This is a genomic window from Photorhabdus sp. HUG-39 (assembly GCF_963878365.1).
Lineage (GTDB): Bacteria > Pseudomonadota > Gammaproteobacteria > Enterobacterales > Enterobacteriaceae > Photorhabdus > Photorhabdus kayaii.
Genome location: NZ_CAWNWY010000010.1, coordinates 1 through 57,671, shown reverse-complemented (window position 1 = coordinate 57,671; position 57,671 = coordinate 1). Strand labels below are relative to the sequence as shown.

The following is a 57,671-nucleotide window of genomic DNA, read 5'->3' as shown; positions in this document are numbered from 1 at the left end:
GATTTAGATGAAATATTTTCATTTATAGAATTAGGGGTAAAATAAATTATTAGGGGTTTAGGATTATTTCCAAAGATGATTATATTTATAATCGATCATTGTGAAATATATATATATAATGTGGCATCAAGATATTTGATGCCACATTTTATTTTATGTTAATAATTAAATGTATATACCCTATGGATTTCAAGATGCATCGCGGCGGCAAAGGAGCGAATCCCTGGGAGCATAGATAACGATGTGACCGGGGTGAGTGAGTGCAGCCAACAAAGAGGCAGCTTGAAAGATGACGGGTATAAGTATTAAAATAGAAAGCAAACTTACTCTCTGACAATAAAAACGATTAATAACTATATTAAACAATTCTATTTTATATTGGAAGTTTCTGAGAAGAGTTAATTGTGATCTTTGTCATTTATTTTTGTCGAATTTAATATAGTCTGATAGTTAACAATTCTGTTTAAAAATGCATTATTAAAGTAAGTTAAACAATGGGCAAATAAGGAGAGTGGAATTTTTATTATCTCACGATGAAAAGGTAACAAAGATAATAATCACATATTAGTTATCGAAATATCCAATTATTCATTATGGTATTTAATGTATTTTAGATAAAACACTTACTCTATTTATACCCTATGGATTTCAAGATGGATCGCGACGGCAAGGGAGTGAATCCCCGGGAGCATAGGTAACTATGTGACCGAGTGCAGCCAACAAAGAGGCAGCTTGAAAGATGACGGGTATATAAGATAAAGACATAAAGGATAACTCAATGCTAGCCGAACTTATTACATCGTATAGAAAATCAGCCGCAATCTACGCTTTTGTTGATACCGGTTTATCTATTCACTTTAGAAATGGAGCTTATGTAGATATAGACGAACTTTCCCGTCAATGTGGTATTGATTATTCACGACTTGATCGATTATGTGATTTTTTAATTGAAATTGGGGTATTGGTTAACCACGGCCATAAAGTTAGCCTTTCTGAGGAATGTAGTGCACTTGCCGATCCTGAAAGTATGGAGTCATTAATTGTAAAATGGGAGTTGAGTCCAGATTGCTGGAGCGCTTGGTCAATGTATCCAAGATCTTTACTTGAAAATGATGGAAAACCGGCATTTGAAATAGAGCATGGAAAATCATTCTTTGAATATTTAGCTAGTAATAAATTACTCAAATCAAATTTTGATTCTTCAATGTCAAAAATCTCAGATAAAATCATTGAAAAGCTACTTGATATTTATGATTTTAGCCAGTACGACAGAATATTAGATGTTGGAGGAGGAGAAGGAAATCTTTTGGTTAAAATGGGCGAAAAGATAAAAGGAAAACATTACGCTGTATTAGATAGATATGATGAAATTCCTGTTTTGGAAAATATAGATTTTATAAATGGAGATTTTCTAAAGTCAATTCCATCAGGTTATGATTTATATCTTTTAAAGAATATTATTCACGATTGGCCTGATAAGAATGCAATACTCATTTTAGAAAATTGCCGTAAGGCAATGGATAATGGTTCAACTGTTTTATTGATAAGTTATACGAAGAAACCACAATCTAAAATGGTGATATATTTGGATATATTAATGGATGTACTATTTTCAGGAAAAGAGCGTTATTTGACGGAATTAGAGCATTTGGTTAACCAGGCAGGATTGGTTATTAAAGATGTTAAAGATATCGATGAATTATCTTCAATTATCCAGCTAGGGGTAAAATAATTTAAATATAATTGTATGGATATTGTTTCTCTGAAAAAATATATAATAAGTATGTCGTGCAAATATTTGATGACATACTTTTTTATATCAATAAAATATATGGATATTAAAGTGGAAAGAAAGTTCATTCGTGGAAATGAAAATAATTTAGATAGCATAAATAAATATATTAAGTTAAATTATTTTATTTGATTTTTAAAACCCCTTAAAAGAGTTAATTGTAATCTTCATCATTTCTTTTTATCATGTTTAATATAGCCCGATAATTAACAATTTTAACCCCAAAAATACATAACCAAAGTCAGTTAACCAATTGGATAATAAGGAGAATGATATCTTCATTTATATTACCAAGAAAAGATAGCAAAGTTAATGAACTCATTCTAGTTATCAGAATACCTAATAAATTATCATGGTATTTTCTGAATTTTAGATAAAAAATTCACTTTTTTATACTCTATGGATTTCAAGATGCATCGCGACGGTAAGGGAGTACAGCCAACAAAGAGGCAACTTGAAAGATGATGGGTATATAAGATAAAGATATAAAGGACAACTAATGCTAGCCGAACTTATTACATCATATAGAAAATCAATTGCCATCTATACTTTTGTGGATACAGGTTTGTCTGTTCACTTTAAAAATGGCACTTATATGGATATCAACGAACTTGCCAGCCAATATGGTATTGATTATTCTCGACTTAATCGATTATGTGATTTCTTAATTGAAATCGGGGTATTGGTTAGCAGCAATGATAGAGTTGCACTTTCTGAGGAATGTAGTGTGCTTGCCGATCCTGAGAGTATGGAATCATTAATTGCAAAGTGGGAATTTAACTCAGATCTCTGGAACGCTTGGTTAATGTACCCAAAATCCTTACTTGAAAATAATGGTAAATCGGCATTTGAAATAGCGAATGGAAAACCATTCTTTGAGCATTTGGATAGTAATAAATTGCTCAAATCAAAATTTGATTCCTTAATGTCAAAAGATTCAGATAAAATGATTGAAAAATTATTTTATATTTATGATTTTAGTCAACACGATAAAATATTAGATGTTGGCGGAGGCGAAGGGAATCTTCTGATAAGAATGAGTGAAAAGATAAAAGAAAAACATTACGCTGTATTGGACAGATATAATGTACTTCCTGATTACGAAAACATAGATTTTATAGATGGAGATTTTTTTAGATCAATTCCGGCAGGTTACGATTTATATATTCTAAAGAATGTTATTCATGATTGGCCTGATAATGATGCAATACTCATTTTAGAAAATTGCCGAAAGGCAATGGGTAATAATGCAACTATTTTATTAATAACTTTAATGAAAAAGCCACAGTCTAAAACAATTAAATATTTTGATATATTAATGGATGTATCATCTTTAGGGAAAGAGCGTGACTTAACGGAATTCGAATATTTGGCTAACCAAGCAGGGCTGGTCATTCAAGATGTTAAAGATATCGACGAATCATATTCAATTATCCAACTAGGTGTAAAATAAATTATATACCCTATGGATTTCAAGATGCATCGCGACGGCAAGGGAACGAATCCCCGGGAGCATAGATAACTATGTGACCGGGGTGAGTGAGTGCAGCCAACAAAGAGGCAACTTGAAAGATAACGGATATAAAGGATAACGCTATGCTAATCGATCTTATTACATCATGTAGAAAATCAACCGCAATTTATGCTTTTGTTGATATGGGTTTATCTGTTCACTTTAAAGATGGGGCCTGCGTAAATATCAGCGAACTTTCCTGTCAATATGGTCTTGATCATTCTCGCTTTAGCCGGTTATGTGAATATTTAATCAAAATAGGGGTATTGGTTAGCCGCAATGAGGGAGTTGCACTTTCTGAGGAATGCAGTGCACTTGCCGATCCTGAAAGTATGGAATCATTGATGATAAGGTGCGAAGTTAGCCCAGAATACTGGAACGCTTGGTCAATGTATTCAAAATCCTTATATGAGAATAATAACAAAACGGCATTTGAAATAGCGCATGGAAAACCATTCTTTGAATATTTGGATAATCATGAATTGTTCAGATCAAATTTTGATTCTTTTATGTCAAAAAACTCGGACAAAATAATAGAGAAAATACTTGATGTTTATGATTTTAGTCAACATAGCAGAATATTAGATGTTGGAGGAGGAGAAGGAAAGCTTTTAGTAAGAATAAATGAAAAAATAAAAGGAAAACATTACGCTGTATTGGACAGATATAATGAAATTCCTGTTTTAGAAGATATTGAATTTATAAACGGAGATTTTTTTAAATCAGTTCCATCTGGTTATGATTTATATATTTTAAAGAATATTATCCATAATTGGTCTGATAATAACGCAATACTGATTTTAGAGAATTGCCGAAAAGCTGTGGATGATAATGCAACTGTTTTGTTAATAGGTATGGTGAGAAAATTAAAATTAGAAATAATTGACTCTACGGATATATTAATGGATGTACTATTATTAGGAAAAGAGCGTTATTTGAATGAATTAGAGGATTTGGCTCACCAAGCAGGGTTTGTCGTTAAAGATATCAAAGATATAAATGAAAAATATTCAATTATAGAGCTAGGTGTAAAATAAATTACAGATATACCCAATGGATTTCAAGATGTATCGCGACGGCAAGGGAGTGAATCCCCGGGAGCATAGGTAACTATGTGACCGGGGTGAGCGAGTGCAGCCAACAAAGAGGCAACTTGAAAGATGACGGGTATAATTATGGAACTCCACAAGAAATAGTTATATGGATATTGTGTCTCTGAAAGCAGGTATAACAAGTATGGCATCAAAATATCTGATGCCATATTTTTATCTTATCTTATTGAATTAAACTTAGTGCCTATCCCAATAGCCCTATTGGGATAGGCAGTTAATTAACAATGGGTAGGATATGACTACCTTTCATTGATGATCTTTGAAGAGGAACTCATTGACGTTTTTCTCCTGTTGCTGAAATAATACGTTTAAAAAATACCTTATAATTTTTCAGGTTTTATAATTATTTATTTCTTCTATAAATGAATGTAAATAGTAATATATATACTGCGTGATTTTTTTATATTTAATTATCAAGAATTCTGAGAAGAGCTAATTGTGATCTTTGTCATTTCTTTTTATCCAATTTAATATAATCTGGTAGCTTGCTTTTAACAATACGAAAGCAAAGTGAATTGTATCTTTACATGAAAAGGTAACAAAGTTAATAATTACATTTTGTTTTAAATAGGTTGTTGCGATATCCAATTTATCATCATGCTATTTCTTGGATTTTGGATAAAATACTTAATTTTTTCATAATATATACCCTATGGATTTCAAGATGCATCGCGACGGCAAAGGAACGAATCCCCGGGAGCATAGATAACTATGTGACCGGGGTGAGTGAGTGCAGCCAACAAAGAGGCAATTTGAAAGATGACGGGTATACAGATATAAAGGATGGCTTAATGCTAACTGAACTGATTGCATCAAATAGAAGATCAGCTGCAATTCATGCTTTTGTTGATACCGGATTATCTACTCACTTTAAAGATGGAGTTTATGTCGATATAAGCGAGCTTTCCCGTAAATCTGGTGTTAATTATGCTCGGTTTAGTCGATTATGTGATTTCTTAGTTGAAATGGGAGTATTGGTTAGTAACGATAATAAATTCAGGCTTTCTGATGAGTGTCATGTTTTTGCCGATCCTGAAAGTTTTGAGTCATTCATGATAAAGCTTGAAATTTGCTCATATTACAGTAACGCTTGGTTAATGTATGGAAAATCCCTATTTGAAGATGATGGCAAATCGGCATTTGAAATGGCACATGGCAAGCCATTCTTTGAATATCTGGATGGTAACAAATTTCTCAAATCAAATTTTGATGCTTTAATGACAAGAGTCTCAAATTTAATCGTTGGGAAGTTACTTGGTATTTATGATTTTAATCAGCACAATAGAATATTAGATGTTGGAGGGGGAGAAGGGGAACTTTTAGCAAGAATCAGTGAAAAGGTAAAAGGAAAATATTACGCTGTGTTGGATAGATATAATGAACTTCCCGTTTCTGACAATATAGATTTTATCAATGGAGATTTTCTAAAGTCAGTTCCATCGGGTTATGATTTGTATATTTTAAAAAATATTCTCCATAATTGGTCCGATAGTGACTCAATACTCATTTTGGAGAATTTCCGCAAAGCAATGGATAAAAATTCATCTCTGTTATTGATAAATATGGTGAAAGAGCCAGAATTTTCTAGATCTTTCGATATATTAATGGATGTGTTATTTTCAGGGAAAGAACGTAGTTTTACTGAATTCGAATATCTGGCTAACCAAGCTGGATTTGTCGTTCAAGAGACTAAAGTTATAGATCAATCATATTCACCATATTCATTTATCAAACTACGGATAAAATAAATTGTAGGAACTACAGATTATTCCCAAAGATGATTATATGATATTGTGTTTTTGAGTCGTGAATATATAAAATAAAGCATCAAAATTTTTTGATGCTTTTTTATATTAAAGAAATATATAGATTAAAATAGAAAGTGAATTTAATTTAAAGATTTATGATAAAAGAATAAATTAAATAAAAATATTAAACCTATACCCTATGGATTTCAAGATGCATCGCGACGGCAAGGGAGTGAATCCCCAGGAACATAGATAACTATGTTCCTGGGGTGAGCGAGTGCAGCCAACAAAGAGGCAACTTGAAAGATGACGGGTATAATACTTAATCAACAATAAGCAGGATATGATTATCCTGCTTTGATGATTATATTCGAAACGCATTAACGTTTCTCTTCTTGTTGTTCTTGTTTCATTACTTCACGATACCAACGTGGGTGATGTTTCTTCGCCCATCCACGGGTTACCCAACCTTCAACCATTGCTCGAAGAGTTCCTTTCACCCAGAATGCCGCATAAGCGTGAATCATAATCGTCAAGATTAAACCAATAGCTGACATTGAATGAATGAGAAGCGCAATTCGAATTATCGGAATAGAGAAGAGATCAGCAAAATAGGGGCGCCAAATAATAACACCACTGACAGCGAGTAATATCAGGAAAATACTGATAGACCAATAAACCCCTTTTTGACCTAAGTTATATTGACCAATATCACCTGCTTCCTCATTTTTTACAATCTTATGGATGTTTTTTAGCCATATAATGTCATCTTTGTCGATAAAGTTATGTTTAAAATATCTGAAAAACATAAAGATAAATAAAATAAACATCGCTGAACCGACAAATGGATGCAAAATCCGTGACAATTGCGGCGTACCGAAGATATTCATCAGCCAGTTAAAAGAGGGGAAAAAGAATCCTAATCCACTAATGGCGGTAAATAGAAAACAGAGCACCACCGCCCAGTGGTTTACTCGCTCAACCGGTGAGTGACGGATAATAATATCTTTCCTGCCTTTCATCGCGGCTCCTCCCCATTGGCTGACTTCTGTGAAGGCTCGGTATCACGACGCGCATTTTCCTCGTCTTCTTCCGTTACCCGGTTTGGTCCAATTCCCACATAATGGAAGAGGCTGGCAGCGAATGTGGCAGCAAATCCCACCGTGGCCAGCGGTTTCCAGATACCTTTCCAGAAGGTGATGGTCGGGCTGATCGCGGGATTGTCCGGTAGGCCATGATATAGCTGTGGCTTGTTAGCATGGTGAAGTACATACATCACATGGGTACCCCCAACACCATCAGGATCGTACAGACCCGCATTCTCATAACCACGGCCTTTCAACTCACTCACCCGTTCAGCCGCCAAATCCTTCATGGCTTTTTTACTGCCAAAATGGATTGCGCCAGTCGGACAGGTTTTCACACAGGCAGGCTCTTGGCCGACATTCACGCGGTCAACACACAGAGTGCACTTATATACCCGGTTATCTTCTTTGTTGATCCGTGGCACATTGAACGGACAACCCGCGATACAGTAGCCACAGCCGATACAGTGTTCAGACTGGAAATCAACAATCCCATTTGCATACTGGATAATCGCCCCTTCGGCTGGACAAGCTTTCAAGCAACCCGGATCAGCACAGTGCATACAACCATCTTTACGAATCAGCCATTCCAGTTTGCCGTTCTCTTCAACTTCTGAGAAGCGCATCACGGTCCATGATTTAGCGGTTAAATCCGCCGGGTTATCATAAACACCAACGTTATAACCGATCTCGTCACGAATATCGTTCCACTCAGAACAGGCCACCTGACAAGCTTTACAACCGATACATGTTGTTACATCAATCAGTTTTGCAACGCCCTCTTGGTCATCCCGCACCCGTGGTGCAGGAGTAAAAGAATTTGTGGCAGAGCGACGAATGATGTCTTGAGTTTGCAATGACATGATTTCTCCCTTACACCTTTTCTATATTAACCAGGAACGCTTTGAACTCAGGCGTTTGTGTGTTCGCATCACCAACAAATGGTGTCAACGTATTGGCAATAAAGCCTTTCTTCGCAGCCCCTTCAAAGCCCCAATGAATCGGAATACCGATAGTATCTACTTCACGACCGTGTACATTCAGGGTACGAATACGTTTGGTGACAACCGCTTTCGCTTTGATGTAACCACGATTAGAGCTAACTTTGACGGTATCACCGTGTTTGATGCCTTTCTTTTCCGCCAGTTTTTCACCGATTTCCACAAACTGTTCAGGTTGGATAATCGAGTTCAACAATGCATGTTTTGTCCAATAGTGGAAATGCTCCGTCAAGCGGTAAGTCGTTCCTACATAAGGGAATTTATCTGCCTTACCCATTGCTTCAAAGTCGCTTTTGAACACTCGGGCTGCTGGGTTGGATACCACATTCGGATGCAACGGATTGGTCCCCAATGGTGTTTCAAAAGGCTCATAGTGTTCAGGGAATGGCCCTTCAGCCATCTTATCAATAGCAAACAGACGCGCCATACCTTCCGGTTGCATGATAAAGGGACCAACATCCGTTTCCGGCGCAGCCACGCTGTAGTCAGCAGTATCGACACCACCCCACTTAATACCATCCCACGTCAGTAACTGACGTTTTGGGTCCCACGGTTTACCCTGCGGATCAGCAGATGCGCGATTGTACAGAATACGACGGTTTAACGGCCATGCCCATGCCCAACCTAGCGTATTACCCAATCCTGATGGATCAGCGTTATCACGACGGGCCATCTGGTTACCTTCCGGCGTCCAGCTTCCGGCAAAGATCCAACAACCACTGGCGGTAGTGCCATCATCACGTAGCTGCGCAAAAGAGGTTAATTGCTGACCTTGTTTCACGATGACGTTGCCATCAATATCAATCAGATCAACCAGCGCCCGGCCATTACTCTCTTGAGCCACCTCTTCTGATGTGGGGTTGTGCGGGTTGAAATAATCCCAAGTCATGTTCAGTACCGGCTCTGGTGATGAACCACCTTCAGCGCGGTACATATCCCGCATACGTTTGAAGATGCCGGAAAGGATCTCGCCATCACCGATGGCTTCTCCCGGCGCATCGGCCCCTTTCCAGTGCCATTGCAACCAGCGACCAGAGTTAACAATTGAACCGTTTTCCTCTGCAAAACAGCAACACGGTAGGCGGAAAACTTCTGTCTGAATTTTGGATGAATCGACTTCGTTAAATTCACCGTGGTTCTGCCAGAAAGTTGAAGTTTCAGTATTAAGCGGATCGATCGTGATCAGGAATTTCAGTTTCGACAGTGCATCAACGACTTTATTTTTATTCGGGAAAGAAGCTACCGGGTTAAAGCCCTGACAAATATAGCCATTCACTTCACCTTTCGACATCATGTCAAAAAATTGCAGAACATCATAACCTTTGTCCCACTTCGGCAGCCAGTCAAAACCCCAGTCGTTATCTTTACGGGCATTATCTCCGTAGAAACTCTTCATCAGACTGATAAAGAATTTTGGGTAGTTACCCCAATAGTTAACTTGACCCGGCCGCATTGGTTTTGGTGTATTTGCTTGGAGATAAGTTTGCAAATCAGCCTGTTTCTCTGAGGGGAGCGTCAGATATCCCGGCAAGCTTTGCGACAATAACCCCAAATCAGTTAATCCCTGAATATTCGAGTGACCACGCAATGCATTAACCCCGCCACCTGCCATCCCCATATTGCCCAACAGTAGCTGGATTATTGCCATAGTTCGGATGTTTTGTGCACCCACTGAGTGTTGAGTCCAACCCAGTGCGTACAGGAAAGAAGCGGTCTTATCCTTAACACAAGTTTCTGCAATATATTCACAGACTTTCAGGAAATCCTCTTTTGGCGTACCGCAAATATTACTGACGACATCGGGCGTGTAACGACTAACATGCTCTTTTAATAAATTCCATACACAACGTGGATGTTTAAGTGAGACATCACGTTGAGCAAAGCCGTTTTCATCCAGTGCATAGTTCCAACTGGTTTTGTCGTATTGACGTTTTTCTGCATCGTAACCGCTGAACAGGCCATCATCGAACGAGTAATCTTCACGCACGATCAGACTGGCGTTGGTATACGCCTCAACATATTCATGATTAATCTTATCGTTGGTCAATAGGTATAAAATGACACCTGACAAGAAGGCAATATCAGTACCAGAACGGATTGGAGTATAGAAATCCGCCACAGATGCTGTACGGGTAAAACGCGGATCAATCACGATTAACTTAGCGTTATTATGGATTTTCGCTTCCATTGCCCAACGGAATCCCACTGGATGCGCTTCGGCAGCGTTACCACCCATAACGACGATCAGATTCGCGTTCTTGATATCAACCCAATGGTTGGTCATCGCACCGCGACCAAATGTTGGAGCAAGACTTGCTACCGTTGGTCCGTGTCAGACACGTGCTTGGTTGTCTACGGCGAGTATGCCGAGAGCGCGACTAAATTTTTGCGATAGATAACCTGTTTCGTTACTGGCAGCAGATGCACACAGCATACCGGTCGTCAGCCAACGATTGACTGTTACACCCTCTTGATTGGTTTTAATGAAATTAGCATCACGGTCTGCTTTCATTAGTTTGGCAATGCGATCAAATGCCTCATCCCAAGTAATACGTTGCCATTTGTCAGAACCTGCTGCACGGTATTCTGGGTATTTCAGGCGGCTTTCGCTATGAATAAAATCCACCAAGCCAGCCCCTTTAGGACAGAGTGCGCCACGGTTTACCGGGTGATCAGGATCACCTTCAATATGGAAAATAGTTGCTTTCGCATTTTTTGCGCCATCGCCAAGGCTGTACATCAACAGCCCACAGCCGACAGAACAGTATGTACAGGTATTTCGGGTTTCACGTGCACGCAACAATTTATAATTACGTGTTTGTGCAAGGGCTGCGGTTGGTGAAAAGCCCAATGCTGCCACCGTCGTACCTGCCATACCGCCAGCGCAGATCTTAAAGAACTGCCTTCTGCTGACTTGCATGGGAATCTCCTCACTCACATTGTTTTAAACAATACCCATTCCATCATGGGAAAAATTTCAAATGTGTTCTTTCTTATTAAAACCACTTTCCGTAGCGGGATCAGATTTATTGCCTGACAAATAGTATAGACTCTTTTTTCCGCACAATTATTGTGCCGTAACACTATTAGGAACTCATCTAATGTATAACGTAAAATCAGGGAAGTTGTTACCATTTGGTGTGATTGAGGGTGCAAAAAGAACGAACGTGCAACAAAAACACTATCCCGACATATTAAAAGCTGATTGGATTGCAGAAGAAGTTCCTGTTGCTTTAGTTTATAACGGTATTTCGCATGTTGTGATGATGGCAAGTCCCAAAGATCTCGAATATTTTGCTATTGGGTTTTCACTTTCCGAAGGCATCATTGAATCTCAACATGAGATTCGTGGTATTGATATTGTCGCTCATTGTAGCGGTGGAATTGAGTTGCAAATAGAACTTTCTAGCCGCCGTTTTGCGGGTTTGAAAGAGCGCAGACGTAATCTGGCGGGACGAACAGGTTGCGGTATCTGTGGAACAGAACAACTTTCTGATATTTTTCGCCCGATCACCCCGTTGCCTTTCACTCAAACCTTTTCATTAAGCCAGCTTGATCATGCTCTCTCCCAACTGACTAGCGTCCAAGATATCGGTGCATTAACAGGTTGCACTCATGCAGCAAGTTGGATTAATCCAGAAGGTAAATTATTGGGCGGATGTGAGGATGTAGGTCGGCATGTTGCACTGGACAAGATGCTAGGCATGAAGGCAAAAATAGGCTGGCAGCAAGGCGCTGTTCTGGTATCCAGCCGCGCCAGTTATGAAATGGTACAAAAATCAGCCACCTGTGGGGTTGAGATTTTATTGGCTGTTTCAGCAGCAACTTCATTGGCGGTAGAAATCGCTGACCGATGTCATTTAACCTTGGTTGGTTTTTGTAAACCCGGAAAAGCGACGATTTATACCCATGCTGAGAGATTAATAAGTTAAGTGAGCCAGAAATATGCAGTATCAAGAGTTCCCATATTCCCCGCTGTGATTAAGATGAAAAGTTTATTTTCATCTTAAATCAACAGCGATTGTCTCAATAATGCTAAATCACGCATGCAAGTTGTGAAACATCCATAAGTTGGGTTCAATGTAATGAGCCATTTGTTGTTGTATATCCACCTCTAGCGGCACTATACCCGTCATCTTTCAAGTTGCCTCTTTGTTGGCTGCACTCGCTCACCCCGGTCACATAGTTACCTATGCTCCCGGGGATTCACTCCCTTGCCGTCGCGATGCATCTTGAAATCCATTGGGTATATTTATGGACATAAATAGATAATATGTTTTAAGTAATTGTTACTAATAACTAAATAAATTTTATATTTTAATTAATTTCTTAACTTAAATTTTTATTTATCTTACACTGATAACATGCCGTTGAAAATACAATAAAATCGACTCACTGTGTATCCCTGTAGGGCTATTTTATTTGCTGTTGTTTATTATAAAAGTATGTTTGGGAAGTAATCGGATAAAAATGTTGGCTTTTTCATTCATTTTGGTTTTCTTCATGAGGCTAATTTCATGAATACATAAATTTTTTCCATGAGTTTTCATATAGCTTGACAACAATGGTTACATGTCATTGTTTCATACAGAGATTATCATCGCTCTATGACCGATAAATTGGAGATCAATCACGTTGGTATCACATAATTGATACAGGTTAACTTTTATTGAACCCGATTAATGTTAAAGTATAAGTATTTCTTATGTATGTAAATTCGGCAATAATTGCTGCAAGTTTTCATTCCTAAGCGATTTATCTGTTTCTTTTCCAATTTGATATGACTATGGCTGATATTTAGGCCGGTAAGGGGAGAGCCTGATGGCGGGTTTACTACCGATTACTGTAATTGGTGCGGCGGCGGGAGATATTATTCTTAGTTTGCCGAGGCTTCCCCGGAGTGGAGCAGATCAGGAAGCTAAAGAAATTGATCGGCAGATTGGTGGTTCTGGTTTTAATGTTGCTCGGGCTTTGGTTCGCCTACAAATCCCTGTGATTAATGGTATACCGGTTGGTAATGGATACTGGGGGGAGCAGATCACCAAAGAGATGCAAGACCTTGGGCTTGAGGTCACATTGACCCATTCATCTCTTGATAATGGTTGGTGTTTGGCAATGGTTGAACCGGACGGTGAAAGAAGTTTTGTCTCCGTAAGTGGTTGTGAAGTTGACTGGAGTACGGCAATGCTCTCTTCTATTGTTTTGCCGGAAAGGGGGTATATCTACTCCAGTGGTTATGTTATGGCGAGTAAATCGACGGCGATTTTGTGTAATTGGTTACTGGCGTCACCATACGGGCAAACGTTATTACTGGATTTTGGCCCACGTTTACCAGAAATAGATTCCGCTTTTCTTAATGCATTACCTGCTGACCGGACCATGCTGACATTGAACCGTGATGAAGTTGCTATATTGTGCGGAGAAGGTGATCCTGTCGCCCAAGCTAGCCGTTATTCCAGCGAAAGAAAAATCACTATTATCTGCCGGTTAGGTTCACAGGGTACGTGGATATGTCTGCCTTATCGTGAGCCAGAATATGTTGCTGCTTATAAAGTGAAAGTGATGGATACCATCGGCGCTGGTGATGCCCATAGTAGTGGCATGCTTGCGGGATTATCTCAGGGAATGTCGTTGAGAGATGCTGTTGAACTTGGTAATCGTGTTGCTGCTATTGTCGTCAACCGTTCTGGTGCTGCTGGTGCACCAACAATAAAAGAACTAGAGGAGTTTTGTTTGAATAATTATTTTCAGACTCTGCGCCTCTTAGATTTTAAGGGGCGTAGTTAAAATGAGTGCATTACTTCCAGGTTGGAAACGCAAAACGGCTTTATTTTTATCAGCTCAAACCATTTCTTTGCTAGGTTCTTCCATTGTCCAGTTCTCTATCGTCTGGTATATCACCCTGAGTACTTCATCGGGAGAAATGCTGGCTATTTCGGTACTCTGCGCATTTCTTCCTCAGGTATTGATCTCTTTATTTGCGGGGGTTTGGGCGGATACTTACAACCGTAAGCTGCTCAGTATTGCCTCTGATGCGTTAATTGCATTAGTCACTCTTAGTTTGGCAATCTCTTTTATGTTCGGATTTAAGAGCATTGAGTTGTTATTTGTCGCACTGATTGTCCGCTCGTTCGGGACGGGCATCCAGATGCCGGCTGTTAATGCTATTATTCCGCAACTCGTGCCGAAAGATAAATTGCTGCGGGTCAATGGTATTAATACTTCTTTGACTTCACTGATGATGTTGGCATCTCCTGCTATCAGTGGCTTTTTATATTCTCAAACTTCAATGGAAAATATTTTTTTAGTAGACGTAACGACTGCTATTATCGGCATCAGCATTGTTGCGTTTATCCCTATTCCTAAAATTGCTTCTGATTCCATGCCGGATAATAAATTTCAGGCAATCTTAGCGGGTTTCCGTTATCTGCAAGAGAATAAATTAATCAGAAATCTTTTGATTTTTCTGATTTGTGTCTGCTTTTTGATTAGTCCGGCTGCATTTTTGACACCTTTATTAGTTAATAGAACATTTGGGGAAGAGCCGTGGCGTTTAGCCATTAATGAAATGACATTTAGTGCTGGCGCGGTTTTAGGTGGATTGCTGATTTCTTTCTGGGGTGAGTATAAAAATAAAATGCGTATAACGGCGATAGCTTGCGCGTTTTTTGGCATATTTATGATCGCTCTTGGTAATGCCTATTGGTTCCCACTTTATTTAGTACTCAATGTCTTTTTAGGTGTGGTAACACCTTGTTTTAACGCACCGATAACAGCGGTTTTTCAGGAAAGAGTCGAACCTGAGATGATGGGCAGGGTATTTAGTTTAGTTCAGATCGCTTTGTCTTGCTCTCTGCCATTAGGAATGGTGCTGTTTGGCCCAATTGCTGACTATATTAGTATTCAATCTCTTTTAATGGTATCTGGTGGATTGATATTACTGACTGGCGCGCTGTTTTTTATGTTTAACGGAGAAGGCAGCCGAGAAAGTAGCAGCGTAGTTTAATCAGGCTTAATGTTGCCTAGTTATGCGATAAGCGCAGCGCCGTGAATGGGTTTCCATATGTCGATTCTATCGACATATGGCTAGTACATGTCGAAATTTTTCGATTTTATCGACATGAAACCTTTACGTGTCGATAAAAATAGGAAATATAAACATGACACGCAAATGCACCTTTTAATGCTATTACTGGCATACAACGATAAAAGGCTAAACGTAATTTGTAGAAGTAACTTGTTCTTTGTTTTTTATGATGGTGGAACTAGTACTTTCCGGTTGCCATTACTATCAGGCATACTGATGATACCAATGGTTTCCATTTGTTCAATAATACGTGCCGCTCTGTTATAGCCAATCCGGAATTGACGTTGGACTTCAGATATTGATGCTCGTTGCTTTTCTATGACAAAAACGACAGCCTGCTCAAATAGTGAATCAAGCTCTTCATCCTCAAACTCCGGTGCTCCATAATCATTCGCAGAAGTAATCTTAATATATTGAGGTTGGCTATATTTTTGCCACTCTTGTACTATAGAGTGTATTTCCTGTTCATGAACTAAAGCACCGTGTAAACGAAGCGGCTCAATCAAGTGAGGCGCCACGTAAAGCATGTCTCCTACAGGCAGCAATTCAGCGCCATTCTGGCCTGAGATAATATGTGAATCAGTTTTGTCGAATACCGAAAAAGCAATCCGTGTGGGGATGTTACTTTTAATCAGGTTGGTTATGATATCAACTGAGATATATCGGGTAGCAAGCACTAGATGAATACCAGCAATATGAGCTTGTTGAGTGAGGGATACGATCAATGCTTCGGCTTCTTTACCCACTTTAAGCATCAAATCGGAAAATTCATCGATAACAACAATAATATTGGGTTGTTGCATCAACATTGATGATGTCGTATCTGTTCCATCAGAGGGGATCCAGAAAGGATTAGGGATAGGATGTCCCAGATCTATTGCTTGTTGTACACGCTGGTTATACTCAATTAGGCTACGTACGCCAAGTGCTGATATCAGTTTATAACGCCACTTCATCTCATTGAGGCACCAGTGTAACGCGTGAACAGCTTCTTCCGTATTGCTAATGACTCTTGTTAGTGAATGGGGTAGTTTTTCGTAAACCGAAAGTTCCAACATGTTCGTATCAATCATGATAAAGCGAACGTCTATAGGAGTGGCTTTGTACAGTAGGCTAAGAATCATGGCATGAATAAACGTAGACTTCCCCGATCCTGTAGCTCCCCCAATTAATAAGTGTTGCATATCAGTTAGAGTTGTAATGACGGGGTTTCCAGAAATATCTTTGCCCAAAGCTATTGCCAGATGAGAATCGATTTCTTTAAATTGAGCGTAATCTAATACAGTACGTAAGTAGATGGTATCACGACAATTTCTAAGCACATTTAAGCCAATATAGGGTGTCCCTGGTATGATTGGCACAATCTGTATAGTAGATGCAGAGAGTGAGCGTGTTATATCGTGAGATAAATTAATAACCTGGGAAACTTTAACGCCGGGTGCTGGAAGTAAATCAAAATGAATATACGCTGGTCCTGGAGATATATTTTCTACATGAACCATGATGTCATAAGCAGCCAGACATGATTCTATTAATTCAGCCATTTTAGCTAGTTCTAAACTGGCTACCTGAGGCACACTTATAGGCGGAGAGAGTAATAAATCAAATGTTGGAAATTTATTTATCATAGTGTTAGGCATAAATTCCTCTGTTCTGACATCTAGGAGACTTTACTCTAATCTAGAGAGCATTCAAGATATTGTGTTGCTTAAAAGTTTCTTACAATAAGTATAGTCACTTCGTCGGTATAGCATTAAAAATAAGTAGCTACTGCGACAATAGTAAATTTTAACAGCGTAACTAATTGATATTTATTAATTATGTTAATTATTCATTATTTTTGTACTTAGGGAAGTGAGGGGGAGTTTTTTTAGATAAGAGAAACACTATAGATTTTTTAACTGATTGGGGGTAACTTATCAGAATGATTATAATGCGATGGTGATAAAATATGTCTTTGGATGTGGCTTATAGCATTGAATTAAATGAGTATATCGACCCTGATCGAGCTTATGATTTGTATTGGTCTGGATTAATTACTAATAAAAAATTATTTATGTGTCCTGGCGAAGATTGTCTTGCACAGGTTACTTGCGCGAATCTTGATGAAGATATGCAGAACATGCGTGTAGTTCCTCATTATCGCATTTATGGTAAACATCATCCTAATTGTGAAATAGAGAGAAAAGTTCCTCTTAAAATATTAAGTGTCATTGAAAATGCTAAGCAAGGAGAGAAAAAGACACTTGATCAGTCGATAGTTGATTCTTTTATACTTCACCGGCCGGATAGTTATTATGAATCTAAGAAGAAGGATGATACTAAAAGTCATGGGAATAAGCAGAATAAATATCTATCAAAGTCATACGCTCTTAATCTGAAAGAAATCGGTAATATAGGGAAAGTCTATTCAGTTAGAACTATCGTAAGTCGTTATATAAGGTATATTAAGGATGATACGTTAATAAATAGGAAGTTGAATATATCTGGAATGGATATACCATATCCTGGGGTGTTTAAATGTATTTGGGAGCAGAAAATAGATTCGTTGCCAGAGTATGGAATTATATATTATGGTTGGGCTTATATTGATAAGTATGAAGGTAAAGGATATCGTATTAAATTTAAAAAAAAGATAAAAAACTCACATGGTGAATTGCTACAAACAACTTGTTTTATATCCCAAAAGCTAATAGATAAATATCATGTAAAAAAACTTGTCATCAAGAGGTTGTCAAAAATAATACAGACACAAAAATCTACAGCATTTGTCTTTATTTATGGTCGGCCTGAAATAGTTAGATCGAAAATCAATAATAAAGAGTATGTTAATTTCTATGTTGATAACTTAGACTATATTGATATTAATGTGGATAATCCTATTCCTAAAAGAAAAGTTTAAATTTAAGTACGGGAAAAACAGGGTTACTTAGCTGAGTGAACCAGTGTTTTCTACCAACTGCCGTAAATGTTGTGCCAGCTGGCTGATGCTTTTTTCACCAGTAGCGACATCTACAGTTAGATTTTCCAGTGTATTGTCGTTATCGAAGATTTGTATGCCATTACGATGAAGTATACAATTGTGGGATGCGATAATTTCCTGAGCATTCACCCAAATCATCGGTAAGTTAACGCCTCTACAGTATACCTATGGCGCTGCATAATGTGATCAAATTAGGTATCCAGTTTAGCATTTCGATAATTCTCATATTCAACTTTGCTAATTACCACAGCGGCGCTGCCGTTTCTGCGGGTGATTTCAACCGGCTCACCGTTGACAGTTGTGTCCAACACAGTTGAAATATTAGCTCTGGCTTGGGTTGATGTGTATGTGCGCATGTTGCTTATCTTGAGGTGTTTGGTTATCAATGTTCACTCTGGAGTAGTGAGATTCTCACAATACAAATCAATGAGATACTGGATATCTACTCCATGCGTTAATGATACGCTTTTGGCAGCTACATGCGGGTATTTGCGGATACGTGATCGCCATAATAATCGGGTTATTCCCCCATAGATAAACCAGGCTAAGAAATTATTGCGGTTTCTTTTGGTGGTATAGATAAGTGGTTTACAAAAAAAATCCAAATAGAACTCAGTGTTATTTATAGAACGATAAAATCGGAGCCGTCTAAATGGGCAAGAAAAATTTTCTGGTTATCAATGAGTAATATGGTCAGAACTGTATGTAATTCGCGGAGTTCAACTTTTAAGTTACATATAAAAACTGACGAAAAAATCGAATTAATTCCTTCTGCATTAGTTGTCTTTAAAAAAAACCTTATTAAAAATATTGAAAACATAAAAGAACAAAAAGAATTACTAAAATCATTAGGAATGATAAAAAGATCAAAATCAGAGAGTAAAGTAGAAATTTGGCATGCTGATACATCAAATCTTTCTAAGAAAACTTCTTTATGCGATTTACTTGTTAGTTCTCCTCCTTATGGTGATAATCATACAACCGTTACTTATGGTCAGTATTCATATCTTCCATTAATGTGGATTGATAGATCTGATATAGATCAATTAAAATTTAATGACCTGCTTGAGAATAAGAGTTCTATTGACTCAAAAAGTTTAGGTGGTTCATTAAAAGATGCGAAAGAAAAATACGAATTCATTAAGAATAAGTCATTATCTTTAGTTGAAACCGTAGAGTTAATAAGTTTAGTTAATGAAAAAAACATAAAGAAATTGATTTCATTTATCTATGACTTAGATAAAGCATTGGACAATACATTGTCTAATCTTAGAAGTAATGCATATATGATATGGACTCTGGGAAATCGCAGAATATCCAATATAGAAATACCATTAGATAAGATCATGAGAGAGCTATTGGAGCATAAAGGTTGCAAATATATTTATCAACTTGATAGGGAAATTCATAATAAAAGAATGGCAAAACGTAATCGTGTTGCTGATACGATGGATAAAGAATTAATTTTAATTATGAGAAAATGTTTAGCTAAAAGCTAACAGGAGTAATTTTATGACCTCAATTGGTTTAAGGTTTGATGGACGAATAATAGACGAACTATCAATTAAGATTCCTTCTAATATATTTGCTCTCAATGAGCTAACAAAGAATTCTTATGATGCCTTTTCAAGGAAGATAGATATAAAGATTGATACTCAAAAGTGTTTATTAACTATTAGTGATGATGGTTTAGGAATGGATTATGAAGATGTTAAAAAATTGTTTCATATTGCTAGTGCTACAGCCGTACTTACTTTTTTCAACAGAAAAGACACCCATAGAAAAGCTTAATTCATGCGGTTTCTCAGAGTTGTGAGCATCAAGGAAAATGCAACTTTCTGGTATCTACGGCTGTAGTACTAGTTTTTGTAGAGAAACCGTCAAGAATGAAGTACACCCCAAGTATGTGCAGTAATGAAATTATATGAGACCTTGTGGTGTTAAAAAAGTCCGCAATTACGCGGACTTAGTGGCAATGGTGAAATGTTATGAGACTTTATGAATTTGTCTGAAACCTTACTCAATATTCTGAATCTGCTCCCTCATCTGCTCGATTAGCACCTTCAATTCAATAGCGGAGTTAGTGATATCGGCGTTGATAGATTTGGAGGCAAGTGTATTAGATTCGCGGTTGAATTCCTGCATCATAAAATCCAGGCGGCGGCCGACCGCTTCTTTTTTCTTTAGAATATTACGGGTTTCTTTGACGTGGGCATCGAGACGATCTAACTCTTCTGCCACATCAAGACGTTGAGCCAGTAAAACTAACTCTTGCTCAAGACGGTTATTTTCGAGCTGTACTTGTGCTTCTTCTAATTTGGTTTGCAGGCGTTCCCGCTGCCATTGCATGATTTCAGGCATTTGTTGGCGAACTTTCCTGACTTCTTCGATCACCGCGTCCAAACGTTGTTCAATCATAATTTTGAGTGCATTGCCTTCGGCTTCACGGCTTTGAATAAAGGCATCCAGTGTTGTATCCAGTTCTTGCAACAATTGAGTGCTGATAGCATCTAAGTCTTGCTCTTCTGCTGCCATAACGCCAGGCCAACGCAGAATATCAACAGGATCGATTTCACCTTCGTTGCTCTGTTGTTTGACCCAGTTCGCTGCATTGACTAGCTGTTTTGCTAAAGTTTCATTCAGGATAAGTTCGCCTTGAGAGCGTGAGTCCAGTTCAAAACGTAAGTTGCACTCAACTTTTCCGCGAGTCAGACGGGAACGAATTCGTTCACGGATCACCGGTTCCAAGCTTCTGAATTGTTCTGGTAGGCGGATATAAGTTTCTAAATAACGCTGATTAACGGAGCGCAGTTCCCAAGCCGCATTTCCCCATTCACTTTTGATATCTCGCCGTGCAAAAGCAGTCATACTACGGATCATGATTCGTTCCCAATTTAAACAAAAGATTAAGAGATTATAACGCTCGTTGTAGATGCAGGATAGGAATTAGCTCTGTTAGGCCGTATAATGCGCCCCCAATAATGATTTAACAACGGAGATAACACTATGCGCCCAACAGGAAGAGCGGCAGAACAAGTGCGTCCTATCACTATAACCCGTCATTATACTAAGCACGCGGAAGGTTCGGTTCTAGTAGAGTTTGGCGATACTAAAGTGTTATGTAATGCCTCCGTTGAAGAAGGCGTTCCTCGTTTCTTGAAAGGTCAGGGGCAGGGCTGGGTGACGGCTGAATATGGCATGTTACCGCGTTCTACTCATACCCGAAATGCCCGTGAAGCAGCTAAAGGCAAACAGGGCGGCCGTACGATGGAAATCCAGCGTTTAATTGCCCGTTCGCTACGCGCCGCTGTTGATCTGAAAAAACTGGGTGAATACACCATTACACTGGATTGTGATGTTATTCAGGCTGATGGCGGTACCCGTACAGCTTCTATTACGGGTGCTTGTGTCGCGCTAGTTGATGCGTTGAATAAAATGGTTGAAGCAGGCAAGCTGAAAGAGAGTCCTCTGAAATCAATGGTTGCTGCGGTCTCTGTTGGCATTGTGGATGGTGAAGGTCGTTGTGATCTGGAATATGTGGAAGATTCCACCGCTGAAACTGATATGAACGTCGTGATGATGGAAGATGGCAGGATGATTGAAGTGCAAGGCACTGCGGAAGGCGAACCATTTAGTCATGATGAGTTGTTATCCTTATTGGCCCTTGCCAAGGGAGGATTAGAGGATATTTTTGATGCGCAGAGAAATGCGTTAAAACAAAATGCATTAAAATAATAAATTGATCAGGCGACGTGATAGTCGCCTTTTTTATGCCTGTTGTATGACGATAACTATGACTCAAAAAGAGGAGAGACACCAATGAAAGCCTATCAGCGCGAATTTATCGAGCTTGCGCTAAAAAAACAGGTACTGAAATTTGGGGAATTTACCCTGAAATCAGGACGTAAAAGCCCGTATTTTTTTAATGCCGGGCTGTTTAATACTGGGCGTGATTTGGCGTTAATCGGGCATTTTTATGCAGCAGCATTGTTGGATAGCGGTATTCAGTGCGATTTGTTATTCGGACCTGCTTACAAGGGTATTCCAATTGCAACGACAACGGCAGTGGCACTGGCAGAGCATCATGATATTGATATGCCATATTGTTTTAACCGTAAAGAAGCTAAAGATCATGGTGAAGGTGGTACTTTGGTTGGTAGCCCACTTAAAGGTAATGTTGTTCTGGTTGATGATGTTATTACCGCAGGTACAGCTATCCGTGAATCGATGGAGATTATCAAGCAGCATAGTGCGACACTTGCCGGCGTGATGATTTGTCTTGATCGTCAGGAACGTGGGAACGGTGAAATCTCGGCAATTCAGGAAGTTGAAAGGGATTATGGTTGCAAAGTGTCTTCTATTATTACCTTGAATGATTTGATTAATTATTTGAGTGGTCAGCCAGAGATGAAAGCTCATCTGGATGCAGTAAAAGCCTATCGTGTGCAGTACGGTATCTGATAGATAAGCTTCAAAAAAAAGCCCTCGCCCAATAACGGGCGGGGTGAGTAGTAGAATAACTTATTGTAGCTGAGCCAGTAATAATGGCCAGCGTGCTTCAAATTCCTGGGTTGGACGATAGTGGAACTCAGAGCGTACAAAACGTGAAAGCATCCCTTCACAAAATGCGAGTAACTGAGAAGCTAATAACGATTCATCATAACTGAAACCTTGCCCATCACGTAATTTTTTCTCTTTTAAAACTTGACGGATCTGTACTTCAATTCGTTCAAATAATTGATTTATGCGCCCTTGCAGCCGGTTTTGTTCAAACATTAGAGCATGACCGGTCATGATGCGGGTCAGACCTGGGTTTTTTTCTGAAAAACCCAAAATCAGGATCAATATCAGGCGAATACGAGTTATGGTATCTTTTTCATCTTGCAGGATCAGGTTAATCCGTGAAATTAATGAATCTTCAATGAACTCTATCAGGCTGTCAAACATCCGGGTTTTACTAGGAAAATGCCGGTATAGGGCAGCTTCGGAAACGCCTACGTTGGCGGCTAGTTTAGCAGTAGTGATTCGATGGCTACCATCACTGGATTGCAACATATGCGCCAGCGCCTGCAAGATCTCTTCGCGTCTGTTTCTTTTCTTTGTATTTTCGTTTTCTGCCATGTCTGACAAGACCTTTGTTAAGAACAGCAAAACAAACAAATCAGTAATTCTTTGCTCAATGGCATTTTGAGCAAAGAATATGATAATGGGTTATACCCGCCATCTTTCAAGTTGCCTCTTTGTTGGCTGCACTCGCTCACCCTGGTCACATCGTTATCTATGCTCCCGGGGATTCACTCCCTTGCCGCCGCGATGCATCTTGAAATCCATAGGGTATAAACGGTATGGTCTTACAGAGATTTATTGGCGACCGGAATGACCAAAACCACCGCTGCCTCTTTCGCTGGCTTCAAAATCTTCTACCAGATTAAATTGGGCCTGAACGACGGGTACAAAAACCATCTGAGCGATACGTTCGCCTGGTTGGATAGTGAAAGCTTTATCACCACGATTCCAGACGGAAACCATTAGCTGACCTTGGTAATCAGAATCGATCAAACCCACTAGATTACCCAGAACGACACCATGTTTATGTCCAAGGCCTGAACGGGGCAGAATAACGGCTGCCAGTTGTTCATCACCAATATGAATAGCAAGCCCGGTTGGAAGCAGTTCTGTTTGTCCTGGAGCCAGTTCTACCGCATTGTCCAGGCAAGCGCGTAAATCTAAACCTGCGGAACCCGGTGTGGCGTAAGTTGGCAAAGGAAATTCCTTCCCGATACGTGGGTTAAGAATTTTAACGTCGATTTTTTTCATCATAGCGTCTGACTATCTCGTCTAATAAATGGTGGCTGAGTAATAACTTATTACTATGAGGTAAGCGGATTTCTCCCTCATGCCAGAACAAATGTAATGCATTAGTATCGCTGTTAAAGCCGTGGCCAGTTAGGGATACATCGTTTGCACAAATCAGATCCAAATGTTTTTGGTTCAGTTTTTTTCGTGCGTATTCTTCCACATTCTGGGTTTCAGCCGCAAATCCAACCACAAAAGGGCGGTTTTCTTGCATTGCTGCTACATTGGCAACAATATCCGGGTTTTTGATCAGGGTAAAAGTGATCTCATCACCCTGTTTTTTAATTTTTTCTGAGGCAATCTGTTTAGCGCGATAGTCTGCAACCGCAGCACAACCAATGAAGATATTCTGTGAACCTGCTATTGCTTGTACTTGTTCGTTCATTTCCAGAGCGCTGGTGACGTCGATTCGTTTGACTCCCGGGGGTGTCGGTAAATTAACGGGGCCAGTGATCAGGGTGACTTCTGCACCACGTGTTGCCGCAGCTTGGGCGATAGCAAACCCCATTTTGCCGGAGCTGTGATTACTGATAAAGCGGACGGGATCCAGCGCTTCACGGGTTGGTCCGGCGGTAATAGCAAGTTTTAGGTGAGCTAAATCTTGGCTTGCTTGAAAATGTTGTTCAGCGAGTTCGACAATCGCCATGGGATTTAGCATCCTGCCGGGACCAACGTCACCACAAGCTTGGCTGCCGTTGTCCGGTCCCCACAGGAGAACGCCCCGTTCTTCAAGGCGCTTGAGATTATGTTGCGTCGCTTGAGCTAGAAACATTTGTTGATTCATTGCGGGTACGGCGGCAATTGGGGCTGGGGAGGCCAAACAGACAGTTGTTACGAGATCATTTGCCATACCGACTACCAGGCGTGCCAGTAAATCAGCGGTAGCTGGGGCGAGAATAATCATATCAGCCCATTTGCCAAGTTCAATATGCCCCATGGCAGCTTCTGCTGCCGGATCTAACAAGTCATCGGAAACGGGATAACCAGAAACCGCCTGCAACGTCATTGGTGTAATAAACGCTTCTGCTGCTGGTGTCATCACTACACGTACTTGTGCGCCGCGATCACGCAGGCGGCGTACTAGCTCGGGAGTTTTGTAAGCGGCTATTCCTCCGCTGATACCGAGCACAATCTGTTTGCCGGAAAGTCCTGCCATCATGATTGTCCGAATATTAAGTTGCAAGGGGCCAAGATTTTATCACAAGAAATTACAGAGTTGAGCAGAGTCTGAGCTTTGATTGTAAAAAAGGATAAGTTTGCGAGCGGCTACGCAGCTCCTGAATATGATATTCGCCCTGATGTTTAAGGCATGGAATACTGTTTGTATCAGGTGAAATAGGGCAGGGAGATGAATATATGGGAGTTGATGTTGCTGAAAATACAGGAGAAATATATTCAAATTTAGCTCCCAGAGAAAAATTGTTGGCTTATGGTTCGGTTTCTCTGACAGATGCTGAGTTACTGGCTATTTTTTTACGTACCGGGACCAGAGGACTTCCTGTTTTACGAATGGCTGAATTTCTACTGAAAGAATTTGGATCTTTGTACCATTTGCTCTCTGCTGATTATGACACTTTTTGTTCTCATAAAGGGATGGGATTGGCTAAGTATGCACAATTACAGGCTATTGCAGAACTGGCAAAGCGTTTTTTTTCCAGCCAATTCATGCATGAGGATATTATGAGTAGTCCAAGTGTGACTCAAGAGTATTTGCAAAACCTATTATCAGGGCGCGATAGAGAAATATTTGTTGTGTTGTTTCTCAATAATCAAAATAGAGTCATCTGTCATGAGGAGATGTTTAAAGGCACCATTAATAAAGTTGAAGTCCATCCTCGTGAAATTGTCCGATCAGCGATAAAGGTGAATGCTTCATCCGTTATTTTGGCTCATAATCATCCATCAGGTCATGCAGAACCAAGTTTGGCAGATAAGATTGTTACAGATAAAGTAATTGATGCCTGTAATTTGGTTGGTGTAAAAGTGCTGGATCATCTGGTTATTGGCCGGCAATGTTGTGTTTCATTTGCTGAGCGAGGATGGATTTAGCTAACTTTTTCAAGATCCTTATGGATCTTTGGTTGTGCGGGACTTGAGCGTCAGCGATTGAGGGCGTATACTACGCCACCTTTGAGGATCTTTGGTTTGGCGAGAAGAGCCTATCTCAGCACATTTTCTGAGTAAATGTGAGTCTTTTCAGTGGAATTTGCTGAGATAGGCTCCTAAGCCTGACGAGGCGGCCATACCCAATACAAAGCTCGAGCTGATTTGATTTTTGGAGAATAGACATGTCCCGAGTCTGCCAAGTTACTGGCAAACGCCCGATGAGTGGTAACAACCGCTCTCATGCATTGAATGCGACTAAGCGTCGTTTTCTGCCTAACCTGCATTCCCACCGTTTCTGGGTTGAGTCCGAGAAGCGTTTTGTGACTCTGCGTGTATCTGTTAAAGGTATGCGTGTGATTGATAAGAAGGGTATCGATGCAGTTTTGGCTGAGCTTCGTACCCGCGGTGAGAAGTACTAAGGAGCTGAAAAATGGCTAAAGGTATTCGCGATAAAATTAAGCTAGTTTCTTCGGCTGGTACTGGTCACTTCTATACCACTACGAAGAACAAGCGTACTATGCCTGAGAAACTGGAAATGAAAAAATTTGATCCAGTTGTTCGTCAGCATGTTATGTATAAAGAAGCCAAGATTAAATAATTTTGGTTGATTTGATAAAAACCCGGCCTAGGCTGGGTTTTTTGTTGTCTGAAGAGTTTTAACAGATATTCACTGATTCTTCTCTACATTTCATATATATACCCTATGGATTTCAAGATGGAGCGCGACGGCAAGGGAGTGAATCCCCGGGAGCATAGATAACGATGTGACCGGGGTGAGCGAGCGCAGCCAACAAAGAGGCAACTTGAAAGATAACGGGTATATCCTGTTATTCGTAGACGTAAGATACGGTTTCGCTATACTAACGCTTTCCGGTAGGCTAGATATGAAACCGAAATGGCTAAAGAAAAACTAAATATTTTACATACAGAATCATCTTGTGGTTGGGGTGGTCAGGAGATCCGAATCCTGACGGAATCCCAAGGAATGATAAAACGTGGACACAAGGTGGTTATTGTCTGTTGTCCTAGTTCTAATATCTACCGTGAAGCAAAATCTTATGGTGTGCCGGCCGTAGCCCTGCCGATTGAAAAAAAGCGGCGGTCCTGCTTTCTTGCTATGCGTCGTTGGTTGAAAAAAGAAGGCCGTCAATTTGACGTTATTAATACACATAGCTCGACGGATGCATGGTTGGTTGCTGTGGCTTGTGCAACGTTAAGGCATATGCCGCCAATGGTTAGAACCAGGCATGTTTCTACTCATGTTTCTAATTCAATATCAACTCGTTGGTTGTATTTGAAAGCGTGCCAGCATATTGCGACTACAGGCGAAAAACTACGCCAACATCTGCATGCCGATAATCGTTATCCATTACAGCATATGACATCAGTGCCTACCGGCATCGATTTAGATCGTTTCCGACCGGAAGATAAGAAAGTTTGCCGTCAGCGGATTGGGATTCAAGATAAACCGACATTAGGTGTCGTTGCGACCATGAGAACCTGGAAAGGGCATCGCTATCTGTTGGAAAGCTGGAAAGTTCTGCACCAGAAATATCCTGATTGGCAACTTTTGTTTGTTGGTGATGGTCCACAACGTAAGTCATTGGAACCTTTAGTAAAGCGAGAAGGTTTGTCAAACAGTGTCATTTTTTTAGGTAACCGTCAGGATGTTCCTGATTGTTTGAATGCGATGGATTTATTTGCATTACCTTCTTTTGGTAATGAAGGCGTGCCACAAGGCATTATGCAAGCAATGGCGTGTGGGATACCTGTTGTATCAACCTCCGTTGGTGCAATTACCGAAGCGGTAGTTGATGGTGAAACGGGTTATATCGTGGAACCCAGAAATACAGAGTTATTGACGAAAAGTTTAGAGTTATTGATTCATAATAATGAACTGCGTTTGCAATTCAGCCATTCTTCATTAGAGCGTGCAATGGCTTTATTTGGCATGGATAAGATGTTGGATAAAATGGAAAATATCTTTTTTCACAGCATTAAAGGTAAAAAACGTTAACATTATTTAGGATTTATTCTGGTCCTTATTCTTCGGCTTATGGTTTTAGGTAATGTTCAACTTATTGATATTAAATTACTTTAAAGTTAATTATTAGTTAAATCACCTTGTTGTGGTCAATCGTATACAAAATGGTTTTTTGTATATTTTGTTGAATTTTATGGCAGATTAATTAGATAATTGTCTTATGCAGATCAAAAATATTCTGGTCATTGTTATAGCACGTTTCGGTGATACCTTATTGGTAACGCCGGTGATTCGTGCTTTAAAGCAGAAATGGCCTGGTGCGAATATTGATGTTATGGCTCATAAAAGGACTAAACAGATCCTTGAAAATATAAGTGATATCAATAAATTGACTGCTTTTTCGAAAGGTAAGGCAAACTGGTGTGGTTGGTTTACCCGTAAACATTATGATCTGGCTTTAGTATATAGTGACGATAAACCTTTATTGCAGTATGCGAAACGTAAATCACACTTAACGGTTTCATTTTCAGATAAGTCCGCGTTGCAATCTGATTGGCTGACTGTGGAAAAGCCAAAGATGTTGATGCCTGCTCAACAGGAACGGGCCATGCTTGCTAGCGCGGTAGATGTTGAGGTCAATGACTGGCGGTTGAATTATTGTGTGAGTGAACAGGAGTTACACTTTGCTGATGGTTTTATACGGCAGTATCATTTAGAGAACAAGCTCCTGATTGGTTTTCAGTTACAAAGTTTCCCGGCAAAAGCTTATCGTGATTGGCCGGTTGAACATTTTTACCAATTAGCGCAACACATTTGTAGCCGTTATCCCCAGTCACATATTATGTTATTAGGCAGTGTTGACGGTAAAATTGCTGCACAGTCACTGGCAAAAAGGTTAGGGGCTGAAAAGTGTACTTCATTGGCTGGTAGACTGACAATGCGACAGAATGCAGCAATAATGAGTCAACTTGATTTGTACATTGGTGTTGATACAGGGCCGACCCACTTAGCCGGCGCATTAGGTATCCCGATGGTTGCTATGTATCATAGTTTCCACCCAGGCCGCTTTTTGGCACCTCAGCAGCATTCTCATTTGGTGGTTATTGAACATCCGGTTCACTATATGCAAGCCACACGCAAAGACTCGATGTCTGCAATATCTGTTGAACAAGTCTGGCAGGCAACGCAAAAGTTACTAGAAACTAAGTTGTCAGGAAGAAAAGATGAAAATAGGTTTGGTTGATGTCACGGTAACTATGTCTTACGGTGGTATTCAGACGGCAGTCTGGGAACTTGCGAAAGCGTTGACTGATGCCGGTCATGAGATCCATATTTTTGGTGGAAAGGGTAATGTTCAACCAGAACTCAATGGGAGAGCAATTCAGGTTCACACTTTTCCATTTATTCCCAGGGAGAAAGTCATTAACATTGGTCGACGTTTTCAACGTATTATTGAACGTTACTCATTTGCTCGCCATGCTCGCGATACAGTTGTTACTGAGGATTTTGACTGGGTTATTCTGACTAAACCATTTGATTTTTTCTGGCCTCGAATGATGCCAAAAGAGAGCCGCACTAAATTTTGCTATATGAGCGGTGGCACCAGTTTTTTCAAGGGTGACAGAAAGCTGAGTAAGCGAATTTCAGCTTGGGTGGCATGCAGCCATTTTAATGCCTGGCAGATTCAGCACCATTTTAAACAATTCCCGAAGGTGATTTACAATGGTGTTGATATTAATAAATTCAGGCCGATAGACTCTTCTGTCAGAACGCGTCTTGGGATCAGTGATAAAACATTTTTGCTGACCTTTGCCGGCAGGTTGGTTGGCTGGAAAGGCATGCATGTTGCTATTGATGCAATGGCTCAGCTACAGGATAAAGATGTTAAATTGCTGATCATCGGGTCAGGTGAAGATCTGAAACGCTTAGAAAAGCGGGTTGCGCTATTACGGCTGGAAAAACAGATAATTTTCCATCCACCGGTAGGACATGATCAGTTGCCTGAATATTATGCTGCTGGTGATGCCGGGATTTTCCCCAGTATTGGTGATGAAGCGTTTGGTATCACAATTGCGGAAGCGATGGCGTGTGGCAGACCGGTGATTGCTAGTTATATTGGAGGCATACCTGAAGTTGTCGGTAACGAAAATAATTCGGGTATTTTAGTCACGCCAGGCGATGCTTCAGCAATTGTCGATGCGGTTAATTTTTTATTGTCTCAACCAGACAGGGGGCCAAAAATGGGAAAAGCAGCTCGTCAACGGATTGAAACAATGTATACCTGGGAGCATTCGGCAAATCGTTTACTGAAAGCGATAAATAATGAAGATTGCTTATATTGATCCCTATCCGGTTCCTGATTATCGGGTAGCATCATTGCAAATTTTGCAGAATGTTGATGCGTTTGCTCGCCAGGGAGCCTACGTATATTTGGTTACGCCTGAAGGTAAAAATACCGCAGAAGAGATCTTGGGGCGCTCATTATCACCATCAGTTAGACTGATATCTTTACGCAATATCCGGCGTAAATGGTATTTTCCATTCAATACCCAAAAAATGTTCTATTTCCAGGTTTCCCATTGGTTGAAGAGAAATGGGGTAGATGCCGTTTTTACCCGTAATCTGAAAATGGCAAAGTATTTATTGTGTGAACATCCAGAAATTCCGCTATTTTTTGAAAGTCATGAGATTTTTGCCCAATCATTTAAAGAATCGCATGATTTAAGTGAAAATAAAAATCAGCGTAAATATCAGAGGCTAAGAGAAATTGAACACTTTGTTTATCGCCAGTCCAGGATTATTTTCGTTCTGACGTCGTTACTCAGTGATGATATTATTAGTGAATATAATGTCAGTACGCCAATAGTTATTGCGCCAGATGGTGTGGATATGTTGGCAGTCGAGTCGATGTCATTAGATAAACGTGTATCAGACGATGGTGAATTACCAACTCAGATCCTTTATTTGGGCAGCTTGCATCGTTGGAAAGGTGTTCCAACGGCGATCAAAGCGATGGCTTATCTTGAGAATGCAGTATTGAATATTGCTGGTGGTGAACCAGGGCAAATTCAGCAATTGCGGCAGATTGCTCAGCAAATGGGGGTTGGCGATAAAATCAATTTTCTTGGGTTTATTCAACCTAAATTACGTTTTCAGATAATTGCAGATAATGATATTTGTCTGTTGCCATTAACTAAAACCAGCATTGGCAGTCGCTATACTTCGCCACTAAAATTATTTGAATATATGGCGATGGATAAGCCTGTGGTTATCTCTGATTTTCTTTCTATTCGTGATGTGGCTGATGAAAATGCGGTCAGTTTTGCTGACAGTGAGAATGCAGAAAGTTTTGCTCAACAGATTCAGTTACTGAGGGATAATCCAGAAAAAGTTAAGTCACAAGTTAGTTATGCAAAAATGTTGGTGACAGAGCGTTTTAATTGGGAGCAGAGAGCAAAGCTTATTATGCAGACAATATCAAAGGATATTTCTGCATAATAATCGGTTTGATAATATATTAATCGTTTTTCTGCTGATATAGAGCAATCATCAGACCGAATAGAATACCTATTTCATTGATATAGGTATTTTCAAAGGCTCCTCGGACAATAAACAATCCGATAAATCCCGTCAGTAGAATAATACTGGCTTGCTTTATTACACCATTGTTACGGCTAATAATATGGCTACCCGTGTACAGCGCTGAGAAGGTCATCAGCAAAGTGGTAATCAAACCAATGATTCCACCAGCAAACCAGAGTGCCAGAAAGATATTGTGGGGGCCGATGGATGTGCGATATATCCAGTCTGGATAGTCGGCAACTCGTTCATTGTAGACCTGATGATAGACTTTATTGCCATAACCGTAGCCTTTGATTGGGTTCTCTAAAATCAACTCAAAAGCAGCCCCTTGTGTACCATTTTTATAACGATGGCTGCTATCAGTTTGAGTAAGTTTCCAAAATAATAATTTAGTATTTTCATTAGTTATGATCGTAGTGTGAGAAAGTACAACTGAAAAACTAAGGATTAAACTCGCTATTATGGTCAGCTTCCATTCTCGATTAATGATGATGATAAAAGCAGTGATGACGGCAATGGCGACCCAAGCGCCACGAGCTAAGGTACCTAATAACAAAAACAGACTGATAGCGGAAGCAACAGCCAGTATCAGCCAACTCACTAAGGTATGTTTCTTCCACAATGCCCAAGTACAAAGTAAGACCGGAAAATAGAAAATAAAACCGTAAGAAAATTCTCGGTGGTTGAAGTTAGTAAAAGGCATTTCACCTTTATTGTAGTTAATAATGTATTTACCAATATCAGTTAGGCATATTGCCAGCATACCAATGGCAAATGAGTACAGAATCATTTTGGCAATACTTTCTTTATTTTCTTTGTACAGCACCACAGGAAAAGTAAAACTGAACAATAATAGCCCATTTAAGATAGGTTTATTCATCTCTTGAAAACTCAATGCAGGATTGACGGAAATTGCTACTGAATAGAACATTGCTACGATGAATAATAAAATGGATAGAAACAGTGAATTACGCATGGAGCGCATCACTTGACGAAAATCTGTCACTAGATAGGTTAGTGCTGTAATGCTAATAAGCACGATAACCAGATTTTTATATCTCGTTATATCAGGTAGATAAACAAGGGCTATATAAATCCCAATGATGGATAAATTCCATAATGACCTTTTATCACGACTTTTAATATTAAACATATTCATAAATCTGCTTTCATTTCTGTTGAGTTTAGTTGGAAATAATACATGAAAAGATTATCTTAATCTGCTCAGATGCAATAGAGTTTAAGCAATATACATAGTTAGGAGTTATCACCATGCCAGAACTACCAGAAGTAGAAACCAGCCGGAGGGGAATAGAACCACATCTGGTAGGGAATGTGATCCAGTATGCGGTTGTCAGGAATGGTCGGCTACGTTGGCCGGTGGCGGAAGAAATTATGAAGTTGAGTGACCAGCTTGTGCTTAGCATTCAACGCCGGGCCAAATATTTGCTGATTGAACTGGCAAGTGGTTGGATTATTGTCCATTTGGGGATGTCGGGCAGCTTGCGTATCTTGCCAGAGGAACGCCCTGCGGAGAAACATGATCATGTGGATTTAGTGATGGCAGATGGTAAGGTTTTGCGTTATACCGATCCCAGACGATTTGGTGCGTGGTTATGGAGTGATGATCTCGAACGGTGCTCGGTATTGGCTCATTTAGGGCCTGAGCCACTTTCTGATGATTTTAATGGTTCTTATCTCTACACCCGATCCAGTAATAAAAAAACCTTGATTAAACCCTGGCTAATGGATAATAAACTGGTTGTTGGCGTTGGTAATATCTATGCAAATGAAGCGTTGTTTACTGCCCATATTCAGCCGGATCGTCCCGCGCATACTTTAACTGAGCGTGAAGCTAATTTACTGGCGGAAACGATTAAGAAGGTTCTACAACGATCTATTGAGCGGGGTGGTACGACACTCAGAGATTTCCTGCAATCTGATGGTAAACCGGGCTATTTTGCTCAGGAATTGTTTGTTTATGGCAGAGCAGGAGAACCATGTCGAATTTGTGGTGGAAAAATAGAGAGTATTAAGCTTGGGCAGCGCAGTACTTTCTTTTGCCGTCACTGTCAGTATTAGTGATATCGGATAGTTAGGGGAGGCGTTGCATAGGGAATATTCTACTGTGTGCCGCCTCCAGTGAACGGAGTAAATTACTTGCCCAGTTTTTTTAGCATAGCTTGGGCGACAGGTTCTGGCAGGAATGATGAGATATCGCCATCGTGGAGAGCGACATCTTTAATCAAGGATGAAGAGACAAACGAGAGATTTTGTGATGGCAGCAGAAAAACGCTCTCTAATTCCGGCATAAAGTGGCGGTTCATATTGGCAAGCTGCCATTCATACTCAAAATCAGATACTGAACGAAGGCCACGAATAAGAATATTTGCTTGTTGTTTTTTTGCAAAATTAGCCATTAATTCACAGAAACCTACCACCTCCACATTATCCAGATGTGAGATCACCTCTTTTGCCAAGGTAATGCGCTCATCCAGAGTAAACATAGGATTCTTTCTGGCACTGTTGGCGATAGCAAATAGAACATGGTCAAACATATCCGCGGCGCGGGTGACGATATCGATATGACCGTAGGTAACGGGATCAAATGTTCCGGGATAAATGGCTTTGGTTTTCATCAATTTTTACCCTTTTGTTGTCTCTTTTCCCACAATGCGGCGTACTTATTAAACGTATATTGAGCATTGACAATAGCCAACACTAACCCTTGTTTACCATCAAGAAAGCCAGCTCGCAACAGCCAGGTTTTAAAGAAAGCCCCAAAAGTGTGACTGAAAATTGAGAAATAACTGCACTGTTTACCTTGTTCATCGCGCTGTTCTGCCCAGGCTTTAGCATAATTTAGCTGTTTTCTCTGAAATTCCATCAAATCACGGCAAGTAAGATGAAGTAAATCCCCTTGCAAAATAACGACTGGAGCGCCATGAGTTTCAAGGGATTCATGCACTTGATTATCATTGTATTGATAACGATCACGGGCGTAGAGACGAATGACCCTATCTGGGTACCAGCCGCTGTGTTTCATAAAGCGGCCAAGGAACAAGTTCCGGCGGGCACAACTGTAGACTTTATTGTTATCAATATGGGCCAGAGTCTGTTCTATGGATGCTCTGAGTTCTGATGTTACGCGTTCATCAGTATCGATCATAAAAATATAATCACCAGAAGCGTATTGCTGAGCTAGCTGACGCTGACGACCAAATCCCGGCCAGTGAGTATTGGAGAATACTTTTGCACCCATTGCCTGTGCTATCTGACAGGTATCGTCTGAACTACCCGAATCGAGTACGATGATTTCATCAGCCCAACGGACTGAGGTCAGACAATCTGCTATCAGATCCGCTGAATTCTTAGCGATCATGACAACAGAAAGACGTTTTTTGTCACTCATTCAGTGGCTCCGAGGTGGGAGATAGGGTTCCAGCAGTTTAAGTAGACGTTGAAGAGCCCCCTGATTTTCATGCAGTACTTCTGCTGCGTGGCGACCATAATACAGACGATAATCTTCGTCAGTCAGTAAGCTATTGATCTCGGTGAATAAAGAGTGGCTGTCCGTAACGGTAATCAGACCATTAGCCTGATTCAGCTTGGTGCAGATATCCTTAAAGTTAAAGGTATGAGGACCCATCAGCACCGGAATAGCATGGGCTGCCGCTTCTAGCGGGTTGTGGCCGCCACGTTCAACCAGGCTGCCACCAACAAAAGCCAGATCGGCAATACCATAGAGCAGCATCAGTTCCCCCATAGTATTGCCGATAACTACCTGAATATTGGCGTCAGGGATTTTATCAGAACTGCGAAGAATATAGCTGAGTCCGGCTTTCTTTGTTAATTCTTCAGCTTTAATAAAACGTTCAGGGTGGCGTGGTACCAGGATCAGCAGCAGGCTTGGACATTGTTTCAGTAACTTGCAATGAGCATCTAGAATAATACTCTCTTCTCCATCATGGGTGCTGGTGGCTATCCAGACAGGACGGCGAGCAGCCCATTGGCGCCGTAATGTCACTGCTTTGGCTGCCAATTCAGGTGTTACTGAGATATCGAATTTCAAACTGCCAGTGATAGTCAGTTGAGAGCGCTTTAGACCCAGTTCAACAAAACGTTCACCATCTTCCGGATTCTGAGCGGCAATTAAGGTAATGCTGCGCAAAATTGTTTTTATGAAATTCCCTACTTTTTGATATCCCTCAGCGGAACGTGCAGACAAACGGGCATTAGCAATGACCAGAGGAATGTTACGTTGGTGAAGTTGGAAAATCAGATTAGGCCAAAGTTCTGTTTCCATAATAATGACTAACTTTGGATTAACTTGATTGAGAAAGCGCTCCATAGAACCGGGGAGATCGTATGGCAAATAGACGTGATTAACATCATTTCCCAGAGCAGAAAGCACTCTTTCTGAGCCCGTTGGCGTCATCGTTGTCACGGTAATCGGTAAAAAAGGATAGTGATGGCGCAAGGCTCTGACTAAAGGGATGGCGGCCAACGTTTCACCAACGGAAACGGAATGGAGCAGGATGCCTCCAGCGGTAACTTTACCGGCACAGAAACCGTAGCGTTCACCCCAGCGCTGACGGTAAGCAGGGGCTTGGCGGCTGCGGAGCAATAAACGCAACCAAATCAGAGGTTGGATAAGGTAGAGAAGTACCTGATATAAACGCAGTAACATTCTATCAAATTCACTTATATAAATTAGTGTCAATAGTATCACATTGCTTCAAAGAAAGTATGAAAATGCGTATGGCTTCTAGGATCTGAACAGAATTGGAGAGGTAAATGAGGATTTTTGCGTAAGATCGTGCTTCTATTATATGTGAAGGTAGAGTGGATTTTTTGCAGCTTCTGCACATGGTTGCGGCAGTTTTCTCTTTTATCTGTATCTTTATACTGGGAATGCAATGAGTAAATTATACACTCAATTTGACCGTATTCTAATAATAAAGTTACGACATCATGGTGATGTATTATTAATTACACCGGTTATTAATACCCTTAAGGATAATTATCCAGCGGTGGAAATTGATGTCTTACTCTACAAAGAAACTGAACCAATATTGGCTAATTTTTCTGCTGTGGATAATCTATTTTCTATAAATAGACAATGGAAGAAACAGGGAATTAAAACACATTTGGGGCATGAATGGAGATTGCTTAAACGATTAAGGCATCGTCAATACGACCTGGTTATTAATCTTACTGATCAATGGTATAGTGCATTTGTGACACGATTTACTGGCGCAAAAGTGCGTATTGGGTTTGATTTAGCAAAACGACGCAGCCTATTTTGGAAAAAATGTTTCACAAATCTTGTGCCGACAGAGCATAGTCAATTTTTGCATATTGTTGAGCAAAATTTGTCAGCTCTTTCACTGTTAAATCTTCCATTAATCAACACGACAGTGACGATGAGTTACCGCCAGCAGGATAAAGAGGCTGTTTTGATGCTTTTTGATAAGCATGGTGTAGATCAAAAATATATTGTTGTGCAACCAACATCCCGCTGGTTTTTTAAATGTTGGGATGAAAAAAAGATGAGCGAAACGATTAATGCATTACAGTCTGATGGTTGGACAATCGTTGTTACCTCCGGGCCAGATCGTAAGGAGGAAGAGATGGTAGAGAAGATTTTATCAAATTGCCCAGAAGAGAGAGTGATTTCTTTTGCCGGCCAATTAACTTTGCCTCAACTTGCAGCGCTGATTGATGGGGCCAATTTATTCATCGGGATGGATTCTGTTGCTATGCATATGGCAGCTGCGCTAAAAACACCGGGTATCGCTTTATTTGGGCCATCAAAGTTAGTATTCTGGCGTCCGTGGGAAGCGAAAGGTGAAGTTATTTGGGCTGGTGATTATGGTGATTTACCTGATCCTGATGATGTTGATACTAAAACGGATATACGTTATCTGAATGTCATTCCCAGTGAGATGGTTATTGCTGCCGCCCGGAGAAATTTATTATGAAATTAGTACGTCTTGCAATTGTTCGGCAGAAATATCGTCCGGATGGTGGTGCAGAACGTTTTGTCTCCCGTGCCTTAGAGGCTTTAGGGAATGAAAATTTGGCGCTTAACGTTATTACGCGTTCCTGGCAGGGAGACGTTAATCCTGATTGGCATGTTCATTTAGCAAATCCTCATAAATGGGGGCGCATCAGCCGTGAGAGAGGATTTGCCAAAGCTGCCAAAACAATATGGGAACAAGAGCAATTTGATCTTGTTCAAAGCCATGAACGCATTGCCGGTTGTGATATTTATCGTGCGGGTGACGGCGTTCATCAGCGCTGGCTACAGCAGCGTGCGCGTGTTTTATCTCCTTGGCGGAGCAAATTACTTTTTACGAGTCGTTACCATCGTTATGTGATGGATGCTGAGCAAAAGATGTATTCGGCACCGGAATTAAAAAGGGTTATTTGTAACTCGGAAATGGTAAAAAGGGAGGTCATGACGGATTTTGGGCTTTCTGAGGAAAAAATATCGGTTATTTATAATTCGATAGACAATAAACAATTTTTCCCGGCAACGGAATCTCAGAGAACACAATTAAGGAAAGAGCATAACCTTCCCTTGCAGGCTAAATGTTTAGTTTATGTTGGTTCGGGGTTTGAGCGAAAGGGATTAAAAGCCGCGATTCAGGCAGTGAGCGCGACTGATGCTTATTTAATCGTTGTGGGGCAGGATAAAGAAGAGAAAAAATATAAGCAGTTAGCTAATTCACTGGGATGTAATGAGCGCATCAGGTTTATGGGAGTTCAGAAAAGGACATTGCCTTTTTATCAGCTTGCAGATGGTTTGTTGCTACCGACCTTATATGATCCGTTTCCAAATGTGATACTGGAGGCAATGGCTTGCGGGCTGCCGGTAATAACCAGTACGACATGTGGTGGCGCTGAATTTATTACCTCTGGGAATAACGGGTTTGTATGTGATGCTTTGGCTGTTTCAGATATTACGGAAGCTATTCAGAATACGCCTTCGAATCATTTGAATAATAAAATGTCAGAATTAGCGAGAACAGGAATACTCTGTTATACACCGGAACATTTATCACAACAGCTCATTGAATTATACGAAAAGGTGCTCTCATCATCATGAAAGGACATATATTATTTATCATTGATGGATTACCTGGTGGCGGTGCGGAAAATGTCACTATCCGGCTTTGTGATGGTCTGCAACAGAGAGGATATGATGTTACGCTGCTCTCTTTGGCAGAGAAATGTGAATATTCAGTACCGAGTGGTATTGAACTGATCATTGATGTTGATGGATATAAAGGGCCTTTTAGAAGACAGACTGAGATTTGCCGTAGGGCTAAATCTATGGATAAGGTTTTAGAAAAAGTTTTTCTTCGCAAGGGAATCCCTACGCTGATTGTCTCAAACTTGCATAAAACTGATCGTATTGTCGTGCAATCAAAAGTGTTAGCGGGGTTAAATGTATGGTTTTGTATTCATGGCGTATTTTCAAACTCATATCTTGGTAATAAGACGGGATTATCTCGCTGGATCAAGAAACAAAAAATCAAGTGGACATATAATAACCGGAATTTAATTTGTGTATCTGATGCTGTAGGGAAAGATTTAAAGAATAATTTGTTACTTACACCTAATGAAATGGTGACGATTTATAACCCTTTCAACATCCCAGAGATTAAAGAAAAATCGCTGCAAAATAACCTATATTCGGATGAAACCTATTTATTACATGTTGGTAGATTTCACCGAGTTAAGCGGCACGATCGTTTATTAGAAGCGTTTGCGAAAGCAGATATTCCATGTAAGTTATTGATTGTTGGTCACGGAGATGAGGCTATTACTCAACAGATAAAGCAGAAGATTGTGGATTTAAACTTACAGTCTAAAGTTATTTTAACGGGGTTCCTTGAAAATCCATTACCTGTTATCCGTGGAGCTAAAGCGGTTGTTTTGAGTTCTGACAGTGAAGGATTAGGGAATGTGTTAATTGAATCGTTGATTTGTGATACTCCCATTGTTAGCACGATGTGTCCCGGCGGTGTTAATGAAATTATGGTTGGTGAGCTAGAAAAATATAAATCAGAGCTAACAACTGATTCACTGGCAGAAAAAATGAAGTTTGTCTACTATGAGCCGCCTGTAATTACTGAGGATATGTATAAGAAGTTTGATTTAGATATTATTTTGGCAAAATATCTATCTTTAATTAAGAAGTAAGAGAGGTTAGATGCGCTTTTCAAGTTTGGTTATTAGGATAAGTTAATGGATAAAAAAAGTTCCAAAAATTAAGAGAACTTAATAGAAGAAAAATCAAATTTCCGAAAGATCTAACATTTCATAGTGTTTTTTATTGATAAGACTAGATACGAAATATAGGATTTAATGAGATATAGAACTGCTATATATATGATAAGATAATTGCACTATTTTATAGATCTGCGTACTATAAAAGCCATTATTTTATTCTATTGTGGGCATATTCTGATGACTCGACCTGCATTTATTATCACTATTGATACTGAGGGTGATGACCTGTGGCAAAATCACGGTCAGATCTCGACAAAAAATACTCATTATTTACCGAGATTTCAGCATTTATGTGAACGTTTTGGTTTTAAGCCAGTTTGGTTGACGAACTATGAAATGGCAATGGATGATTTATACATTGAATTTGCTAAAGATGTTATTGCCAGAGGACAGGGGGAAATTGGTATGCATTTACATGCCTGGAATAACCCACCACTTGTTCCTCTTACCGACGATGACATGCGTTATAAACCTTATCTGATTGAATTTCCAAAAGAACAAATTAGAGCCAAAATTGATCTGATGACTAAGTTATTGGAAGACAAACTACAGATTAAAATGTTAAGCCATCGGGCAGGTCGTTGGGCATTTAATGAATATTATGCTGAATTGCTGGTGGAATATGGTTATCAAGTCGATTGTTCAGTAACACCACGGGTTAATTGGCGTTTCACCAAAGGCGATCCTAATGGCAACGGTGGAACTGATTATCGTCACTTTCCATCTTATGCCTATTTTATGGATTTGCAGAATATTGCTAAAGAAGGTGACTCTTCTTTGCTGGAAGTTCCTATGAGTATTCAATATAAACACCCTCCACTGATGAATTTCCTTAAACAGAAATATGACAGCTTACGTGGGAAACAGCGTTCTCCATCTGTTAACTGGTTAAGACCAAAAGGGGGCAATTTGGAACAAATGAAAAAAGTGGTCCAACAGACATTAGCAGAAGGCAGTGATTATATTGAATTTATGTTGCATTCATCTGAATTTATGCCTGGTGGTAGCCCGACATTTAAAAATGAAGAACAGATTGAATTACTTTATCAGGATCTGGAGGCACTCTTTAACGACTTACAGCCACAGGTTCGAGGAATGACATTGGCTGAATATTATCAATTTAAGAAATCATCATGATTAATAAAGCAGTCGCGTGAAATAGGCGTCTGCCAGAAACGCCTCAGATTTAATAATTAATCAGCCAATATTTTTTTGAAGATGAGCTAACACTTTCGATGGCGTAATATTTTTGATATTCCCATCTTCCGCTTTTAAAGATATTTGTTCTTTGCCATAGCCACCAATGAGCCCTGGATCTGTCGGACCAAACAACGTGATATTAGGGCGATCCAATGCAGCAGTGAGGTGGCTCAGGCCGGTATCAACAGAAACAACGGCTTTTGCGCAGGCCAGCTCTTGGGCAACTTGCGCCAAAGTCAGCTTTGGCAATACTTCCACATGAGAGAAGTTTTCCGCTAGTCTCAGCGCACGTTGGTATTCATGTTCTGCGCCCCAAGGGAGCTTAATTTTCATACCCGTTGGCTGAATTTCAGCAATAAGTTGTCTCCAGTGGCTTTCCGGCCAATGTTTTTCATCGCGAGTGGTGGCATGGAGAAAAACCAGATAATCGCCCTGATTTTCTAATTTCTGCTTTAAAAAGTGACGGGCAATCCCATAATTGCCCTGTGCCGCCGGTTTGGTATAACCCAGGCTGACAGCAAACAGTTCTCGAATGCGCTCTACGGCGTGCTGTTGCTTGCTGACCGCATGACAGCAATCATAAAAAAAACTTGCTAATGGCTCACGGATACTTTTGCGGTTGTAACCATGTTTAGGACCATAAGCGAGTCGGGTTACCAGAAATGCGCTTTTTAATAACCCTTGAGCATCGATGATGGCATCATATTGATGTAATTTTAATTTTTCTTTGAATAAACGACGTTCTGCACGAATTTCTGGGCTAAACCAGTTTTTACGCCAGCGGCGAATAGCAACAGGAATAATTTGATCAACCGCATTGTGCCAGCCGGGGATTTGAGCAAAACCTTCCTCTACTACCCAATCAAAACGGACATCAGGTAAGTTTCTTTCTGCATCAGTCAGTGCAGGGAGCGAGTGGAGGACATCGCCCATAGAAGAAGTTTTGACCAATAAAACCCGCATTAACTCTGGTTCTCCGCTTGTAATAATTTTTCTAGAGAAGTGATAACTCGCTCTGGCTGAATATCAATCAGACTCTGGTGATAGCCATGTGCACTGTCACCTTTTCTGACTTTATGATAGCCAGTAATAAGACGGATAACTTCCGCTTTATCGGATAATGGTGGAGTAAAATCTGGGCTACTTGGGCCGTAAAGCGCAACCAGAGGGCGATTAAGTGCTGCGGCAACATGCATCAAACCAGAATCGTTGGTCACAATGGCATCACAGGCCGCGATAATATTGACGGCCTGTTCAAGAGAAGTTTGTCCGGCAAGGTTGATACAGTGTTCACGAGCTTCTCCCGTCAGTGAGTTGCAGATGTCCTCTCCACCTTCGTGATCTTTGGCAGAGCCAAATAGCAGAATTTGATATCCCTTTTGAGTAATAAGCTGCTGAGCTAATGCGGCATAGTGATAATGCGGCCAGCGTTTTGCCGGGCCAAATTCTGCGCCGGGGCAGAAACCGATGATAGGCCGATGATCAGAAATATTGAATGCTGCGGTGGATTCAGCAATATCTTCATCACTGACATCCAGTTGAGGCCAAAGTAATGGTTGAGGCAGATCTGCCGCACGACTGGGTTTTGCATCGTAAGCCAATGCGGCATAGCGTTGCACCATTAATGGGAAGGCTTCTTTATTCAATGTACGAATATCATTAAGCAATCCATATCTCATTTCACCGCGCCAGCCAGTGCGCAGAGGAATATTGGCGAAGAAAGGCACCAAGGCAGATTTAAAAGAATTTGGTAGCACATAAGCGCGATGATATTTACGTTCACGCAGGGCGACCCCCAAACGGCGGCGTTCGCCCAATGCCAGTGCGCCATGTCCTAATGGCATAGCTAATGCTTGATTGACCTCCGGCATTTTATCCAGCAGTGGGCGGCACCAGGCGGGAGCCATCACATCAATTTCTGCATTAGGATGCAAAGCCTTTAATGTCCGGTAAAGGCTCTGCGACATCATCATGTCACCCACCCACGAGGGGCCGATCACCAATATTTTCATAGTGAGTAGATTACTTATCCTGATTGAGCCAATGCATATATTCCGTTACCCCTTCGGCAACGGTTTTGAATGGCTTATCATAACCCGCCGCGCGAAGTTTGGTCAGATCTGCTTGCGTGAAGCGCTGATAACGACCTTTCAGATGTTCAGGGAAATCAATATGTTCAACAGTGAGTGATTTATCTTTATGGCATTCAACAACCGCATCTGCAACCGCCTGGAAAGATTCAGCACGACCCGTTCCACAGTTATAAATACCGGAAACGTTGTTTTTCCAGAACCAAAGATTAACCGCAGCGGCATCACCAACATAAATAAAATCACGTTGAAAGCCTTCACTGCCGGCGAATAGTTTTGGGTTTTGTCCCTGATTGATTTGATTATTCAAATGAAAGGCAACGCTAGCCATACTCCCTTTATGCCCTTCACGTGGTCCATACACATTGAAATAACGGAAACCACAAATTTGTGAATCAGCTTGAGGCAGGATCTCCCGGACATATTGGTCGAATAGAAATTTAGAGTAACCATAAATATTGAGCGGTTTCTCATATTGACGCTCTTCGATAAAATTATCAGTACGGCCGCCATAGGTTGCTGCTGAGGAGGCGTACAGGAAAGGAGTGCCGCGTTCAAGGCAATAATGCAGCAATTCTTTGGAATATTGATAGTTATTATCCATCATATATTTGCCATCCCACTCGGTTGTGGATGAGCAAGCGCCTTCATGGAAAATAGCGTCAATATCACCGAAGTCATCACCGGCCAGAATACTGGCAATAAACTCTTCCTTGTCCATGTAATCAGCAATATCCAAGTCAGCCAGATTGATGAACTTAGTACCATCTTTTAGATTGTCTACGACCAGAATATCTTTATATCCTTCGTCATTTAGTGCTTTGACAATATTGCTACCAATAAATCCAGCACCGCCAGTGACAATAATCATCCGACTCACCTCTACAATCGGGTTAATGAAGCAAATTGTTTCTATAATAACATCTAACATCCATGACGACAGCAGCTTAAGCAGGGGAATATACTGAAATATTATGGTAATTCAGGTTGCATGACGTGACGGATACAGCAAAGTTAATATTATCTGCCTGATAGAGTCGTCAGTAGCTTGATCAATGAGTAAAATATCTCACAACCCTTCATTTATAAATCAGGAGAAAAATAAATGTCAGCATCATTTTATCAGCAAATTAACGAACAATTAGAACAAGCCCATTCTGAAGGATTGTTCAAAAATGAACGTATCATCACTTCTGCACAAAATGCTGACATTGCTGTAGCCGATGGCAGCCACGTTATTAACTTCTGCGCAAATAACTACTTAGGTTTGGCTAATCACCCTGAGCTTATTGCCGCGGCTAAAGCGGGAATGGATAGCCACGGTTTTGGTATGGCGTCTGTTCGTTTTATTTGTGGAACTCAGGATCCTCATAAAGAGCTGGAGAGAAAACTGGCAGAATTTTTGGGTATGGAAGATGCTATTCTTTATTCTTCTTGTTTTGATGCTAATGGTGGTTTATTTGAAACGCTATTTGGGCCGGAAGATGCCATTATCTCTGATGCGTTGAACCACGCTTCTATTATTGATGGTGTCCGTTTATGCAAAGCGAAGCGTTATCGCTATGCTAATAATGATATGCAGGAACTGAGAGCACAATTAGAGAAAGCGAAAGCAGATAATGCACGTCATATTGTGATTGCAACCGATGGTGTGTTCTCGATGGATGGTGTGATTGCTGATTTGAAGTCTATCTGTGATCTGGCTGATGAATTTGATGCAATGGTTATGGTGGATGACTCCCATGCTGTTGGTTTTGTTGGTGCTCATGGCCGTGGTACTCACGAATATTGTGACGTAATGGATCGCATTGACATCATTACCGGCACATTAGGTAAAGCGTTGGGTGGTGCTTCCGGTGGCTATACCGCGGCACGTAAAGAAGTTGTTGAGTGGCTGCGCCAGCGCTCACGCCCATATCTGTTCTCTAACTCACTGGCTCCGGCGATTGTCGCGGCATCCATTAAGGTGTTGGATATGCTGAAAGAGGGAGATGCATTGCGTGATCGTCTGTGGAAGAACGCTAACCTGTTCCGTGAAAAAATGACAGCCGCAGGTTTCACTTTGGCGGGGGCTGACCATGCGATTATTCCGGTTATGTTAGGTGATGCGAAATTGGCACAGGAGTTTGCCGCAGAATTACTGAAAGAAGGCATTTATGTTACTGGTTTCTTCTATCCGGTAGTCCCTAAAAATCAGGCCCGTATCCGCACGCAAATGTCAGCAGCGCATACGGAAGAGCAAATTGAACGTGCAGTTGCAGCGTTCACGCGAATTGGTAAGCAATTAAATGTAATTGCATAAGGCATCTCTATGAAAGCATTGTCAAAGTTAAAAGCAGAAGAAGGCATCTGGATGATCGATGTGCCCGAGCCAGAGCTGGGGCACAATGATGTGATGATCAAAATCCGTAAAACAGCGATTTGTGGTACGGATGTGCACATCTATAACTGGGATGACTGGTCACAAAAAACCATTCCTGTACCGATGGTTGTCGGTCATGAATATGTTGGTGAAGTTGTTGCCATTGGTCAGGAAGTAAAAGGTTTTAAAATGGGTGATCGGGTGTCTGGCGAAGGGCATATTACTTGTGGTTACTGCCGTAACTGTCGTGGTGGCCGTACTCACTTATGCCGTAATACCATTGGCGTAGGGGTAAACCGCGCTGGTTGTTTTGCTCAATATCTGGTTATTCCTGCATTTAATGCATTCAAAATCCCAGATAACATCTCTGATGAACTGGCTTCTATTTTTGACCCATTTGGCAATGCTGTTCACACCGCGCTCTCGTTTGATCTGGTTGGCGAAGATGTGTTGGTTTCTGGTGCAGGTCCAATTGGTATTATGGCGGCGGCAGTGTGTAAACATGTTGGCGCACGTCATGTTGTTATCACCGACGTTAACGAATATCGCCTTGAGTTGGCACGTAAAATGGGCGTCACCCGTGCGGTGAACGTCAGCCAGGAAAATCTGACTGATGTCATGGCGGAATTGGGCATGACGGAAGGTTTTGATGTTGGTTTGGAAATGTCCGGCGCCCCGGTGGCGTTTCGTACCTTATTAAATACCATGAATCACGGCGGCCGTGTTGCACTGTTGGGCATTCCTCCATCAGATATGGCAATTGATTGGAATCAGGTGATTTTCAAGGGCTTGTTTATTAAAGGTATTTATGGCCGTGAGATGTTTGAAACCTGGTATAAAATGGCTACATTGATTCAGTCTGGTTTGGATCTGACACCCATTATCACTCACCGGTTCTCTATTGATGATTTCCAGAAAGGCTTTGACATCATGCGTTCAGGGCAGTCTGGTAAAGTTATTCTGAACTGGGATTAACTGACCGAGTGAGTTATCACTAAAATTGACAGGCGCTTTTAGCTCTTGAGCGCCTATTTGAGGCATTAGCAATATTGCAAGCTATCATCGAATAAATAGAAATAACAAGGTGATTGGTTATTCCTTAATATGAATTTCTATTCTGTTTTATCCTGAGATTTATCACCGGTCAGTTTCTGGATATATCGGCTTACCGTGTTCACAATAGGATTATCAACCAGAGTATCGCCAATAACGGCCAGATAATCTTGGCTGGTAACTGTAGCGGGTGCCTCTTTTATTTCACACAGCTTGCCCCATTTAGGCTGATTATCACCAACAGGTTTGCCACTTAACAACCTACTTGGGCTAACTAACTCAATATCAGCGGGAAGCGTTGGCAGCATCTGCTGTAATGCACGAATGGTTGTTGAATGAGGATGACCGATAGCAATAGCGGAACCATTCTTACGGGCAATGGAAATCGCACGGTTTAACTGATGGCGAGTTTCCGCTTCTGATTGCACATCATCTAGGAAAACATTACGGCGGATAACGCGAACGGGCGTGTCTTTCGCTGCCTTTGTTACCTGAGTATTGCCAATCGTCACGCTGTCGAGAAAATAGAGGTTATAACCAGACAGTGAACGCATCACTTTCTGCATTCCCGGCAAACTCGAAGTCATAGCGCTGCCCATATGGTTATTGATCCCTACAGCATAAGGAACTTTTTGTATTGCACGCTGGATGATGCGGTCAATATCTTCACTGCTCATGGTTGGCTGGAGAGTATCCGGCTCTAGCAATTGCTTACTTAAAGGTGCCATTGGCAGGTGGATTAAGATCTCCCGCCCTTGTTTATAGGCTTTTTCGGCCATCTCCCTGCCATGCGGTGAATCCGGCAGAATGGCGATAGAGATTGCAACAGGCATCTGCAATATTTTGTTTTCGTTATGAGGACGGTAACCAAAATCATCAATAACAATTGCCAGACGGGCTGCACTGGCTTGTAGGCTCAAGAGTAGCAGGGCGGTAGTACCAATGAGTTTTGCGAGTTTGCGTTGTCTCACCTGATTATCTCCCAAGCCACGGTTGTGGGTTTACCGCTCTTCCCTGACGGCGAATTTCAAAATAGAGAGCGGGTTGCTGCTGACCGCCACTGTTACCGACCAATGCAATAGGTTGTCCGGCCCGAACTTGCTGGCCGACCCTGACTAGGGCACTCTGATTATAGCCATAGAGACTCATATCACCTTTACCATGCTCTATAACGACAACCAGCCCATAGCCTTGTAGCCAGTCAGCCAGTAAAACCCGGCCATCGGATATCGCTCTGACTTCCGTACCTTCTGTGGCTGAAATCACCATGCCTTTCCAGCGTAATTCGCCTTGCAGCGCTTCACCAAACTGATGTATCACCTTACCGTGGACAGGCCAGATTGCCTGACCAGCCGGACGACCAAGGCCACCGGTACGCGCCATCAATGCGCGTTCATCTTCAGTGGGTTTATAGCTGGAACCTTTTTGTTGTGCTTGCTTCTGTTTCGCTGCAATTTGAGCACGAACACGGGCAGCTTCTCTGGCTTCTCGTTCAGCGCGTGCTTTCGCTTCCCGTTCTGCCTTAGCGATTTTATCTCGCAGACGGGTTTCATTTTGTTTTAGTTCAGCGAGATTTTTCTGGTCTTTCTTTAAGGAAGATTCCAGTTCAGTTAGGGTTTTCTGCCGGGCATTGCGGGCCACTTCCATTTGCTGTTTCTGCTGCTGCTGTTCAGTCAGCACTTGTTTCTGCTCTTCCTGTTTCTGCTGCTCAAGTTTTTTTTGTTCAGTTAAATCAACGGCTGTTTGCTCAAGTTTAACAATGGTGTCCTGACGGGTTTGATTAAGGTAGCTATAGTAAGCGAGTATGCGCTCACCTCTCTTGCCCTCTTCTCCTCTGAACATGAGTTCAAGCCCTTGATGTTGCCCTTGACGAAATGCTGCATCCAATTGGCGTGCCAGCATATCTCGTTGCGCTTTTTGTTGTTTTTCCAGTTTTTTGATATTGGAGACTAGAGCGGCAATCTCTTTATTCAGCTTACTGAGTTGAGTTTGAGTGTTGTGGAGAGATTGACCAATTTTGGAGATGGTATTTTCCTGATCTTTCAACTGATTTAGCAAAGAACTCCGTTTTTGCTGTTGTTGTTGCACACTTTTCTCTTTCTCCGCGATGTTTTGTTGGAGATCTTTCAGCTGATTTTTATTGGCGATAATTTGATTCGCAAAGGTATTAAAGCTGAAAATAACCAACAGGAAAGCATAGAACAATAAGGCACAGATATCATTCCGCCGTGAGTTCTGATTGCGCCGATAATTACGGCTATGCATTTCCTTGTTGTCAGCCATTTCTGTAAATATACCTTGCTACTGTACGCACTAGATTATTTCATGATGAACAAAGAGTTACCAGATGCTACGCTGATTTTTTACACTTTAGATAATGCTGTCTTAACATCGAAATCGAATATACCCGTTATCTTTCAAGTTGCCTCTTTGTTGGCTGCACTCGCTCACCCCGGTCACATAGTTATCTATACCCGTCATCTTTCAAGTTGCTTCTTTGTTGGCTGCACTCACTCACCCCGGTCACATAGTTTTCTATGCTCCCGGGGATTCGCTCCCTTGCCGCCGCGATGCATCTTGAAATCCATAGGGTATATGCTCCCGGGGATTCGCTCCCTTGCCGCCGCGATCCATCTTGAAATCCATAGGGTATAAATATAGACATATTAGCCTATTTATCGTTGAAATTCCCGCACACATTTAGTGTGACAGAACATATGCAGGTAATGTACTTAAGGTGCTTCATTTTCAGGATATTTTTATTTTTTCTCGAAACTCTCCGCAAAATTTGCATTGAGCTTATGCTATTTGGCTGTAATTGACGCAACACAAAGGTATACTCTGGAACCTTAGATATTTGTTATTAACCAACGGGAGTTGTTGCCCCCATGCTGCAAGAAATCATGCAATTTATTAACCAGCATATGACCTTAAGCCTCATCTGGATTGCGCTGCTGGTTGCCGTTATTGTGACGACAACGAGAGGTTTCTTCTCTAAAACCAAAGAGATAACTCGTGCTCAAGCTATTAATCTGATCAATAAAGAAGAAGCCATCGTCGTGGATTTACGTTCCCGTGAAGATTTCCGCAAAGGGCATATTATTGGTGCAGTAAACCTGACTCCCTCTGAAATTAAAGACAACAATTTTGCTGAGTTGGAAAAACATAAAAAGCAGCCTGTAATTGTTGTTTCTGCGAATGGCGCTGAATCTCGTACTCCGGCAGAGAATCTTATTCGTGCTGGTTTTGAACGCGTATGTTCCTTGAAAGAAGGTTTGGTTGGTTGGACAGGCGAAAACTTGCCATTGGCACGTGGTAAAAAGTAATCATTTTGGGCGTGAATGGCGACATTCACATGAAAAATTTAATAAGGACATCTAAAGGTAACAATTATTATGTCAGAACAAAGCAATACAGAAATGGCTTTCCAGATCCAACGTATCTACACCAAAGATATCTCTTTTGAAGCACCGAACGCACCGCAAGTGTTTCAGCAGGAATGGCAGCCGGAAGTAAAACTGGATCTGGATACCGCTTCCAGTGAGTTGGCTCAAGGGGTTTATGAAGTTGTTCTGCGTGTGACTGTGACCGCAGCTTTGGGAGAAGAGACGGCATTCCTGTGTGAAGTACAGCAAGGGGGTATTTTCTCTATTGACGGTATTGAAGGAACTCAGTTAGCTCACTGCTTGGGGGCATATTGTCCGAATATCCTGTTCCCATATGCTCGTGAGTGCATCACTAGCTTGGTCAGCCGTGGTACCTTCCCACAGCTGAATCTGGCTCCAGTAAACTTTGACGCCCTATTCATGAACTACCTGCAACAGCAGGCAGAACAGTCTCAGGGTGGTGAACAAACTGAACAGGAAGCTTAATGAATAGTACTGTTTCTATGACAGTGATTGGTGCCGGCTCATACGGCACCTCATTAGCCATTACGCTGGCTCGTAATGGTCATAATGTTGTACTTTGGGGGCATAATCCAGAGCATGTTGGGGCATTGCAACGGGTGCGTTGTAATCAAAAATTTCTGCCGGATGTTTCCTTTCCTGATAGTTTATTGCTTGAAACGGACCTAATAAAAGCACTAACAGCGAGTCGCGATATTCTTGTTGTGGTACCTAGCCATGTGTTTGGTGAAGTGTTAAAGCAGATAAAACCACATTTACGGCCTGATTCACGTATCGTCTGGGCAACTAAAGGCTTGGAAGCGGATACCGGTCGGTTATTGCAGGATGTGGCCCGTGAGATATTAGGCAATGAAATACCGCTAGCGGTGCTCTCTGGGCCAACATTTGCTAAAGAGTTAGCGGCTGGTTTGCCTACTGCGATTGCTATTTCCGCGACGGAATCTGCTTTTGGCGATGAGCTTCAGCAATTATTCCACTGTGGCAAAAGCTTCCGGGTTTATAAAAATCCTGATTTTATTGGTGTTCAACTCGGTGGTGCTGTAAAAAACGTGATTGCCATTGGTGCGGGAATATCTGATGGTATGGGTTTTGGTGCTAATGCTCGTACTGCCTTGATTACGCGTGGATTGGCGGAAATGAGTCGCCTTGGGGCGGCGCTTGGTGCTGATCCTTCGACCTTTATGGGCATGGCGGGATTGGGCGATTTGGTCTTAACTTGTACTGATAACCAATCACGTAACCGTCGTTTTGGCATGATGTTGGGGCAGGGAATTAGCGTCGAAGAAGCCCAGGATCAGATTGGACAGGTTGTTGAAGGTTATCGCAATACCAAAGAAGTACGTGCATTGGCTAATCGTGCCAATGTAGAAATGCCGATTGCAGAACAAATCTATCAGATACTCTATTGCAATAAAAATGTGCAAGAAGCTGCTCAGGCATTATTAGGAAGAGCCAGAAAGGACGAGAGCGATAATGTACGCTCTTAAATAAAAATCTAATGAGATAGGTTCTAAATGTGAGAGTAAAAAATATGTCGCTAGAAGAATTGGACGAAGTTTGGAAGAACATAAAAACAGAAGCGAGAGCACTGGCTGAATGTGAACCGATGTTGGCCAGTTTTTTTCATGCAACATTACTCAAGCATGAAAATCTTGGTAGTGCTTTAAGTTACATGCTGGCGAATAAGCTGGCTACGCCGATTATGCCGGCTATTGCTGTTAGAGAGATCGTAGAAGAGGCTTATGGCTCGGATCAAAAAATGATTGTCTCTGCTGCCCGCGACATCATAGCGGTACGTCTACGCGATCCCGCCGTAGATAAATACTCAACACCTCTGCTGTACCTCAAAGGGTTTCATGCTCTCCAAGCCTATCGTATTGCCCATTGGATCTGGGGAGAAGACCGTAAAGCATTGGCTATTTATCTGCAAAACCAAATCTCGATGTCTTTTGGCGTTGATATTCACCCGGCAGCAAAGATTGGTTGTGGCATTATGCTTGACCACGCCACTGGCATTGTGATTGGCGAAACGGCGGTAGTGGAAAACGACGTTTCTATCCTGCAATCCGTCACCCTTGGTGGTACGGGTAAAACCGGGGGTGATCGTCATCCGAAAGTCAGGGAAGGGGTGATGATTGGCGCAGGTTCGAAAATATTGGGTAATATTGAAATTGGTCGTGGGGCTAAAATTGGCGCAGGTTCAGTTGTCCTTCGCTCTGTTCCACCGCACACAACAGCCGCTGGAGTGCCTGCCCGTATTGTCGGTAAACCTGAAAGCGAAAAGCCATCATTGGATATGAACCAGCATTTTAATGGTATCAACCATGGCTTTGAGTATGGGGATGGGATTTAATTTATCGAAATCTGGATAATTAGTGAACGCTATCATATTTTCACATGCTGAATGTGGAAATATGATCTGGCATGCTTAACGTGTGAAATCTTCTATACCCTATGGATTTCAAGATGCATCGCGGCGGCAAGGGAGCGAATCCCCGGGAGCATAGATAACTATGTGACTGGGGTGAGTGAGTGCAGCCAACAAGGAGGCAACTTGAAAGATGACGGGTATATAAATTATTTTTTTGCTACACCTATTATAATATAGTGCCAATGCTTAGGAATGACTTTATTTAGAACTTTATTATCTAACACCCCTAAAAATTTTCTTTGAAATTCATTCCTACCAAGCGTAGCAAGGAAGCCTAATGTTGTATAATTAACATTTGAAAATACTGACAGATAATCTGTCATTTCATTGACGGTAACATAGCCCCAAGTATTTCCCCAATTAACATAATTTTTCCTGAGAAATTTATGCAATGGTGATGCAACCAGATTTTCTGCAAACCAAAGTTCACCTCCTTCTTTTAATGAATGAAAGATTTGATTAATAGCCTCTTTTTGTGCTGTTTTATTGAAATTATAACCGACAGCACCTAATACTGATTTAAACATAACAATATCAAAATGGTTCTTATATTTAATATCCGATGCACTCAATTTTTCATATTGAATGTTATCTTCTATATTATAACGCTTATGTTTCTCCAGTGTCTTTGGTGTAGGGCCATTTAGATCGGTACATAGGACATTTGCACCATTTAATGCAGCCCACAACGATAGCCCACCATTTTCACTGCCTATTTCTAGAATATTAGCTGATTTTAATTCTAAGCTAGAATTATCTTGCCAATATTTTAATGCATGGCTCCAATTATATATGTCCCATTCTATGACATCTTGGAGAAATTCTTTTGAAATTTTTGCTTTCATAGTGTAACCAATATATATCAATGAAAATGAGTTGATTTAATGCTAACTTTGTTAAATTATTATGATCTAAATAGTTTTATCAAATAGTAGATCATTTGAGGGAATCAACCCCGATTAAGTTATCTGAATCAATTTTCAAAGAGAAAAAATCCCCCAATAGGGTTATTCTATACTAATCATAGCACCTATGCCCCGTAATAAACGATGATTTAGCGCAAAAACTTGTTCAGAAAAACCCAGGATAAAAGCTACGTCTAATATCTTCCTATTTTCCTCTACCCATGCTTTTTTATTTTACGTACCACACTTCATCCGAGAACATGACAAAAATGGGTGCTTGGCTCATCGTGAATCTGGTGTAGAGTAGAAAACTATTCTTCACCAGACCCACATAAAGAAGAAAAAATTGCCGCGATACGATAAATAAATAACACGTTGGGCTATTGTAAGGAAGTTTAGCGATATTAGTCACGCTTATTAAATGACACACTAATTTTTTATGATAGCGTCCTGATAATCTAATTGTCGCCAGGCTTCGAAAACGACAACAGCGACTGAATTGGAAAGATTCATACTGCGGCTGTTTGCCAGCATTGGGATACGGATTTTTTGTTGTGGCGGCATATTATCCAGTACGTAAGGCGGTAGCCCTCTGGTTTCCGGCCCGAACATTAAATAATCTCCTGCTTGATAACTTACCGCACTATGTGCCGGAGTTCCTTTTGTTGTGAGAGCAAACAAACGGGCAGAAGACTCTCCTGTTAATCCTTCATTCTCTAAAAAAGCATAATAATCATGATGTTGTTTAACATTGGCAAACTCATGATAATCCAGCCCGGCTCGACGTAGCCTTTTATCATCCCAGGTAAAACCCAAGGGTTGAATCAAATGCAATTGGAAACCGGTATTGGCACAAAGGCGAATAATATTACCGGTATTAGGTGGGATTTCAGGTTCAAATAAGACGATGTTTAGCATATACCCCCCAGAAACAAGGGGCACAGATTAGCAGAAATCGGGAGGGGATGCAGGAGGATCTTCATCGATATTCTTATTTATCTGTTGGAAGATCTTTTCCTGTAGAGGTACTCGATTGTATTGTCAGTAAAATTAAAAGTGAAAAAACATCACTGGATATAATCTAACAGACTAAATTCTTTAGAGATTATCTGGATTATTTTTTTGCCACACCGATGATAATATAGTGCCAATGTTTAGGAACGACTTTATTTAGAACTTTATTATCTAACATCCCTAAAAAATTTCTTTGAGATTCATTCCTGCCAAACGTAGCAAGGAAGCCTAATGTTGTATAATTAACATTTGAAAATGCTGATAGATACTCAGTCATTTCGTTGACAGTAACATAGCCCCAAGCATTCCCCCAATTAACATAATTTCTTCTGAGAAATTTATGCAATGGCGACGCAACCAAATTTTCTGCAAACCAAAATTCACCTCCCTCTTTTAATGAATGGAAAATCTGATTAATCGCCTTTTTTTGTGCTGATTTATTTGAATTATACCCAATACCACCTAATACTGATTTAAACATAACGATATCAAAATGGTTTCTATATTTAATATCTAATGCACTTAATTTACCATATCGGATTCTATTTTCTATATTATAACGCTTATGTTTCTCCTGTGCTTTTGAAGTAGGGCCATTTAAATCCGTACATAAAACATTACCTCCATTTAATGCTGCCCACAGTGATAATCCACCATTTCGGCTTCCTAGTTCTAGAATATTAGCTGACTTTAATTCTAGGTTAGAATGGTCCTGCCAATATTTTAAGGCATGACCCCAATTACATATATCCCATTCTATTACATCATTGAGAAGTTCTGTTGAGTTTTCTGTTTTCATAAAATGACCAATAGGTTAATTATTATGATCTAGTGATAGATTATTTTTTAATGACGGTATTCTAGCAAAAGATTACGGGAGGGTTTGTTTAGCAAGAATTTTAGGTAGATAGGCTGTATTCATCGTTGTTTTCGTGTCGGTTCTGCCTTAAATATTTTGTGTTATTCAGTACATTCATCGCAATATGTTTTATCCGAGATAGCAATTTCCCTGAGTTACCGCACTGAATTGGGAGCGCCTGACGGTTTTTCCATCTGTGGTACCCCCTAAGCTTTTCATCAGTTCACGGAAAATATTTATCCATTCAATGAAACATTTTTGAGACTGTTTGACGCTGATACAGCTAACTACATGGACTATGGAGTTATGAGTTAGAATATCCTGTTCAAATTCACTATATTTCACTATCCTTGATGCTCAACATCAAAATCTTCAATTTTTCCCCAGTCTTTGGCACCAGCAATTACGGCACTGATTGTTAACGGCAGAATATCTGTCAGCTTATAATTGTTTGCTGTTCTGACTAGGATTGTGAGTAACCGAGTGGTTGCTAAGTCAATCGTAAAAAGGCTTTTAGTATTCTTTCTCTGAACGAAAACCATGAGGATTATTTTTCTGCCAATTCCAACTATCACGCATCATAGCGTCAATATTGCGTGTCGCTTGCCAGCCAAGGATATTGAGAGCTTTGGACGGATCAGACCAACACTCAGCAATATCTCCAGGGCGTCTATTTGTGATTTTATGTGGAATCTCTTTACCTGCTGCCTTTTCAAAAGCATGAAGTAAATCAAATACAGAATAACCAGCGCCTGTTCCTAAATTGAAAACTTCATAAGATTGTTGTTTATCCAGATAATCAATGGCGGCAATATGGCCTTCAGCCAAATCCATTACGTGAATATAATCACGAACACCGGTACCGTCTTTGGTTGGATAATCGTTGCCATAAACTGATAAACATTCCAGACGACCAATAGCAACTTGAGTGATATAAGGCAACAGATTATTGGGAATACCGTTAGGGTCTTCACCAATTATACCTGATGGGTGTGCACCAACAGGATTGAAATATCTCAGGCTGGTGATTTTGAAATTTGGCTCGGCTGCGGCAAAATCTTTTAGAATTTGCTCAACCATCAGTTTTGATGTGCCATAAGGGTTAGTGGTGCCGCCTACTTTGGCATTTTCAGTAAGCGGTACAAATTCAGGATCACCATAAACCGTTGCGGATGAACTGAAAATCAATTGATACACATCGTTGGCACGCATAGCCTGCAACAGAACTAGGGTGCCAGTAACATTGTTCTGATAATATTCAAGGGGTTTTCTGGTAGATTCACCAACGGCTTTTAATCCAGCAAAATGAATTACAGATTCTATTTTGTTTTCTTGGAAGATTTGATGCAGTAAATCTAAATCAAGGATATCACCTTGATAAAACTTCACTGATTTACCAGTGAGTTTTTCAACTCTATGAAGAGATTCTGGTGATGAATTGCAAAGGTTATCGATAACAACAACATCAGTTCCTCTTTCCAGAAGCGCTAATACTGTGTGTGAACCGATATAGCCGGCTCCGCCGGTGATTAAGATTGACATAAGTAGGATAAAAGATTAGGAGTAAATTATTTAATGTAAATTTTTATGTACCTGTTTATAGCACTTTCTATGTTAAAAATCTTCATTTGTAAACTTTTTCTTTTCTGCTCTCATATTTTTCTTTATTTCAGGGTTTAGTATTAAATATTCAACAGATTTTTTTAATACTAATGAGTTTTTACAGGTATAAGAGCGTTGGTGCATGGATAGGTGGTGGTTAGAAAACCCCCTTTCCCCAACGGGTCAGGCGGCTTTCTCCACCTTACGGACGGAATGTGGTTGTACAGCCGATTGAGTACGGTCACTCCGATGGCCGCTTCCGCTTTTGTGTCGCAAGACTCCGCACACGCTGGCGCGAGTCAGTCAACGTCTTGTAACACGCTATTATGGTCTCGATCAGCGCCCGCTTGCCATACCAGCAGCGCTTGGTCCCGGATACACCCGTCATTCCGCACCGTATTTCTGATTTAAAAATAATGTGATCTTACACAGGTTTTTTGTATTGATGACATCGGTGGGGTTGACGGCAATCGCCAATTTTGATCTATTACTTTTATTTGCCGGAAAGCGAATATGTCCACACCCATACCTGCCATTAAACGTCTCGATCATCTTGGCCTTATCGCCGCTTTTTGTCATGAAGCCGGTTTACCCC

Annotated in this window: 57 protein-coding genes and 2 pseudogenes (1 of these 59 running past the window's edge); 34 read left to right on the top strand and 25 right to left on the bottom strand. The window is 40.8% G+C overall.

Annotated features, from left to right (window positions below):
• From AAC155_RS08810 to AAC155_RS08790, 5 genes are all read left to right on the top strand, one after another.
• Positions 1–45, top strand: partial view of a methyltransferase gene (locus AAC155_RS08810; RefSeq protein ID WP_113041840.1) — the final stretch only. It extends 909 nt beyond the left edge of the window; the window shows 45 of its 954 coding nt (coding positions 910–954); its start codon lies beyond the left edge, outside the window; the stop codon is at positions 43–45.
• A 733-nt stretch (positions 46–778) separates the two neighbouring features.
• A complete protein-coding gene (locus AAC155_RS08805) occupies positions 779–1,732 on the top strand; it encodes a methyltransferase (protein ID WP_113041839.1) in 954 nt (317 codons plus the stop codon).
• A 559-nt stretch (positions 1,733–2,291) separates the two neighbouring features.
• Positions 2,292–3,245 (top strand): methyltransferase, encoded by a 954-nt coding sequence (locus AAC155_RS08800; RefSeq protein WP_113041838.1) that lies wholly within the window; start codon positions 2,292–2,294, stop codon positions 3,243–3,245.
• A 143-nt stretch (positions 3,246–3,388) separates the two neighbouring features.
• Complete coding sequence (locus tag AAC155_RS08795) at positions 3,389–4,342, top strand: methyltransferase (RefSeq protein ID WP_113041837.1); 954 nt, start codon at positions 3,389–3,391, stop codon at positions 4,340–4,342.
• A gap of 788 nt (positions 4,343–5,130) precedes the next feature.
• Positions 5,131–6,165 (top strand): methyltransferase, encoded by a 1,035-nt coding sequence (locus tag AAC155_RS08790; protein WP_315901991.1) that lies wholly within the window; start codon positions 5,131–5,133, stop codon positions 6,163–6,165.
• Between the two features lie 380 nt (positions 6,166–6,545).
• On the opposite strand, the gene fdoI is transcribed toward AAC155_RS08790, so the two are convergent.
• The 3 genes from fdoI to fdnG are packed head-to-tail and all read right to left on the bottom strand — an operon-like array spanning position 6,546 to position 11,171.
• Positions 6,546–7,187, bottom strand: a complete 642-nt coding sequence (gene fdoI / locus AAC155_RS08785; RefSeq protein ID WP_113041834.1) for a formate dehydrogenase cytochrome b556 subunit — start codon at positions 7,185–7,187, stop codon at positions 6,546–6,548.
• A complete protein-coding gene (gene fdxH / locus AAC155_RS08780; protein ID WP_113041833.1) occupies positions 7,184–8,113 on the bottom strand; it encodes a formate dehydrogenase subunit beta in 930 nt (309 codons plus the stop codon). The genes fdoI and fdxH overlap by 4 nt, the downstream gene beginning before the upstream one ends.
• A gap of 10 nt (positions 8,114–8,123) precedes the next feature.
• On the bottom strand, positions 8,124–11,171 hold the full coding sequence (fdnG, locus tag AAC155_RS08775) for a formate dehydrogenase-N subunit alpha (protein ID WP_146748074.1): 3,048 nt from the start codon (positions 11,169–11,171) through the stop codon (positions 8,124–8,126).
• 181 nt (positions 11,172–11,352) lie between these two features.
• On the opposite strand from fdnG, the gene fdhD reads away from it, so the two are divergent.
• The 3 genes from fdhD (at position 11,353) to AAC155_RS08760 (ending at position 15,257) form a co-directional block, all read left to right on the top strand.
• Complete coding sequence (gene fdhD, locus AAC155_RS08770; RefSeq protein ID WP_113041830.1) at positions 11,353–12,183, top strand: formate dehydrogenase accessory sulfurtransferase FdhD; 831 nt, start codon at positions 11,353–11,355, stop codon at positions 12,181–12,183.
• An 889-nt stretch (positions 12,184–13,072) separates the two neighbouring features.
• Positions 13,073–14,038, top strand: coding sequence for a carbohydrate kinase family protein (locus tag AAC155_RS08765; protein WP_113041829.1), 966 nt, complete (start codon positions 13,073–13,075; stop codon positions 14,036–14,038).
• A 1-nt stretch (position 14,039) separates the two neighbouring features.
• Positions 14,040–15,257 carry an MFS transporter gene (locus tag AAC155_RS08760; protein WP_113041828.1) on the top strand — a complete coding sequence of 406 codons (1,218 nt, stop codon included), beginning with the start codon at positions 14,040–14,042 and terminating at the stop codon, positions 15,255–15,257.
• A gap of 245 nt (positions 15,258–15,502) precedes the next feature.
• Here the strand turns inward: AAC155_RS08760 and AAC155_RS08755 are convergent, their stop codons facing one another.
• Positions 15,503–16,978: a DNA translocase FtsK gene (locus tag AAC155_RS08755; protein WP_113041827.1), complete on the bottom strand. Its 1,476-nt coding sequence runs from the start codon at positions 16,976–16,978 to the stop codon at positions 15,503–15,505.
• A 311-nt stretch (positions 16,979–17,289) separates the two neighbouring features.
• On the opposite strand from AAC155_RS08755, the gene AAC155_RS08750 reads away from it, so the two are divergent.
• Positions 17,290–18,240, top strand: a complete 951-nt coding sequence (locus AAC155_RS08750; protein WP_113041826.1) for a hypothetical protein — start codon at positions 17,290–17,292, stop codon at positions 18,238–18,240.
• A gap of 27 nt (positions 18,241–18,267) precedes the next feature.
• Here the strand turns inward: AAC155_RS08750 and AAC155_RS08745 are convergent.
• Both AAC155_RS08745 and AAC155_RS08740 read right to left on the bottom strand, forming a co-directional pair.
• Positions 18,268–18,411: pseudogene (locus AAC155_RS08745) on the bottom strand (type II toxin-antitoxin system death-on-curing family toxin); the annotation flags it as partial.
• Between the two features lie 101 nt (positions 18,412–18,512).
• The gene (locus AAC155_RS08740) at positions 18,513–18,677 is read right to left on the bottom strand and encodes a type II toxin-antitoxin system Phd/YefM family antitoxin (protein ID WP_113041824.1); all 165 of its coding nucleotides are present in this window, start codon (positions 18,675–18,677) and stop codon (positions 18,513–18,515) included.
• 198 nt (positions 18,678–18,875) lie between these two features.
• Here AAC155_RS08740 and AAC155_RS08735 point away from each other — a divergent pair.
• Positions 18,876–19,820: pseudogene (locus AAC155_RS08735) on the top strand (site-specific DNA-methyltransferase); the annotation flags it as partial.
• Between the two features lie 13 nt (positions 19,821–19,833).
• A complete protein-coding gene (locus AAC155_RS08730; protein ID WP_113041823.1) occupies positions 19,834–20,112 on the top strand; it encodes an ATP-binding protein in 279 nt (92 codons plus the stop codon).
• 225 nt (positions 20,113–20,337) lie between these two features.
• Here AAC155_RS08730 and AAC155_RS08725 read toward each other — a convergent pair whose 3' ends face one another.
• Positions 20,338–21,201 (bottom strand): YicC/YloC family endoribonuclease, encoded by an 864-nt coding sequence (locus AAC155_RS08725; protein ID WP_113041822.1) that lies wholly within the window; start codon positions 21,199–21,201, stop codon positions 20,338–20,340.
• A 126-nt stretch (positions 21,202–21,327) separates the two neighbouring features.
• Here AAC155_RS08725 and rph point away from each other — a divergent pair, with 126 nt between their 5' ends.
• Both rph and pyrE read left to right on the top strand, forming a co-directional pair.
• Positions 21,328–22,056 carry a ribonuclease PH gene (rph, locus tag AAC155_RS08720; protein ID WP_113041821.1) on the top strand — a complete coding sequence of 243 codons (729 nt, stop codon included), beginning with the start codon at positions 21,328–21,330 and terminating at the stop codon, positions 22,054–22,056.
• Between the two features lie 84 nt (positions 22,057–22,140).
• Positions 22,141–22,782, top strand: a complete 642-nt coding sequence (pyrE, locus tag AAC155_RS08715; protein WP_113041820.1) for an orotate phosphoribosyltransferase — start codon at positions 22,141–22,143, stop codon at positions 22,780–22,782.
• Between the two features lie 60 nt (positions 22,783–22,842).
• Here pyrE and slmA read toward each other — a convergent pair whose 3' ends face one another.
• The 4 genes from slmA to coaBC all read right to left on the bottom strand — a co-directional run bounded on the left by slmA (position 22,843) and on the right by coaBC (position 25,336).
• The gene (gene slmA, locus AAC155_RS08710; RefSeq protein ID WP_112877832.1) at positions 22,843–23,442 is read right to left on the bottom strand and encodes a nucleoid occlusion factor SlmA; all 600 of its coding nucleotides are present in this window, start codon (positions 23,440–23,442) and stop codon (positions 22,843–22,845) included.
• 17 nt (positions 23,443–23,459) lie between these two features.
• Positions 23,460–23,591 carry a hypothetical protein gene (locus AAC155_RS08705; protein WP_262405130.1) on the bottom strand — a complete coding sequence of 44 codons (132 nt, stop codon included), beginning with the start codon at positions 23,589–23,591 and terminating at the stop codon, positions 23,460–23,462.
• A gap of 91 nt (positions 23,592–23,682) precedes the next feature.
• Positions 23,683–24,141: a dUTP diphosphatase gene (dut, locus tag AAC155_RS08700; protein ID WP_113041819.1), complete on the bottom strand. Its 459-nt coding sequence runs from the start codon at positions 24,139–24,141 to the stop codon at positions 23,683–23,685.
• Positions 24,119–25,336 (bottom strand): bifunctional phosphopantothenoylcysteine decarboxylase/phosphopantothenate--cysteine ligase CoaBC, encoded by a 1,218-nt coding sequence (coaBC, locus tag AAC155_RS08695; RefSeq protein ID WP_113041818.1) that lies wholly within the window; start codon positions 25,334–25,336, stop codon positions 24,119–24,121. Before coaBC ends, dut begins: the two co-directional genes overlap by 23 nt.
• 197 nt (positions 25,337–25,533) lie before the next feature.
• On the opposite strand from coaBC, the gene radC reads away from it, so the two are divergent.
• From radC to AAC155_RS08655, 8 genes are all read left to right on the top strand, one after another.
• Positions 25,534–26,226, top strand: a complete 693-nt coding sequence (radC, locus tag AAC155_RS08690; RefSeq protein ID WP_088372679.1) for a RadC family protein — start codon at positions 25,534–25,536, stop codon at positions 26,224–26,226.
• Between the two features lie 239 nt (positions 26,227–26,465).
• The gene (gene rpmB, locus AAC155_RS08685) at positions 26,466–26,702 is read left to right on the top strand and encodes a 50S ribosomal protein L28 (protein WP_011148921.1); all 237 of its coding nucleotides are present in this window, start codon (positions 26,466–26,468) and stop codon (positions 26,700–26,702) included.
• A gap of 11 nt (positions 26,703–26,713) precedes the next feature.
• Positions 26,714–26,881 carry a 50S ribosomal protein L33 gene (gene rpmG / locus AAC155_RS08680; protein ID WP_010847629.1) on the top strand — a complete coding sequence of 56 codons (168 nt, stop codon included), beginning with the start codon at positions 26,714–26,716 and terminating at the stop codon, positions 26,879–26,881.
• 166 nt (positions 26,882–27,047) lie between these two features.
• Complete coding sequence (locus AAC155_RS08675) at positions 27,048–27,197, top strand: hypothetical protein (RefSeq protein WP_158536525.1); 150 nt, start codon at positions 27,048–27,050, stop codon at positions 27,195–27,197.
• Positions 27,179–28,300 (top strand): glycosyltransferase family 4 protein, encoded by a 1,122-nt coding sequence (locus tag AAC155_RS08670; protein ID WP_113041817.1) that lies wholly within the window; start codon positions 27,179–27,181, stop codon positions 28,298–28,300. The genes AAC155_RS08675 and AAC155_RS08670 overlap by 19 nt, the downstream gene beginning before the upstream one ends.
• A 187-nt stretch (positions 28,301–28,487) precedes the next feature.
• Positions 28,488–29,510, top strand: coding sequence for a glycosyltransferase family 9 protein (locus tag AAC155_RS08665; RefSeq protein WP_113041816.1), 1,023 nt, complete (start codon positions 28,488–28,490; stop codon positions 29,508–29,510).
• Complete coding sequence (locus tag AAC155_RS08660; protein WP_113041815.1) at positions 29,491–30,609, top strand: glycosyltransferase family 4 protein; 1,119 nt, start codon at positions 29,491–29,493, stop codon at positions 30,607–30,609. The genes AAC155_RS08665 and AAC155_RS08660 overlap by 20 nt, the downstream gene beginning before the upstream one ends.
• Complete coding sequence (locus tag AAC155_RS08655; RefSeq protein ID WP_113041814.1) at positions 30,590–31,765, top strand: glycosyltransferase family 4 protein; 1,176 nt, start codon at positions 30,590–30,592, stop codon at positions 31,763–31,765. Before AAC155_RS08660 ends, AAC155_RS08655 begins: the two co-directional genes overlap by 20 nt.
• Before the next feature lie 19 nt (positions 31,766–31,784).
• Here AAC155_RS08655 and rfaL read toward each other — a convergent pair whose 3' ends face one another.
• The gene (rfaL, locus tag AAC155_RS08650) at positions 31,785–33,002 is read right to left on the bottom strand and encodes an O-antigen ligase RfaL (protein ID WP_113041881.1); all 1,218 of its coding nucleotides are present in this window, start codon (positions 33,000–33,002) and stop codon (positions 31,785–31,787) included.
• A 119-nt stretch (positions 33,003–33,121) separates the two neighbouring features.
• On the opposite strand from rfaL, the gene mutM reads away from it, so the two are divergent.
• Positions 33,122–33,931, top strand: coding sequence for a bifunctional DNA-formamidopyrimidine glycosylase/DNA-(apurinic or apyrimidinic site) lyase (mutM, locus tag AAC155_RS08645; RefSeq protein WP_113041813.1), 810 nt, complete (start codon positions 33,122–33,124; stop codon positions 33,929–33,931).
• 74 nt (positions 33,932–34,005) lie between these two features.
• Here the strand turns inward: mutM and coaD are convergent, their stop codons facing one another.
• From coaD to waaA, 3 genes are read right to left on the bottom strand one after another with little or no spacing between them, the layout of a single operon-like run.
• The gene (coaD, locus tag AAC155_RS08640) at positions 34,006–34,488 is read right to left on the bottom strand and encodes a pantetheine-phosphate adenylyltransferase (RefSeq protein WP_113041812.1); all 483 of its coding nucleotides are present in this window, start codon (positions 34,486–34,488) and stop codon (positions 34,006–34,008) included.
• Entirely contained in the window at positions 34,488–35,261 is a 774-nt protein-coding gene (locus AAC155_RS08635) for a glycosyltransferase family 2 protein (RefSeq protein WP_113041811.1), read from the bottom strand. Before AAC155_RS08635 ends, coaD begins: the two co-directional genes overlap by 1 nt.
• Complete coding sequence (gene waaA / locus AAC155_RS08630; protein WP_113041810.1) at positions 35,262–36,539, bottom strand: lipid IV(A) 3-deoxy-D-manno-octulosonic acid transferase; 1,278 nt, start codon at positions 36,537–36,539, stop codon at positions 35,262–35,264.
• Positions 36,540–36,768: 229 nt separating this feature from the next.
• Here waaA and rfaQ point away from each other — a divergent pair, with 229 nt between their 5' ends.
• The 4 genes from rfaQ to AAC155_RS08610 all read left to right on the top strand — a co-directional run bounded on the left by rfaQ (position 36,769) and on the right by AAC155_RS08610 (position 41,290).
• Positions 36,769–37,833 (top strand): putative lipopolysaccharide heptosyltransferase III, encoded by a 1,065-nt coding sequence (rfaQ, locus tag AAC155_RS08625; RefSeq protein ID WP_113041809.1) that lies wholly within the window; start codon positions 36,769–36,771, stop codon positions 37,831–37,833.
• Positions 37,830–38,963, top strand: coding sequence for a glycosyltransferase family 4 protein (locus AAC155_RS08620; protein WP_113041808.1), 1,134 nt, complete (start codon positions 37,830–37,832; stop codon positions 38,961–38,963). Before rfaQ ends, AAC155_RS08620 begins: the two co-directional genes overlap by 4 nt.
• On the top strand, positions 38,960–40,063 hold the full coding sequence (locus tag AAC155_RS08615) for a glycosyltransferase (RefSeq protein WP_113041807.1): 1,104 nt from the start codon (positions 38,960–38,962) through the stop codon (positions 40,061–40,063). Before AAC155_RS08620 ends, AAC155_RS08615 begins: the two co-directional genes overlap by 4 nt.
• 267 nt (positions 40,064–40,330) lie before the next feature.
• Entirely contained in the window at positions 40,331–41,290 is a 960-nt protein-coding gene (locus AAC155_RS08610) for a polysaccharide deacetylase family protein (protein WP_113041806.1), read from the top strand.
• 60 nt (positions 41,291–41,350) lie between these two features.
• On the opposite strand, the gene rfaC is transcribed toward AAC155_RS08610, so the two are convergent.
• From rfaC to rfaD, 3 genes are read right to left on the bottom strand one after another with little or no spacing between them, the layout of a single operon-like run.
• Positions 41,351–42,316: a lipopolysaccharide heptosyltransferase RfaC gene (gene rfaC / locus AAC155_RS08605; RefSeq protein ID WP_113041805.1), complete on the bottom strand. Its 966-nt coding sequence runs from the start codon at positions 42,314–42,316 to the stop codon at positions 41,351–41,353.
• Positions 42,316–43,365 (bottom strand): ADP-heptose--LPS heptosyltransferase RfaF, encoded by a 1,050-nt coding sequence (gene rfaF / locus AAC155_RS08600; RefSeq protein ID WP_113041804.1) that lies wholly within the window; start codon positions 43,363–43,365, stop codon positions 42,316–42,318. The genes rfaC and rfaF overlap by 1 nt, the downstream gene beginning before the upstream one ends.
• A 10-nt stretch (positions 43,366–43,375) precedes the next feature.
• Positions 43,376–44,314, bottom strand: coding sequence for an ADP-glyceromanno-heptose 6-epimerase (gene rfaD, locus AAC155_RS08595; RefSeq protein WP_058588931.1), 939 nt, complete (start codon positions 44,312–44,314; stop codon positions 43,376–43,378).
• A gap of 234 nt (positions 44,315–44,548) precedes the next feature.
• Between rfaD and kbl the strand changes: the two genes are divergently transcribed.
• Both kbl and tdh read left to right on the top strand, forming a co-directional pair.
• On the top strand, positions 44,549–45,745 hold the full coding sequence (gene kbl, locus AAC155_RS08590; RefSeq protein WP_113041803.1) for a glycine C-acetyltransferase: 1,197 nt from the start codon (positions 44,549–44,551) through the stop codon (positions 45,743–45,745).
• 9 nt (positions 45,746–45,754) lie between these two features.
• Positions 45,755–46,780 carry an L-threonine 3-dehydrogenase gene (gene tdh / locus AAC155_RS08585; protein WP_113041802.1) on the top strand — a complete coding sequence of 342 codons (1,026 nt, stop codon included), beginning with the start codon at positions 45,755–45,757 and terminating at the stop codon, positions 46,778–46,780.
• Positions 46,781–46,917: 137 nt separating this feature from the next.
• On the opposite strand, the gene AAC155_RS08580 is transcribed toward tdh, so the two are convergent.
• The 3 genes from AAC155_RS08580 to AAC155_RS08570 form a co-directional block, all read right to left on the bottom strand.
• Entirely contained in the window at positions 46,918–47,829 is a 912-nt protein-coding gene (locus AAC155_RS08580) for a divergent polysaccharide deacetylase family protein (protein ID WP_228900821.1), read from the bottom strand.
• 4 nt (positions 47,830–47,833) lie between these two features.
• Positions 47,834–49,141 (bottom strand): murein hydrolase activator EnvC, encoded by a 1,308-nt coding sequence (envC, locus tag AAC155_RS08575; protein WP_113041800.1) that lies wholly within the window; start codon positions 49,139–49,141, stop codon positions 47,834–47,836.
• A gap of 181 nt (positions 49,142–49,322) precedes the next feature.
• Positions 49,323–49,523 carry a hypothetical protein gene (locus AAC155_RS08570; protein ID WP_158536524.1) on the bottom strand — a complete coding sequence of 67 codons (201 nt, stop codon included), beginning with the start codon at positions 49,521–49,523 and terminating at the stop codon, positions 49,323–49,325.
• A 223-nt stretch (positions 49,524–49,746) separates the two neighbouring features.
• On the opposite strand from AAC155_RS08570, the gene AAC155_RS08565 reads away from it, so the two are divergent.
• The 5 genes from AAC155_RS08565 (at position 49,747) to AAC155_RS08545 (ending at position 52,873) form a co-directional block, all read left to right on the top strand.
• Complete coding sequence (locus AAC155_RS08565; RefSeq protein WP_113041798.1) at positions 49,747–50,184, top strand: rhodanese-like domain-containing protein; 438 nt, start codon at positions 49,747–49,749, stop codon at positions 50,182–50,184.
• Between the two features lie 69 nt (positions 50,185–50,253).
• The gene (gene secB, locus AAC155_RS08560) at positions 50,254–50,730 is read left to right on the top strand and encodes a protein-export chaperone SecB (RefSeq protein WP_011148898.1); all 477 of its coding nucleotides are present in this window, start codon (positions 50,254–50,256) and stop codon (positions 50,728–50,730) included.
• A complete protein-coding gene (gene gpsA / locus AAC155_RS08555) occupies positions 50,730–51,752 on the top strand; it encodes an NAD(P)H-dependent glycerol-3-phosphate dehydrogenase (RefSeq protein ID WP_113041797.1) in 1,023 nt (340 codons plus the stop codon). The genes secB and gpsA overlap by 1 nt, the downstream gene beginning before the upstream one ends.
• Before the next feature lie 44 nt (positions 51,753–51,796).
• A complete protein-coding gene (cysE, locus tag AAC155_RS08550; RefSeq protein WP_011148896.1) occupies positions 51,797–52,618 on the top strand; it encodes a serine O-acetyltransferase in 822 nt (273 codons plus the stop codon).
• Positions 52,619–52,669: 51 nt separating this feature from the next.
• Positions 52,670–52,873 carry a hypothetical protein gene (locus tag AAC155_RS08545; RefSeq protein WP_146748073.1) on the top strand — a complete coding sequence of 68 codons (204 nt, stop codon included), beginning with the start codon at positions 52,670–52,672 and terminating at the stop codon, positions 52,871–52,873.
• Here the strand turns inward: AAC155_RS08545 and AAC155_RS08540 are convergent.
• From AAC155_RS08540 to galE, 4 genes are all read right to left on the bottom strand, one after another.
• On the bottom strand, positions 52,843–53,541 hold the full coding sequence (locus tag AAC155_RS08540; protein ID WP_113041796.1) for a class I SAM-dependent methyltransferase: 699 nt from the start codon (positions 53,539–53,541) through the stop codon (positions 52,843–52,845). The two genes, AAC155_RS08545 and AAC155_RS08540, sit on opposite strands and share 31 nt — an antisense overlap.
• A 489-nt stretch (positions 53,542–54,030) precedes the next feature.
• Entirely contained in the window at positions 54,031–54,519 is a 489-nt protein-coding gene (trmL, locus tag AAC155_RS08535) for a tRNA (uridine(34)/cytosine(34)/5-carboxymethylaminomethyluridine(34)-2'-O)-methyltransferase TrmL (protein WP_113041795.1), read from the bottom strand.
• Positions 54,520–54,715: 196 nt separating this feature from the next.
• Positions 54,716–55,414: a class I SAM-dependent methyltransferase gene (locus AAC155_RS08530; RefSeq protein ID WP_113041794.1), complete on the bottom strand. Its 699-nt coding sequence runs from the start codon at positions 55,412–55,414 to the stop codon at positions 54,716–54,718.
• Between the two features lie 573 nt (positions 55,415–55,987).
• Positions 55,988–57,016 (bottom strand): UDP-glucose 4-epimerase GalE, encoded by a 1,029-nt coding sequence (galE, locus tag AAC155_RS08525; RefSeq protein ID WP_113041791.1) that lies wholly within the window; start codon positions 57,014–57,016, stop codon positions 55,988–55,990.
• 573 nt (positions 57,017–57,589) lie between these two features.
• Between galE and AAC155_RS08520 the strand changes: the two genes are divergently transcribed.
• Positions 57,590–57,671, top strand: an 82-nt coding sequence (locus tag AAC155_RS08520; RefSeq protein WP_223121420.1) for a DUF4277 domain-containing protein, incomplete at its 3' end; no start/stop codon positions are given.

Excerpts from the sequence above, each read along its gene's own strand:
- coaD (WP_113041812.1), bottom strand. The coding sequence starts at position 34,488 with ATGAAAACCAAAGCCATTTATCCCGGAACATTTGATCCCGTTACCTAC.
- AAC155_RS08570 (WP_158536524.1), bottom strand. The coding sequence starts at position 49,523 with ATGTCTATATTTATACCCTATGGATTTCAAGATGGATCGCGGCGGCAA.
- fdhD (WP_113041830.1), top strand. The coding sequence starts at position 11,353 with ATGTATAACGTAAAATCAGGGAAGTTGTTACCATTTGGTGTGATTGAG.
- AAC155_RS08800 (WP_113041838.1), top strand. The coding sequence starts at position 2,292 with ATGCTAGCCGAACTTATTACATCATATAGAAAATCAATTGCCATCTAT.
- AAC155_RS08635 (WP_113041811.1), bottom strand. The coding sequence starts at position 35,261 with ATGAGTGACAAAAAACGTCTTTCTGTTGTCATGATCGCTAAGAATTCA.
- AAC155_RS08610 (WP_113041806.1), top strand. The coding sequence starts at position 40,331 with ATGACTCGACCTGCATTTATTATCACTATTGATACTGAGGGTGATGAC.
- tdh (WP_113041802.1), top strand. The coding sequence starts at position 45,755 with ATGAAAGCATTGTCAAAGTTAAAAGCAGAAGAAGGCATCTGGATGATC.
- fdxH (WP_113041833.1), bottom strand. The coding sequence starts at position 8,113 with ATGTCATTGCAAACTCAAGACATCATTCGTCGCTCTGCCACAAATTCT.
- rfaF (WP_113041804.1), bottom strand. The coding sequence starts at position 43,365 with ATGAAAATATTGGTGATCGGCCCCTCGTGGGTGGGTGACATGATGATG.
- rfaD (WP_058588931.1), bottom strand. The coding sequence starts at position 44,314 with ATGATTATTGTCACTGGCGGTGCTGGATTTATTGGTAGCAATATTGTC.
- AAC155_RS08665 (WP_113041816.1), top strand. The coding sequence starts at position 28,488 with ATGCAGATCAAAAATATTCTGGTCATTGTTATAGCACGTTTCGGTGAT.
- rfaQ (WP_113041809.1), top strand. The coding sequence starts at position 36,769 with ATGAGTAAATTATACACTCAATTTGACCGTATTCTAATAATAAAGTTA.
- kbl (WP_113041803.1), top strand. The coding sequence starts at position 44,549 with ATGTCAGCATCATTTTATCAGCAAATTAACGAACAATTAGAACAAGCC.
- AAC155_RS08725 (WP_113041822.1), bottom strand. The coding sequence starts at position 21,201 with ATGATCCGTAGTATGACTGCTTTTGCACGGCGAGATATCAAAAGTGAA.
- AAC155_RS08540 (WP_113041796.1), bottom strand. The coding sequence starts at position 53,541 with ATGAAAGCAAAAATTTCAAAAGAATTTCTCCAAGATGTCATAGAATGG.
- AAC155_RS08565 (WP_113041798.1), top strand. The coding sequence starts at position 49,747 with ATGCTGCAAGAAATCATGCAATTTATTAACCAGCATATGACCTTAAGC.
- envC (WP_113041800.1), bottom strand. The coding sequence starts at position 49,141 with ATGGCTGACAACAAGGAAATGCATAGCCGTAATTATCGGCGCAATCAG.
- galE (WP_113041791.1), bottom strand. The coding sequence starts at position 57,016 with ATGTCAATCTTAATCACCGGCGGAGCCGGCTATATCGGTTCACACACA.
- secB (WP_011148898.1), top strand. The coding sequence starts at position 50,254 with ATGTCAGAACAAAGCAATACAGAAATGGCTTTCCAGATCCAACGTATC.
- AAC155_RS08760 (WP_113041828.1), top strand. The coding sequence starts at position 14,040 with ATGAGTGCATTACTTCCAGGTTGGAAACGCAAAACGGCTTTATTTTTA.
- AAC155_RS08660 (WP_113041815.1), top strand. The coding sequence starts at position 29,491 with ATGAAAATAGGTTTGGTTGATGTCACGGTAACTATGTCTTACGGTGGT.
- radC (WP_088372679.1), top strand. The coding sequence starts at position 25,534 with ATGGGAGTTGATGTTGCTGAAAATACAGGAGAAATATATTCAAATTTA.
- AAC155_RS08750 (WP_113041826.1), top strand. The coding sequence starts at position 17,290 with ATGTCTTTGGATGTGGCTTATAGCATTGAATTAAATGAGTATATCGAC.
- dut (WP_113041819.1), bottom strand. The coding sequence starts at position 24,141 with ATGATGAAAAAAATCGACGTTAAAATTCTTAACCCACGTATCGGGAAG.
- AAC155_RS08730 (WP_113041823.1), top strand. The coding sequence starts at position 19,834 with ATGACCTCAATTGGTTTAAGGTTTGATGGACGAATAATAGACGAACTA.
- rfaL (WP_113041881.1), bottom strand. The coding sequence starts at position 33,002 with ATGTTTAATATTAAAAGTCGTGATAAAAGGTCATTATGGAATTTATCC.
- AAC155_RS08755 (WP_113041827.1), bottom strand. The coding sequence starts at position 16,978 with ATGCCTAACACTATGATAAATAAATTTCCAACATTTGATTTATTACTC.
- cysE (WP_011148896.1), top strand. The coding sequence starts at position 51,797 with ATGTCGCTAGAAGAATTGGACGAAGTTTGGAAGAACATAAAAACAGAA.
- pyrE (WP_113041820.1), top strand. The coding sequence starts at position 22,141 with ATGAAAGCCTATCAGCGCGAATTTATCGAGCTTGCGCTAAAAAAACAG.
- AAC155_RS08530 (WP_113041794.1), bottom strand. The coding sequence starts at position 55,414 with ATGAAAACAGAAAACTCAACAGAACTTCTCAATGATGTAATAGAATGG.
- slmA (WP_112877832.1), bottom strand. The coding sequence starts at position 23,442 with ATGGCAGAAAACGAAAATACAAAGAAAAGAAACAGACGCGAAGAGATC.
- waaA (WP_113041810.1), bottom strand. The coding sequence starts at position 36,539 with ATGTTACTGCGTTTATATCAGGTACTTCTCTACCTTATCCAACCTCTG.
- AAC155_RS08795 (WP_113041837.1), top strand. The coding sequence starts at position 3,389 with ATGCTAATCGATCTTATTACATCATGTAGAAAATCAACCGCAATTTAT.
- AAC155_RS08615 (WP_113041807.1), top strand. The coding sequence starts at position 38,960 with ATGAAAGGACATATATTATTTATCATTGATGGATTACCTGGTGGCGGT.
- rpmG (WP_010847629.1), top strand. The coding sequence starts at position 26,714 with ATGGCTAAAGGTATTCGCGATAAAATTAAGCTAGTTTCTTCGGCTGGT.
- AAC155_RS08670 (WP_113041817.1), top strand. The coding sequence starts at position 27,179 with ATGGCTAAAGAAAAACTAAATATTTTACATACAGAATCATCTTGTGGT.
- trmL (WP_113041795.1), bottom strand. The coding sequence starts at position 54,519 with ATGCTAAACATCGTCTTATTTGAACCTGAAATCCCACCTAATACCGGT.
- AAC155_RS08765 (WP_113041829.1), top strand. The coding sequence starts at position 13,073 with ATGGCGGGTTTACTACCGATTACTGTAATTGGTGCGGCGGCGGGAGAT.
- AAC155_RS08805 (WP_113041839.1), top strand. The coding sequence starts at position 779 with ATGCTAGCCGAACTTATTACATCGTATAGAAAATCAGCCGCAATCTAC.
- AAC155_RS08655 (WP_113041814.1), top strand. The coding sequence starts at position 30,590 with ATGAAGATTGCTTATATTGATCCCTATCCGGTTCCTGATTATCGGGTA.
- AAC155_RS08620 (WP_113041808.1), top strand. The coding sequence starts at position 37,830 with ATGAAATTAGTACGTCTTGCAATTGTTCGGCAGAAATATCGTCCGGAT.
- rfaC (WP_113041805.1), bottom strand. The coding sequence starts at position 42,316 with ATGCGGGTTTTATTGGTCAAAACTTCTTCTATGGGCGATGTCCTCCAC.
- AAC155_RS08740 (WP_113041824.1), bottom strand. The coding sequence starts at position 18,677 with ATGCGCACATACACATCAACCCAAGCCAGAGCTAATATTTCAACTGTG.
- gpsA (WP_113041797.1), top strand. The coding sequence starts at position 50,730 with ATGAATAGTACTGTTTCTATGACAGTGATTGGTGCCGGCTCATACGGC.
- rph (WP_113041821.1), top strand. The coding sequence starts at position 21,328 with ATGCGCCCAACAGGAAGAGCGGCAGAACAAGTGCGTCCTATCACTATA.
- mutM (WP_113041813.1), top strand. The coding sequence starts at position 33,122 with ATGCCAGAACTACCAGAAGTAGAAACCAGCCGGAGGGGAATAGAACCA.
- coaBC (WP_113041818.1), bottom strand. The coding sequence starts at position 25,336 with ATGATGGCAGGACTTTCCGGCAAACAGATTGTGCTCGGTATCAGCGGA.
- fdoI (WP_113041834.1), bottom strand. The coding sequence starts at position 7,187 with ATGAAAGGCAGGAAAGATATTATTATCCGTCACTCACCGGTTGAGCGA.
- rpmB (WP_011148921.1), top strand. The coding sequence starts at position 26,466 with ATGTCCCGAGTCTGCCAAGTTACTGGCAAACGCCCGATGAGTGGTAAC.
- AAC155_RS08545 (WP_146748073.1), top strand. The coding sequence starts at position 52,670 with ATGTGGAAATATGATCTGGCATGCTTAACGTGTGAAATCTTCTATACC.